Below are 55809 nucleotides of genomic sequence, written 5' to 3' on the forward strand. Positions count from 1 at the left end.
CCACGAGCAGCACCGCGAGGATGGTGAAGGCCAGCGCGGACACGCTGCCAGTCTCCCTCAGGTGGTGGGTCGACCGCCAATAGGCGGAGGCATCCGGTGTTTGGCTTCCAATTCGTCCAGCGCACGGCGCAGCGCCTCGGCCTCATCGGCCCCGACGCGTTCGACGAAATGCACCAGCGCCGCCTGGCGGCTCCCCGAATCGGCGGCCTGATCTAACGCGTCGACCATCAGCCCGGCGACCAGTTCATCGCGGCCATGCACCGGGGCGTAGCGGTGCGCCCGGTCGTCGCGCAGCTGGGAGACCAGATTTTTGCGGGCCAGCCGCTGCAGCACGGTCATCACCGTGGTGTAGGCCAGGTCACGCCGCGCCGACAGCGCCTCATGCACCTGGCGAACCGTTTGGGGCTGCGGGGCGGACCACAGATGGTCCATCACCGCGCGCTCCAAATCCCCGAGACGGGTCAGCTTCGCCATGTTTCGTTCATCTCCTGAGCAGTACCGCAAGCCTACCCCGCCTTACTACCGGCCGTCGTACCTACATTGCGGGGCCCCGGTGCGCCAGCCCGGCCCGCGCAGCGGCCTTTACCGGTGAACACGCAGCTGAGAAGGTCACCCGCGGCACGGTGTGAGAGCCGTCACAGCCCCGGCGACGGACGTCTGCCACTATGGTTAGGCTTACCTATCTTGAAGGAGGTGTCCGTGACCATCGTGGTCGACGATCCGCTCATCGCCGGAATGGTGATCCACCGCACGTTGCCGCTGCACGAATCCAGCCGGCGGCTCCGTGAGCTGTATCCCGAATGTCCGCGCGTCTACGGTGTGGCGGTGCTGGCCGACGTGTCCCGGCGGCGGTGGTGGCCGCTGGCGTCGGCGCTGACCACGGACCGGCTGCGGCGCATGTTCGACGCCGCCGCCGCGGAGATGGACAGTCGCAGCGCCGCCGCCCACCAACTGGCGGCCACCTTGGCCCACGCGGTGATCGGGCGAGTGGTCGCGCTGGTGGTGCTGGAGGGCCGGGCGTGGGACGCCGGCCTGGAAAACCTGTGGGTGCACGTGGACTCCGACGGTGTCATCGACTGGGTGGGGGTGGTGGACCCGACGCTGCGGGTGCTGCCCGACGACCCCTACCGGGCCGATCGGTCCGCCGACCGCGCCGAGGTGGTGCGGCTGCCCAGCGAGGAGGCCCTGGCCACCTGGACCGCGCACCGCTGCCACCGCACGCTGCAACCGTTGTTCGCCCAACTGCACGCCGTCAGCGGCGGCGCGGTGTCGGTGGCGTCGATGTGGCACACCGTCGGATCGGCGATCGTGGCGACCGCGACCCAGGTGCCGCAGCTGGCCGGCACCAGCGAGATCGCCGGCGCGCACCGGGGCCAGACCGTGCTCGACGCGCTGGTGGCCTTCGGGGTGCCGGTCCGCGGCCCGTCGGCGCGACGCGCCCGACGCCAACACCTTGCGAAATTAGGGCAGCCTTGCCTATGCTAATCCGGTCGAGCAAAGTACGGACCGCGCCGGAGTCCTGAGGGCTGCAGAGACCCCCGGTCCACTCGATGGTCGGGCCCCGTGATTCACGGGGCCCGACCGCATTCTCGGGGGCGTCGAGGGATCCCGGTGCTCGCCCGCTGCGACGGCGCCCGATGGTGTAGACACAACCGTGTGCAATCTTCGCAAAACTCGGTGTTCCCACCGGATGTCGACAACCCCTTCGACAACCTGCTAGGGCTGGAGTTCCTCGAACTCGGCCCGGACGGCGCCCGGGCGCGGCTGCGGGTGCAAGACAAGCTGCTGCAACCGATGGGCCTCGTGCACGGCGGCGTGTACTGCTCGATCGTGGAAAGCATCGCCAGCGTGCCGGCGCACCTGTGGCTGGAGCAGAACGGCGGCGGCAACGTGGTCGGCGTCAACAACAACACCGACTTCCTGCGGGCGGTGTCGGACGGCACGGTGACCGCGGCCTCCACCCCGCTGCACCGCGGGCGCCGGCAACAGCTGTGGCTGGTCACCATCACCGACGAGCAGGACCGCATCGTCGCCCGCGGCCAGGTGCGGCTGCAGAACCTCGAGCCGCGTCCGGCCGGCTGAGCCGCGCCGCGCCGGCGGCCGCGGGCGTGGCAGGATCGCAGGATATGCGCCTGACCCCGCACGAACAGGAGCGCCTGCTGCTCTCGTATGCCGCCGAACTGGCTCGCCGACGCCAGGCCCGGGGGTTGCGGTTAAACCACCCGGAGGCGGTCGCGATCATCACCGATCACATCCTGGAAGGCGCCCGCGACGGGCGCAGCGTCGCCGATCTGATGGTCAGCGGCCGCGACGTGCTGACCCGCGACGACGTGATGGAAGGGGTGCCGGAGATGCTGGACGCCGTGCAGGTGGAGGCCACGTTTCCCGACGGCACCAAGTTGGTCACCGTTCATCACCCGATCGGCTGACCGTGATCCCCGGTGAAATCCTGTACGGCAGCGGCGATATCGCGATCAACGAGGGAGCGCCGCGGCGAGAGCTGCAGATCGTCAACACCGGCGACCGGCCGGTGCAGGTCGGCAGCCATTTCCATCTGCCGCAGGCCAACGCGGCGCTGAGGTTCGACCGGGCGGCCGCGCACGGTTACCGGCTGGACATCCCGGCGGGCACCGCGGTCCGGTTCGAACCCGGCGTGCCCCAGCAGGTCTCGGTGGTGCCGCTGGGTGGACGCCGCGAGGTGCCCGGGCTCAGCCGCACCCCGCCCGGACGGTTGGACCGCTGATGGCGTCGCTGTCGCGGGCGCGCTACGAGCAGCTGTTCGGCCCCACCACCGGTGACCGGATCCGGCTGGCCGACACCGACCTGCTGATCCAGATCACCGAGGACCGCAGCGGGGGACCGGGACGCGCCGGGGATGAGGCGGTGTTCGGTGGCGGCAAGGTGCTGCGGGAGTCGATGGGTCAGGCCCGGACCACCCGCGCCGAGGGGGCGCCCGACACCGTGATCACCGGCGCGGTCATCGTCGACTACTGGGGAATTATCAAGGCCGACATCGGCATCCGTGACGGCCGCATCGTCGCGCTGGGCAAGGCGGGCAACCCCGACACCATGGCCGGGGTGCACCCGGAGCTGGTGGTCGGGCCGTCCACCGAGATCCTCAGCGGGGAGGGGCGGATCGTCACCGCCGGCGCCCTGGACTGCCATGTGCACCTGATCTGCCCGCAGATCCTGCCCGAGGCGCTGGGCGCCGGGATCACCACCATCATCGGCGGCGGCACCGGGCCCGCCGAGGGCTCCAAGGCCACCACGGTGACGCCCGGGGACTGGCATCTGGCGCGGATGCTGGAGGCGCTGGACGGCTGGCCGGTGAACGTCGCGCTGCTCGGCAAGGGCAACACCGTCAACGCCGACGCGCTGTGGGAGCAATTGCGGGCCGGCGCATCGGGTTTCAAGGTGCACGAGGACTGGGGCGCCACCCCGGCGGCCATCGACGCCTGCCTGAGCGTCGCCGACGCCGCCGGGGTGCAGGTGGCGCTGCATTCCGACACCCTCAACGAGGCCGGGTTCGTCGAGGACACCCTGGGCGCGATCGCCGGCCGATCGATTCACGCCTACCACACCGAGGGCGCCGGCGGCGGGCACGCCCCCGACATCATCACCGTCGCCGCGCACCCGAACGTGTTGCCCAGCTCCACCAACCCGACCCGCCCGCACACCGTCAACACCCTGGCCGAACACCTCGACATGTTGATGGTCTGCCACCACCTCAACCCGGCGGTGCCCGAGGATTTGGCGTTCGCCGAGAGCCGGATCCGGCCGTCCACCATCGCCGCCGAAGACCTGCTGCACGACCTGGGCGCGATCTCGATGATCGGCAGCGACTCGCAGGCGATGGGCCGGGTCGGTGAGGTGGTGCTGCGCACCTGGCAGACCGCGCACGTGATGAAGCGCCGTCGCGGCGCGCTGCCCGGCGACCCGTCCGGCGCGGCCGGCCACGACAACACCCGGGTGCGCCGCTACATCGCGAAATACACCATCTGCCCGGCCATTGCGCACGGCATGGACCACGAGATCGGGTCGGTGGAGGTCGGCAAGCTGGCCGACCTGGTGCTGTGGGAGCCGGCGTTCTTCGGGGTGCGCCCGCACGCCGTGCTCAAGGGCGGGACGATCGCCTGGGCACAGATGGGCGACGCGAACGCCTCCATCCCCACCCCGCAGCCGGTGCTGCCGCGGCCCATGTTCGGCGCGGCGGTCGCCGCGGGCACCGCGGTGCACTTCGTCGCGCCGCAGGCCGTCGAATCCGGGCTGGCCGAGCGGCTCGCGGTGCGCCGCCGGCTGGTGCCGGTGGCGAACGTGCGCGGCGTCGGCAAGGCGGCGCTGCCGCTCAACGACGCGATGCCGCGCATCGAGGTGGACCCGGACACCTTCACCGTGCGCATCGACGGGGAGGTGTGGCCGGAGCAGCCGGCCACCGAATTGCCGATGGCGCAACGCTACTTTCTGTTCTGATGGTTATCGTGACGGTTCGCCGAACGTGCACCCACGGCGGGTTTTCGGCCGATGTGCCGCCCTGGTTGCACGTTCGGCGAGGAGTGAGCCGATGACCAACCTGACCACCCTGCTGACATTGGCCGATTCCCGGTTGCCGACCGGCGGCCACGTGCACTCCGGCGGCCTGGAAGAGGCGGTCACCAGCGGCCTGGTCACCGACCTGGTGACCCTGGAGGCGTTCTTAGCGCGACGCATCCGCACCCACGGACTGGTCACCGCGTCGATCGCGGCCGCCGTGCACCGCGGCGACCTCGGTGTCGAGCGGGCCGACCAGGAAACCGATGCCCGCACCCCGGCGCCGGCCGCACGGGAGGCGTCCCGCAGCCAGGGCCGCGGGCTGGCCCGGCTGGGGCGGCGGGTGTGGCCCGAGGCGGCCTGGGCCGAGCTGGGCCGCCGCCCGCACCTGGCGGTCGCGGCCGGCCGGGTGGGCGCGGTCAGCGGGTTGCCGCCGCGGCACACCGCGCTGAGCGTGGTGTACACCACCATGACCGGCTCGGCCACCGCCGCCCAGCGGCTGCTGGCGCTGGACCCCGCCGACGTGGCGGCGCTGACGTTCACGCTGTCGGGGCTGTGCGAGCACACCGCCACCGCGGCCGCCGCCGGGCTCGCCGACCTGTCCGATCCGCTGCTGGACGTGCTGGCCCAACGACACACCGACCGTGACCAGCCGCTGTTCGTTTCGTAACGATTGAAAGGTCCGCCATGCCACCGCATTTCCTCGACGGCCAACCCCACACCCACACCGACCGGCCGCGCCGGGTGCGGCAACCCGGCGAGCCGCTGCGCATTGGCATCGGCGGCCCGGTCGGCTCCGGCAAAACCGCGCTGGTCGCGGCGTTGTGCCGGCAGCTGCGCGACGAGCTGGCGTTGGCGGTGTTGACCAACGACATCTACACCACCGAGGACGCCGACTTTTTGCGCCGCCACGCCGTGCTGCCCGACGACCGGATCACCGCCGTGCAGACCGGCGGCTGCCCGCACACCGCGATCCGCGACGACATCACCGCCAACCTCGACGCGATCGAGGACCTGATCGCCGCCCACGACCCGCTGGACCTGATCCTGGTGGAATCCGGCGGCGACAACCTGACCGCCACCTTCTCCTCGGGGCTGATCGACGTGCAGATCTTCGTCATCGACGTGGCCGGCGGCGACAAGGTGCCCCGCAAGGGCGGCCCGGGGGTGACCTTCTCCGACCTGCTGGTGATCAACAAGACCGACCTGGCGCCGCTGGTGGGTGCGGACCTGAGCGTGATGGCCCGCGACGCCGCCGCGGTGCGCGAGCACCGGCCCACCGCCTTCCTGTCGCTGACCGAGGACCCGGCCGCCACGCCGGTGCTGGCCTGGGTGCGCGCCCAGCTGGCCACTAGCCCTTGATGCACTCCCGGGTCACCCTGGTCGCCCGCCGGGATCGGTTGCCGCACATGGACTGTCGCGGCGGCATCGCGGCCCGGCTGACCGCACCCGACACCGTGCACCTGGTGTCGGCGGCGGCCACCCCGCTGGGCGGGGACAGCATCGGGGTGCAGGTGATCGTCGAAGAAGGCGCGGTGCTGCGGCTGCGCAGCGCGGCGGCCGCGGTCGCGCTGCCCGGGGCCGCCACCCGCACCTCGCACGCCCGGTGGCGGCTGGAGGTGGCCGGGGAACTGGACGTGGACCTGGAACCGACCGTGGTCGCCGCCGACGCGCGGCACCTGTGCAGCGTGGCGCTGCAGCTGCACCCCGACACCCGAATCCGGCTGCGGGAGCGGGTGCAGATCGGCCGCAGCGGTGAGCGGCACGGCTTCTGGTCGGGGTCGCTGTGCGCCGACGTCGGCGACAGCCCGCTGCTGCGGCACCGGGTGGAGTTGGGCGCGGGTTCGGTGGCCGACGACGCGCTGGCCGCCCCACGGGCCAGCGTCAGCGAATTACGGTATCCCGCCAACGGATTCACCGCCGATGCCTGGCCGGGGTCGACGGTGCTGGCGCTGGCCGGCGGGGGCGCGCTGCGCACCTGGCAGGGGCAGCGGCTGCGCGGTTAGCTGGCGGCTTTGTCGGCCTGACCGCCGCGGGCCTCGGCGGCCAGCACCTCCAGCTGTTCGAGCCGGGTGCGGGCGAACGCCTGCTGCTCGGTGATGGTCAGCTGGCCGCGGTGGTTGCGGATGAAGGTCACCGCCCACGACAGCAAGGTGGTGAACTTGGTCTTGAACCCGATCAGATACACCAGGTGCACCATCAGCCAGGCCAGCCAGGCGAAGTAGCCGCTGAACTCCAGCGGACCGATCTTGGCCACCGCGGAGTTGCGGGACACGGTGGCCATCGACCCCTTGTCCAGGTATTGGAACGGCTCCCGGGCGGCCGGGTCGGCGCCGGCCAACTCGGCCTTGATGGTGTTGGCCGCGTACTTGCCGCCCTGGATGGCGCCCTGGGCCATCCCGGGCACCCCCTCCACCGCGGCCATGTCGCCGACCACGAACACGTTGGGGTGCCCGGGCAGCGACAGGTCGGGCAGCACCTTGACCCGGCCGGCCCGGTCGAGCTCCACCGAGCATTGCTCGGCCAGGTTGCGGCCCAGCGGGCTGGCCGACACCCCCGCCGACCAGACCTTGCAGGCCGATTCGATGCGCCGCAGGGTGCCGTCGGCGTCCTTGACGGTCAGCCCGTTGCGGTCGACGTCGGTGACCATGGCGCCGAGCTGGATCTCGACCCCCATTTTCTCCAGCCGGGCCGCCGCCTTGCGGCCCAGCTTGTCACCCATCGGCGGCAGCACCGCGGGGGCGGCGTCGAGCAGGATCACCCGCGCCTTGGTGGAGTCGATGTGCCGGAACGCGCCCTTGAGGGTGTAGTCGGCCAGCTCGGCGATCTGCCCGGCCATCTCCACCCCGGTGGGCCCGGCCCCCACCACGGTGAACGTGAGCAGCTTTTTGCGCCGCTCCGGGTCGCTGGACCGCTCGGCCTGCTCGAATGCGCTCAGGATGCGGCCGCGCAGCTCCAGCGCGTCGTCGATGGATTTCATCCCGGGCGCCCACTCGGCGAAGTGGTCGTTGCCGAAGTAGGACTGGCCGGCCCCGGCCGCGACGATCAGGCTGTCGTACGGCGTCTGGTAGGTGTGGCCCAGCAGTTCCGAGTGGACGACCTTGCCGTGCAGGTCGATGTGGGTGACGTCGCCGAGCAGCACCTGGGTGTTGCGCTGTTTGCGCAGCACCAGCCGGGTCGGCGGGGCGATCTCGCCCTCGGAGATGATCCCGGTCGCGACCTGGTACAGCAGCGGCTGGAACAGGTGATGGGTGGTGCGGGCGATCAACTTGACGTCGACGTCGGCGCGCTTGAACTTCTTGGCCGCGTTCAGGCCGCCGAACCCGGACCCGATGATGACGACCCGGTGGCGCTGCGTGGGCGGTGTAGCAGTGGCTTCAGGCTGGGCACTCATGACTGGGTTGCTCCTCGAGGGCGACTGCGTTCACCAATACCGTAGTCGGCCTAATTGATCGCAGCCGCATCGGCTGCTGTGTGATCAACCACACTTGGCCTATCCGTCGACCAGCGGACGCAGCGCCGCACCGGCCTGGCTGATGGCCCCGGGGGTGGCGAACGGCATGTTGATGATCACGCCGCCGACGCCGGCGTCGAGCACCTTGGTCTTGATTTGCTCGGCGATCGCGTCGGCGCTGCCGACCACCATCCGCTGGGTCAACTCGGCGGGCACCTGCTCGGCGGTGGCGTTGTCGTCGAGCAGCGCGGTGATCAACGCACTGGTTTCCAGGGTGGCCGGATCCCGCCCGATCTCCTCGCAGCTGCGCTGCACCGCCTGGATCTTGCCGGGCAGCTCGTCGAACCCGGCGATGATGTTGAGGTGGTCGAAGTGCCGCGCGGCCAGCGGGATGGTCTTCTTCTCACCGCTGCCGCCGATGAGCAGCGGAATGCGGTCGCGGTAGCGCGGCTCGGCCATGGCCTGCTCGGTGCGGTACCACTGGCCCGAGAAGGTGGGCCGCTCACCGGTGATCATCGGCAAGATGATCTGCAGCGCCTCGCCGAGCCGGTTGAACCGGTCGGTGAAGGTGCCGAACTCGAAGCCCAACTGGTCGTGCTCCAGCTCGAACCACCCGGTGCCGATGCCCAGAATGGCCCGGCCGGCGCTGACCACGTCCAGGGTGGTGATCACCTTGGCCAGCAGGGTCGGGTTGCGGTAGGTGTTGCCGGTGACCAGGGTGCCCAGCTGCACCGTGCTGGTCGCGGTGGCCAGCGCGCCCAGGGCGGTGTACGCCTCGAGCATCGGCTGGTCGGGGGAGCCCAGCAGCGGCAGCTGGTAGAAGTGGTCCATCAGGAAGACCGAGTCGAAACCGGCGGCTTCGGCCTCTTGGGCCTGCGCGATCACGGTGGGGAACAGCTCGGAAACCCCGGTGCCGTAGGAGAAGTTGGGGATCTGGAAGCCAAGGCGGGTAGTCACCGGATTGACCCTAGTCGCCAAAGGCGTTCCGCCGACGCTGATTACGCTTGGCGCGAAGCGGGAATATCTCAGGCGAACTGGGTCAGCGCGCCGTGGCTGACGTGCAGGGTCTGCCCGGTGATGTGGCGCGCCGCCGGTGTGGTCAAAAACAGCGCCAGCCGGGCGGCCTCGGCGGCGACCGGTGGCGGGGTGCTGGTGAGCCCGGTGTAGCCCGGCTCGACATCGCGCCCGGCGGCGACCACGTTGACGGTGATCCCGCGGGTGCCGAACAGGGTGGCCTGCCCGGCCGTCCAGTTCGACAGGGCGGCCTTGACCGCGGCGTCGGCGCTGCCGTCGCGCGGGTTCTCCGGCACCACGGAAATGATCGACCCCCCGGATCTCAGGTGATCACCGACGGTCTGCACGGTCAGCACCGCCGACAGCATGCCGGCGTCCCAGGTGTTGCGCCACGCGGCGGCCAGCTCGGCGGGGGTGTAGGTGCGCGGATCGCCGGTGTCGAACCGCGGCGCCGGCACGTTGATGATCGCGTCGAGGTGATGGGGGAACAGCCCGCGGGCCTCGGCCATGCTGGCCGGGTCGGTGTTGTCGCAGGTGATCGCCTCGACGTCGAGTTCCTTGGCGGCGACTTCCAGCTCGTCGCGGCGGGCGCCGGCCAACGTCACCTGGTGGCCGGCATCGCGGAAGTTCTCGGCGATCGTGCGTCCCAAATCGGTGTCGCCGCCGGTGACCAGCACCTCCATCGCCATGACCTCCTCGTGTTCAACGCGGAAACCCGGTCCCCGGACGGGTGGCCCGGCGCTTCGATGGTGGCACACCGCGGGGCCGGTACCTGGGATTTCAGCGCGTGATGGCGTTGATCGCGTCGATGTTACTGGACGGTAGCTATACGGGGGAATTCGGGAACGAAACGATCTGGGAACATCCCGGCCTCGGCGCGTTCTCACCCGGCCGCGACTCGGCAGGCCCGCTAGTGTTCGCGTCATGACTCGGGTGTGGGCGGTGGCCATCGTATTGGCGACGGTGCTGGCCGGGTTGACCGGCTGTAGCTCCAAACCCCCGGCGCCGTCGATCACGGTGTTCGCGGCGGCCTCGCTGAAGCCGGCCTTCACCGAGATCGGGGAGCGGTTCCAAATCGATAATCCCGGCGCCGGCATCGCATTCAATTTCGCGGGCTCCGCGGAGCTGGCCACCCAGCTGACCCAGGGCGCCACCGCCGACGTGTTCGCCTCGGCCAACACCGCGCAAATGGATAAGGTCGCCCACGCCGGGCTGCTGACCGGGGCCGCGGTGCCGTTCGCCGCGAACACCCTGGTCATCGTCACCGCCCCGGGCAACCCGAAAAAGGTCGCGTCGTTCGCCGACCTGGCCCAGCCGGGCCTGAGCGTGGTGGTGTGCCAGCAGCCGGTCCCGTGCGGGTCGGCGACCCACAAGGTGGAGGACAGCACCGGGGTGCAGGTCGCCCCGGTCAGCGAGGAACCCGACGTCACCGACGTGCTCAACAAGGTGATCACCGGGCAGGCCGACGCCGGGCTGGTGTACATCACCGACGCGCTCAACGCCGGTGACAAGGTGACCGCGGTCAGGTTTCCCGAGGCGGCCGGCGCGGTGAACATCTACCCTATTGCGGTGCTGAAGAACGCGCCGCAATCCGGGCTTGCGCAGCGGTTCGTGGACCTGGTGACCGGCCCCGCGGGTCAAAAGATCCTCGACAAAGCCGGTTTCGCGAAGACCTGACGGTGAGTGCGAGCCGGCCCGCCGGTCTGCCGCGCTGGGTCTACCTTCCGGCCGCCGCCGCGGCGGCGTTCGTGGTGCTGCCGCTGGTGGCGATCGCGGTCAAGGTGGACTGGCGGCATTTCTGGTCGCTGATCACCAGTCCGTCGGCCACCACGGCGTTGCTGCTGAGTTTGAAGACCGCGGCCGCCAGCACCGCACTGTGCCTGCTGCTGGGGGTGCCGTTGGCGCTGGTGTTGGCGCGCAGCCAAGCCCGGGTGGTGCGGCTGCTGCGGCCGCTGATCCTGCTGCCGCTGGTGCTGCCGCCGGTGGTGGGCGGGATCGCGTTGCTGTACGCCTTCGGTCGGCTGGGCCTGATCGGGCGCTACCTCGACGCCGCCGGCATCGACATCGCGTTCACCACCACCGCCGTGGTGCTGGCGCAGACCTTCGTCTCGTTGCCGTTTCTGGTGATCGCATTGGAAGGCGCGGCCCGCACCGCCGGCGCCGACTACGAGGTGGTGGCCGCCACGCTGGGCGCGCGACCTAGCGCGGTGTGGTGGCGGGTGACGCTGCCGCTGCTGCTGCCCGGACTGGCCTCGGGTGCGGTGCTGGCGTTCGCCCGCTCGCTGGGCGAATTCGGCGCGACGTTGACGTTCGCCGGGTCGCGGGAGGGGGTCACCCGCACGTTGCCGTTGGCGATCTATCTGCAACGGGTCACCGACGCCGACGCGGCCGTCGCGCTGTCGCTGCTGCTGGTGGTGGTGGCTGCGCTGGTGGTGATCGGGCTGGGCACCCGCAGGCTGACCGGTGTGGGCTAGCCGACAGTGAGCGAACTGCAGCTGCGCGCCGTGGTGGCCGACCGCGGCCTCGACGTGCAGTTCGCGGTGCCCGCCGGCGAGGTGCTGGCCGTGCTGGGCCCCAACGGGGCGGGGAAATCCACCACGCTGCACGTCATCGCCGGGTTGCTGCGGCCCGACGCGGGCCACGTGCGGCTCGGGGAGCGGGTCCTCACCGACACTGCGACCGGGGTCAACGTCGCGACCCATGACCGCCGGGTGGGCCTGCTGCTGCAGGATCCGCTGCTGTTCCCGCATTTGAGCGTGGCCGCCAACGTCGCGTTCGGGCCGCACAGCCGGCGGGGCCGGTGGCGCTCCGGGCACGCCCGGGCGCGGGAGGCGGCGCTGCGCTGGCTGCGCGAGGTGGACGCCGAACCGCTGGCCGACCGCAAGCCGCGGCAGCTGTCCGGCGGGCAGGCCCAACGGGTGGCGATCGCCCGCGCGTTGGCCGCCGAACCCGAGGTGCTGCTGCTCGACGAGCCGCTGTCCGGGCTGGACGTGGCCGCCGCGGCGGCCATCCGCGCGGTGCTGCGCACCGTGGTCGCCCGCGACGGGCGGGCCATCATCTTGATCACCCACGACCTGTTGGATGTGCTCACGCTGGCCGATCGGGTGCTGGTGCTGGAGGACGGCAAGATCGCCGAGTTGGGACCGGTGGCGCAGGTGTTGGCCGCACCGCGCAGCCGGTTCGGCGCCCGCATCGCCGGCGTCAACCTGATCACCGGGGTGCTGGGCGACGACGGCGCCCTGCACACCGCGTGGGAATCGGCGTGGCACGGGACCGCCGACGACGGGCTTGGGGCCGGTCGCGACGCGGTCGCGGTGTTTTCGCCGGCGGCGGTGGCGGTGTACCGGCAGCCGCAGCCGGGCAGCCCGCGCAACACCGTCGCGGTGACGGTGGCCGAACTGGATTCCCGCGGCGCGGCAATCCGGGTGCGGGGGGAGGAGCAGCCCGACGGCGCACCGGGTTTGGCCGCCGACATCACCGCCGACGCCGCCGCCGAGCTGCGGCTGGGCCCCGGCGAGCGGGTGTGGTTCGCGGTCAAGGCCGCCGAGGTGGGGCTGCACGCCGCCGGGCCGCATCACCACGCGTCGTGAGGCCAGGCTCGGCGCCGTCAGCGCGGGGTCGGCGCCCTGAGCACAGCCTCGACGCCGTCACCGCAGCCTCGATCGGCTAACCGGGCCGGCCGTTCCTGGTCGCGGGTCACGAGACGGCAAATATCCCGCGCATCGTGCGCAAGTCGCACTTGCGTCACGGAGGTAACACGGTAGGTTTCTGGCCATGGAGCAGGTGGATCCGTACGTGACCCGACGTAAAGGCATCTGGTCGGCGCTGGCAGCGGCGGCCGTGGCCGGTGCCATGACCTTCGCGGTGCCCGCGACCTTGGCGAATGCCGAGCCGCCGCCCCCGGCGCCGGACACCAACACCCCGGCGCCGCCCCCGGCCGATCCCAATGCGCCACCTCCGCCGCCGGCGGACCCCAACGCGCCGCCCCCGCCGCCGGGCGAACCGGGTGCGCCCGAACCCGGTCGGGTCGACGACGCGCCCGACGGCTTCAGCTATGTCATCCCCCCCGGCTGGGTGGAATCCGATGCCAGCCACCTGGAATACGGGTCGGCGCTGCTGAGCAAGGAGACCGGGGAGCCGCCGGCACCCGGCCAACCGCCGGCGGTCGCCAACGACACCCGGATCGTGCTCGGCAAGCTGGATCAACGGCTGTACGCCAGCGCCGAAAGCGACAACACCAAGGCCGCCACCCGGCTGGGCTCGGATATGGGCGAGTTCTTTATGCCCTACCCCGGCACACGGACCAACCAGGAGACCACCCCGCTCAGCGGTGGCGGCCTCACCGGTAGCTCCTCGTATTACGAGGTCAAGTTCAGCGACACCGCCAAGCCGAACGGCCAGATCTGGACCGGTGTGGTCGGCACGCCCGCGACGGCGCAAGGCACCCCGAGCCAACGCTGGTTTGTGGTGTGGCTGGGGACCGCCAACAACCCGGTGGACAAGGTGGCCGCGAAAGTGTTGGCCGAGTCGATTCGCCCGTTGGCGCCGCCCCCGCCCGCCCCGGGCGCACCGCCGGCCCCGGGTGCACCGGCTGCACCGCCAGCCCCCGGCGCTCCCGCTGCACCGCCGGCTCCGGGTGCTCCGGCCGCACCGCCGGCTCCGGGTGCGCCCGCGGCACCGCCGGCTCCCGGCGCTCCGGCCGCTCCGCCGGCGCCCGGCGCCCCGGCAGAGCCCGCTCCCGGTGCACCCGCGGTGGCTCCGGCGCCGGCCGCACCGCCAGCACCGGCGGGGACACCGACCTAATTCCCGCCTAATTCCCGCCCTTTGGTGGATCGTGGCCCGTTGAGGGCCAATTCGTTACGTTGCTGCGGTATACCCGAGGGAAGACGCAGACAGCCGCGCTGAGCGCGGCCGGATAGCAAGGGGTTCGGTATGGATGTCCTGGCAGCAACCGAATATCTCGCTCGCTCGAGCACGCTGACCAGCGTCGGCTGGATCGGGTACATCATCATCGGCGCGATCGCGGGTTGGATCGCGGGCAAGATCGTCAAAGGCAGCGGTTCCGGGATCTTGATGAACATCGTCATCGGTGTCGTGGGCGCGTTGATCGGCGGCTTCCTGCTGAGCTTCGTCCTGAACACCGCCGGCGGTGGCTGGTGGTTCACGCTGTTCACCGCGGTCCTCGGCTCGGTGATCCTGTTGTGGGTGCTCGGGCTGGTACAGCGAAAGAGCTAGCCGCTCGACCGGCCTAGCGCCGGTACCCACTCGGGCGGGGCAGCATGGACGGTATGGCCTCGGGACTGACGGGCGCGACCATGAGCGCGTGGCGGGTGCGCCAACCCGGCCCGATGGCCACCGGCCCGTTGGAGCGGGTGACCACCGACATGCCGCGCCCGGCGCCGACGGAGCTGCTGGTCACCGTGCACGCCTGCGGGGTGTGCCGCACCGATCTGCACGTCACCGAGGGCGACCTGCCGGTGCACCGCGAGCACGTCATCCCCGGACATGAGGTGGTCGGGGAGGTCCTGGAGGTCGGCGCCGAGGCCGGCGCGGAGTTCAGCGTCGGCGACCGGGTCGGCATCGCGTGGCTGCGGCACACCTGCGGCACCTGCATCTACTGTCGCCGCGGGGCGGAGAACCTGTGCCCGACATCGCGCTACACCGGCTGGGACGCCGACGGCGGCTACGCCGAATTCGCCACCGTCCCCGTCGCCTTCGCGCATCACCTGCCGACCGGCTACAGCGACAGCGAGCTGGCGCCGCTGCTGTGCGCCGGCATCATCGGCTACCGCGCGCTGCTGCGCGCCGAGCTGCCGCCCGGCGGCCGGTTAGGGCTGTACGGCTTCGGCGGCAGCGCCCACATCACCGCGCAGGTCGCGCTGGCGCAGGGCGCCGAGGTCCACGTGATGACCCGCGGACAGCGGGCCCAGCAGCTGGCGCTGCAGCTGGGCGCGGCCTCCGCCCAAGGCGCCGCCGACCCGCCGCCGGTGCCGCTGGACGCCGCCATCCTGTTCGCCCCGGTCGGCGAGCTGGTGCTGCCGGCGTGCGAGGCGCTGGACCGCGGCGGCACGCTGGCCATCGCCGGCATCCACCTCAGCGACATCCCGACCCTGAACTACCAGCGCCACCTGTTCCAGGAACGCCAGATCCGGTCGGTGACCTCGAATACCCGCGCCGACGCCCGGGCCTTCCTGGACTTCGCTGGGCGCCACCACCTCAACGTGACCACCCCGGAGTATCCGCTGGCCGAAGCCGACCGGGCGTTGACCGACCTCAGCTCCGGCCGGATCGCCGGCGCCGCGGTGCTGCTGGTGTAGCTCAGGTCGACAGGTGCCACACCAGGGCGGCGGCCAGCGCCCCCAGCCCGTTCAGCGACCAGTGCAGGGCGATCGGCGCGATCAGGCTGCCGCTGCGGCGGCGCAGCCAGCTGAACACGAAACCGGCCGCCGCGGTGGCGCACACCGCCAGCGTTACCCCGGCGGCCATGCCCAGCAGGCCGCCGCCGAACAGCCGGGTGAACCCGACGTTGCCGGCGGTCAGCCCCAGCGACGTGGCGATATGCCACAGCCCGAACAGCAGCGACCCGGCGGCGGCGACCCCGCGAAACCCCCAGGCCCGGTTCAGCGCCCCGTGCAGCACCCCGCGAAACGCCAACTCCTCGGGGATCACGGTCTGCAGCGGGATGATGAGCATCGAGGCCAGCAGCGCCCCGGAAACCGTCGCGTAGCGGTTGTTCAAAAACATCGGCCGCGTCCACGGCAGCAGCGCACCCACCGCGATCACCGCGGCCACCACCGCCACCGCGGCCAGCGCGTAGCCTACCCCGGCTTTCCAATGGTCGCGGCCCAGCCCCAGCTCGGCCCAGCCCAGCCCGCGGGAGCGCACCAGCAGCACCAAGCCCACCGCGGCGGCCGGCACGGCGGCCACCCCGGCCCACGGCGTGGTGAAATGCGCGATCAGGTTGGTCAGCGCCAGCACCACCACGACGACGGCGACGTCGACGTAGATGCGGGCATGGTGCAGCGCGGAAAGCTGCGACTTCAGCGGATGCGGCCCCCCGGCCACCGCGCATTCCTGGGCTGACATTGCCGCGATTCTACCGGCGCGACGACGACGCCCAGGTCCAGCCGGAAATCTCCGGGTCGTCCTCGCCGTGCTCGCGGGTGTAGCGGCGGGCGGCCAGCCGGGCGTCGGCCATCCGTTGCCGCAGCCCGGCGCACCGCGTCGCCAGCCCGTCCACCCAGTCGATGACGTCCATCACCAGGTGGAAGCGGTCCAAGCTGTTGAGCATCACCATGTCGAACGGGGTGGTGGTGGTGCCGCGCTCGTTGTAGCCGCGGACATGCATGCCGTCGTGGTTGGCGCGCCGGTAGGTGAGCCGGTGGATCAGCCACGGATAGCCGTGATAGGCGAAGATCACCGGCTTGTCGCGGGTGAACAGGGCGTCAAACTCCTTGTCCGGCAGCCCATGCGGGTGCTCGGAGTCGGGCTGCAGCCGCATGATGTCGACGACGTTGATCACCCGCACGGGCAGCTCGGGCAGCTCGCGGCGCAAGATGTCGGCGGCGGCCAGCGTCTCCAGCGTCGGGATGTCGCCGGCGCAGGCCAACACCACGTCGGGTTCGCCGGTGGCGGTGGACGCCCAGTCCCAGATGCCCAGCCCGCGGGTGCAGTGCGCGACCGCGGCCTCCATGTCCAGGTAGGCCAGCGCGGGTTGTTTGCCGGCGACGATCACGTTGACGTAGTCGCGGCTGCGCAGGCAGTGGTCGGCCACCGACAGCAAGGTGTTGCCGTCCGGCGGCAGATACACCCGCACGATCTCGGCGCGCTTGTTGGCGACCAGGTCGATGAAGCCGGGATCCTGATGCGACGCGCCGTTGTGGTCTTGGCGCCACACGTGCGAGGTGAGCAGGTAGTTCAGCGACGCGATCGGGCGCCGCCAGGGCAGTTCCCGGCTGACCGACAACCATTTCGCGTGCTGGTTGAACATCGAGTCGACGATGTGCACGAACGCCTCGTAGCAGTTGAACAGGCCGTGCCGGCCGGTCAGCAGGTAGCCCTCCAGCCAGCCCTGGCACAGGTGTTCGGAGAGCACCTCCATCACCCGGCCGTCGGGGGACAGGTGCTCGTCGTCGGCGGTGGTTTCCGACAGCCACACCTTGGCGGTGGCGTCGAACACCGCCGACAGCCGGTTGGACGCGGTCTCGTCGGGCCCCATCAACCGGAACCGGTCGCGGTTGCGGGCGATCACATCCCGCACGAATGTGCCCAGCACGCGGGTGGCCTCATGGGTGGTGGTGGCCGGCGCGGTGACCTCGACGGCGTAGTCACGGAAATCCGGCAGGTCCAGGTCGTGCAGCAGCAGCCCGCCGTTGGCGTGCGGGTTGGCGCTCATCCGGCGGTCCCCGCGCGGCGCCAGCGCGCGCAGCTCGGGGCGCAGCGCACCGCCGTCGTCGAACAGCTCAGCGGGCCGGTAGCTGCGCAGCCACTCCTCGAGCTGGGCGCGGTGGGCGGGATTGTCGTGGGTTTCGGCCAGCGGCACCTGATGCGCACGCCAGGTGCCCTCGACCTGCTTGCCGTCGACCACGGCCGGTCCGGTCCAGCCCTTGGGGGTGCGCAGCACGATCATCGGCCACAGCGGGCGGTCGGTGACCCCGTCCACCCGCGCGGCCCGCTGGATGGCTGCGATCTGGTCGAAGGCCTCATCCAGCGCGGTCGCCAGCTGCTGGTGCACGGTCGCGGGATCGTCACCGGCCACGGTGATCGGCCGGTAGCCGTAGCCGTACAGCAGCGCATCGAGCTGCTCGGCCGGGATGCGGGCCAACACCGTCGGGTTGGCGATCTTGTAGCCGTTGAGGTGCAGCACCGGCAGCACCGCGCCGTCGCGGACCGGGTTGAGGAATTTGTTGGAATGCCAGCTGGCGGCCAGCGGCCCGGTTTCGGCCTCCCCGTCGCCGACCACGCAGGCCACCACCAGGTCCGGGTTGTCGAACGCCGCCCCGTAGGCGTGTACCAGCGCGTAGCCCAGCTCGCCGCCCTCGTGGATCGAGCCGGGGGTCTGGGCGGCGACGTGGCTGGGAATGCCGCCGGGAAACGAGAACTGGCGAAACAGGTTCCGCAGGCCGTCGGTGTCCTCCTCGATGCCGGTGTAGGTCTCGCTGTAGGTGCCTTCCAGGTAGGCGTTGGCGACCAAACCCGGCCCGCCGTGCCCGGGGCCGGTGATGAAGATGACGTTGGCGTCGCGGTTGCGGATGATCCGGTTGAGGTGCGCATAGAGCAGGTTCAGCCCCGGGGTGGTGCCCCAGTGGCCCAGCAGCCGCGGCTTGATGTGCTCGGGGGCCAGCGGTTCGGTCAACAGCGGGTTGTCCAGCAGGTAGATCTGCCCGACGGACAGGTAGTTGGCGGCCCGCCAATAGGCGTCGATCAGGTCGAGCTCTTCGCCGGGAAGTGTCGCGGTGCTCATCTGTCCGATTCTTGTCATCAGCGGTGAATAACCGGGAGCCAAACGCGGAAAACTTGCCGATTACGCTGACGGCATGGTCGACGACGCCGGGCTGCTGTCTTGTCTGCGGGTGCTCGACCTGTCCGACGCCGACGGCGACCCGGTGACCCGACTGTTCGCCGACCTGGGCGCCGACGTGCTCAAGGTGGAGCCGCCGGGCGGCAGCCCGGCGCGGGCGCAGCGGCCGACGCTGGCCGGCACCAGCATCCCGTTCGCGCTGCACAACGCCAACAAACGCAGCATCGTGCTGGATCCGGCCGACCGCGATGACCGGCGCCGGCTGGTCGAGCTGGCCGGCGCCGCCGACATCGTCGTCGACAGCGGGCTGCCGGGGCGAGCCGCGGCCTACGGCACCTCCTGCGCCGAGCTGGCCGATCGGCATCGGCAGCTGGTGGCGCTGGCGATCTCGGACTTCGGCGCGTCGGGTCCGCGGTCGGCGTGGCGGGCCACCGACCCGGTGTTCTACGCGCTGTCGGGGGCGCTGTCGCGCACCGGCCCCACCACCGGCACCCCGGTGCTGCCGCCCGACGGCATCGCCTCGGCCACCGCGGCGGTGCAGGCCGCCTGGGCCACACTCGTCGCGTACTACAACCGGTTGCGGTGCGGCACAGGGGATTACATCGACTTCTCCCGCTTCGACGCGGTGGTGAGCGTGCTCGACCCGGTGTTCGGCGCGCAGGGGCAGGTCGCGGCGGCCCGCCGCAAACCCGACCGGTGGCGCGGTCGGCCGAAAAACCAGGACGCCTACCCGATCTACCCCTGCGCCGACGGCTACGTCCGGATCTGCGTGATGGCGCCTCGGCAGTGGCGCGGGTTGCGGGCCTGGCTGGGGGAGCCCGAACAGTTCGCCGACCCCAAATACGACGTGATCGCCGAGCGTTTCGCGGCCTGGCCGGCGATTAGCGTGTTGATCGGGCAGCTGTTCGCCGGCAAGTCCATGGCCGAGCTGGTGGCCGCCGGTCAGGCGCACGGGGTGCCGATCGCGGCGGTGCTGACCCCCGCGCGGGTGCTGGCCTCCGAGCATTTCACGGCGGTCGGTGCGCTGGCGTCCACCGACCTGGCCGCCGGGGTCAGCGCCGACGTGCCGGTCGGCTATTTCGCCGTCGACGGCCGGCACGCCGGTTTCCGCACCCCGGCGCCGCGGGCCGGGTCCGGCGAGCCGCGGTGGCTCAGCGACCCGGTCGATGCCGGCGCCCCGGCGGGCACCGTCGGCGGCTACCCGTTCGACGGGATCCGCATCCTGGATCTGGGCATCATCGTCGCCGGCGGCGAAACCAGCCGGCTGTTCGCGGATCTGGGCGCCGAGGTCATCAAGGTGGAAAGCGCGGCCTACCCCGACGGGCTGCGGCAGGCCCGCGCCGGCGACGCCATCAGCGAGTCGTTCGCCTGGACGCACCGCAACAACCTGGGGTTGGGGCTGGATCTGCGCAGCGCGGAGGGCAAACGGCTGTTCGGCGACCTGGTCGCCGACGCCGACGCCGTCTTCGCCAACTTCAAGCCCGGCACCCTGGCCGCGCTGGGGTTTCCTTACGAGGCGTTGCGCGCGCGCAACCCCCGGATCGTGCTCGCCGAGAGCAGCGCGTTCGGGGACACCGGCCCGTGGAGCACCCGGATGGGGTATGGCCCGCTGGTCCGCGCCAGCACTGGGGCCACCCGGCTGTGGACATCGCCGGACGCCGTCGACGCGGCCGGTGCCCGGCACCCGTTCTACGACGCGACGACGGTGTTCCCCGACCATGTGGTGGGGCGGGTCACGGCGATCGGCGCGCTGGCCGCGCTGATCCACCGGCACCGCACCGGGGCGGGCGCCCGGGTGCATATCTCACAGGCCGAGGTCGTGCTCAACCAACTCGACACCCGCTACGTCACCCAGGCCGCCCAGGCCGGGCACGCCGACCAGATCGACGAGGACCCCGTCGTGCACGCGGTCTGCCCGTGCGCCGGCGACGACGAATGGTGCGTGATCTCGATCCGTTCGGATGCCGACTGGCGCTCGGTCGCCGCCGTGGCGGGTCGCCCGCAGCTGGTCGACGACGCCCGCTTTGCGGCCGGTACCGCCCGGGTGAGGAACCGGGCCGACCTGGTCGCCGAGCTGGCCGCCTGGACGCGCACCCGCCCTCCGGTGCAGGTCGCCGCGGCGCTGCAGGCGGCAGCGGTGCCGGCCGGCCCGATGAACCGGCATCCCGATATCCCCGAGGACCCGCAACTGGCGCACCGCAAGCTGTTCGCCGAGATGACCCACCCGCTGATCGATCATCCGCTGCCCGCCGAGACCGGGCCGGCGCCGTTTCGGCACATTCCGCCGGCCCCGCAGCGGCCCGCGCCGCTACCGGGTCAGGACACCCGGGAGATCTGCAAGAACGTGCTCGGGCTGGAGCCGGCGCGGATCGAGCAGCTGATCACCGACGGGGTGCTGTTCGCCAGCGACGATGAGAAGGAGCGGCGCCGGTGACTATCGACCCCCGCACACCGGTGCTGATCGGCTACGGGCAGCTCAATCAGCGCGAGGAACGGGCCGATCTGGAGCCGGTCGCGTTGATGGCGGCGGCCGCGCGCGAGGCCGCCGGAGCCCGGGTGCTTACCGCGGTGGACAGCATTCGGGTGGTCAACGTGCTCTCGGCGCGCTACCGCGATGCGGGGCGGCTGCTCGGCGAGCACATCGGCGCCGATAACCCCAGCACCCGCTACAGCGGGGTCGGCGGCAACGTCCCGCAATCCCTGGTCAACCAGGCGTGCCTGGACATTTGGCACGGACGCGCCGGGGTGGTGCTGGTCGCGGGCGCCGAAACCTGGCGCACCCGCACCCGGCTGCGGGCCCGCGGCGGCAGGCTCGTCTGGACCCAGCAGGACGAGTCCGTTCCGCTGGCCGAAACCAACGGCGACAACGTCCCGATGAGCGGCCCGGCCGAGGACAGGATCCGGCTGGACCGGCCGGCCTACGTGTACCCGCTGTTCGAGCAGGCGCTGCGGCTGGCCGCGGGCGCGTCGATCGAGGAGCACCGCACCCGCATCGGCGAGCTGTGGGCGCGGTTCAACGCGGTCGCGGTGCGCAACCCGCACGCCTGGATCCGGGAACCGGTTACCGCCGCCGAGATTTGTCAGCCGGGCCCGACGAACCGGATGATCAGCTGGCCCTACACCAAGTTGATGAACTCCAACAACATGGTCGACCAGGGGGCCGCGCTGATCCTGACCTCGGTGCAGCGGGCCAAAGAGCTGCAGATCCCGACCGAACGGTGGGTCTTCCCACAGGCCGGCACCGATGCCCACGACACCTACGCCGTCGCCGAGCGCGCCGAGCTGCACCGCTCCCCGGCCATCCGGATCGGTGGGGCGCGGGTGCTGGAACTGGCCGGGGTCGGCATCGACGACCTGGACTACGTCGACCTGTACTCGTGCTTTCCGTCCGCCGTCCAGGTCGCGGCGACCGAACTGGGGTTACCGACCGACGACCCGGGTCGGCCGTTGACGGTGACCGGCGGGCTGACCTTCGCCGGCGGTCCGTGGAGCAACTACGTCAGCCATTCCATCGCCACGCTGGCCGAACTGCTGGTCGCCAACCCGGGCCGGCGCGGCCTGATCAGCGCCAACGGCGGCTACCTGACCAAACACAGTTTCTGCGTGTACGGCACCGAACCACCGACGTCCGGATTCCGCTGGGAAGACGTGCAGGACGCGGTCGATCGCGAACCCACCCGCCCGGCCGCGGCGCAGTGGCAGGGCGTGGGCACCGTGGAATCGTGGACCACGCCGTACAACCGGGACGGGCAGCCGGAGAAGGCCTTCGTGGCGGTCCGCACCCCCGCCGGGTCCCGGGCGTTCGCGCTGATCACCGACCCGGCGGCGGCCGCGCTGACGGTGCGCGACGATATCGGCGGCGCCGCGGTCACGGTGCACGCCGACGGCACCGCAAGCCTGCACTAACCCGGGGTTCACCGGTCCCGCCGGCAGGTAACGACGGGCTAACGGCCACGACAAAAACCTACGCGAAGCGCGCCAATGTGCTTATTGTCGAGTTAGGCGTTGCGGAGGTGGGACGCGGTGCAGATTCTGATTACCGATGTCACCGGGGCGATCGGACGCTCCCTGGCCCGACAACTGCTGGCCGCCGGACACGCCGTGAGCGGCATCGCCGACACCCCGCACGAACGCCTGGATCCCGAGGTCGATTTTGTCTGCGCGCCGCTGGCCGGCGCGGTCCTGGACGACCTGACCGACGACGCCGACGTCGTCGTGCACCTGGCCCCGATCGAGGCCAGCGCCCCCGGCAGCGCCGGCATCGACGGCGTCGTGCAGGTCAGCCACGCCGCCGCCCGGGCCGGCGCGCGGCTGCTGTTCGTGTCCCACGCCGCCGGCCAACCGGAGCTGTATCGCCACGCCGAACAGTTGGTGGCGTCGGCGTGGGCCCCCAGCCTGATCATTCGGGTGGCGCCGCTGGTGGGGCGGCAGCTGGACTGGGCGGTGTGTCGCACCGTCGCCAGCCTGCTGCGCGCCAAGATGTCCCCGCAGACGATGCGGCTGCTGCACTTCGACGACCTGGTCCGGTTCCTGGTGCAGGCGGTGGGCACCGACCGGACCGGGCTCGTCGAGCTCGCGACACCGGACACCGTCGACATGACGACCGCGCACCGGCTGCTGCGCACCGCCACCCGGCAGCCGCACACCCACCGCATCGCCAGCTGGCCGCAACCCATGCCGGAGCTGGATATGGCGGCGCTGCAGGACGACTGGACGTTCGAATGCGGGTGGCCGGCCACCGACGCGGTCACCGACACCGTCCGCGGGCTGACCGGCCGCCGCCTGGCCATCGCCGGGGCCACCGAGGTGTCCGGACACCTGCCGCTGCCGGTGGAAACCGCGCCGGGCTGGGAGCCGTGCGACGGTGCCGCGCTGGACTGCGCGGCGCCGGACGGGCTGGAGGGGGAATTCGACGACCGCATCGATCCACGGTTCCCGGTGTTCAGCGCCACCACGCTGGCCGATGCGCTGGCCGGTCCGCTGACCCCGATGACCCTCGATGTGCAGTTGGCCGGGCTGCGGATCGCCAGCCGGGAAATGGCGCAGGTATTGGCGCTGCACGGGGTGGTCGCCACCGAATGGGAGAGCCGAGGTATCGCGGTGTTCGGTCACCGCCCCTACATCGGGGTGTCCACCAGTGCGGTGGTGGCCGGCCAGCTGCCCGGCTGGGATGAGCACGCCCTGACCGAGCGGGCCCTCGGCGGACATCCCCACGACCTGTTCCCGTTGGGCCGGCCCCGCTCGGCGGGCAGCCTGCCGGTGCCGGCGGCCCGGGCGATCGTGGTGACCCGGGCGTTGGCCATGCTGCGCCACCTGAAAACCGACACCGAGGCATACCGGGCCGCCGCGGCGGCCGCCCACCTGAAAGCCGCGCAGCTGGCGGCGCTGCCGGACGCCCGACTCGAGGTGCGGTTGCAGCTGCTGCGGGACCGAATCCATCAGGGCTGGAGTCTGATCGCGCTGTGGGTGGTGGACAACGGGGTCACGGCGGCCGCGGTGGAGCACACCGGCGCGGTCGGTCCCAGCACCGCCGTCGGTTTCGGTGCCGTGTTGGAAAGCCGACGGGTGGCCGACGAGACCGCGTCGCTGGTCGAGGTGTTGCAGCGCAATCCGCGGCTGCGCGAGCTGGCCGCCGAGGGCGACCTGGCCGGGATCCGCGCGGTGTCACCGCGGTTCGCCGCCGCCGTCGATGCCGTCGCCGGCCGGATCGGGCATCGCGGGCCGGGGGAGGCCGAGCTGGCCAATCCGGTGTTCGGTGACGACCGCGCCCTGCTGTTGACCACGGCGGCGGCCGCCGGAACCGCGGCCGCGGTGCCGGCCCCGACGCCCGGGTCCGCGACCCTGGCGCAGCGGATGGTGACCAATACGCTGGTCTCTCGGGAAACGGCCTACGACGCGACCATGCGGTTCACCCACGAGCTACGGATGACGTTGCGCGAGATCGGGTCTCGGCGGGTGCGTGCCGAACTGCTGGACGCCGTCGACGACGTGTATTACCTGACCTGCGAGGAACTGCTGACCATGTCCGCCGACGCTCGGCTACGGATCAAACGCCGCCGCGCCGAACGGGAACGCCTGCAGGCGCTGCATCTGCCGGACGTTTTCGACCACGCCTGGTCGCCGGTGGCCGCCCCCGAGGGAACCGCTTGAGGCAGTAGCTAATTCAGCAACGCGCTCAGTGGCGCCCGGCTGTCGGCCAGTGCGTCGGGGTGCACCGGCGCTCGCGACCGGATCAGTTCCTTGATGTCGTCGAGGCCCTCCCAGATGTTGACGTTCATCCCGGCCAGCACCCGGTTGTCGCCGTCGAGCCAGAACGCGACGAACTCGCGGCCGTCGACGTCGCCGCGGAACACCACCCGCTGGTAGCTGGCCGCGTACCCGACGTACTCCATACCCAGGTCGTACTGATCGGTGAAGAAATACGGCAGCTCGTCGTATTCGGCGTGCTCGCCCAGCATCCCGGCCGCCGCGGCGGCCGGCTGCTTGAGCGCATTGGCCCAGTGTTCGGTGCGGATTCGGGTGCCCAGCAGCGGATGCTGGGCCGCCGCGATGTCGCCGACGGCGTAGATGTCGGGGTCACTGCTGCGCAGCGACGCATCGACGAGCACACCGCCGTCGCCCAGTTGCAGGCCGGCGGCGTCGGCCAACTCGATGTTGGGCTGGGCGCCGACGGCGACCAGCACGGCGTCGGCGCTGATCTGCGTCCCATCCCCGAGTTGCAGCCCGGTGGCCGCCCCGCCCGCCGTGCTGATCTCGGCGACACTGGCGCCCAGCCGCAGGTCGACGTCGTGCTCGCGGTGCAACTTGGCGAACACCTCGCCCAGTTCGGTACCCAGCGCAGCCTGTAGCGGCACCGGGGCCATCTCGACCACACTCACCTGCACACCGCGTTGCCGGGCGCTGGCCGCCACCTCCAGCCCGATCCACCCCGCCCCGACCACCGCGAGCGAAGAACCTTGGGCCAGCACGGAATCCAGCGCCTCGGCGTCGTCGAAGGTGCGCAGATAGTGCACCCCGGTGGCGTCGGAGCCCGGGATCGGCGGGCGGCGCGACCGTGATCCGGTGGCCAGCAGCAGCTTGTCGTAGGACACCGTGCCGTCGTCGGACAAACCCACGGTGCGGGCGGCCGGATCCAGCGACACCGCGCGGACCCCGAGCCGCAGGTCGACGTCGTGGTCGCGGTACCACTGGGCGGACTCGACGGTGAAATCGCTGAGCGTCTTCTTGCCGGCCAGGTATTCCTTGGACAGCGGGGGCCGCTCGTAGGGCAGCCGCTGTTCCTCGGCGATCAGCACCACGCGTCCGTCGAAGTTGTTGCCGCGGAGGGCTTCTGCTGCTTTAGCGCCGGCCAGGCCGCCGCCGATGATGACGAACGTGTCGGATCGTGACATGAGGGCTGCTCCGTTCTGTGGTGCGACCGATGTCGGGCTTTAGCCTACTCGGCCGGACCGGTCAGCCGCTGGCGTAACGCCAACGCGTTGCGCACCGCGTGGCCGTGCGGATCATTGTTGAAATACACCCACACCTGCCGATTCTGGGCCTGCCAGGCGGTGATCCGCTCGGCCCACCGGCCTAGCTCGGTGCCCGAATAGCTGCCGCTGTACAGCGCGCTCGGGTCGGGTCCGTGCATCCGCAGGTACACCACATCGGTGGTGGCCCGCGGAATGCAGGCCAGCCCGGCGCCGCTCATCACCACATACGCGGCGCGATGCCGTTGCAGCAGCGCATACACCCCGTCGTCGTCCCAGGACGGGTGCCGCAGTTCGACGGCCACCCGCAGCCAGTCCGGCAGCCGGGCGAGGAACGCGTCGAGGCGCGCGTCGTCGCGGCGCTGCTCGGGGTGCAGCTGAACCAGCAGCACACCGGCGCGCTCACCCAGGATGCGCCAGCAGCGCTCGAAGCGGTCGATCCACGGCTCCGGGGAGGCCAGCCGGCGGTAATGCGTCAGGCCGCGGTGGGCCTTGACCGACATGGCGAAGCCGTCGGGCAGCTGGTCGCGCCACCGGGTGAAGGTGGCGTCGGTCGGCCAGCGGTAGAAGCTGGCGTTGAGTTCGACGGTGTCGAACACCTCGACGTAGCGGGCCAGCCGGCGGCCGCTGGTCAGCCCACACGGATACAACACCTCGGCCCAGTGGTCGTAGGACCAGCCCGAGGTGCCGATGCGCACCGTCATCGATCAGTCGGTGACCTGCCGGCGCACCTCGTCGTCCAACGACGAGCGCACCAGTGCGGCGGCCAGCTGCGCGTTGCGGCCGGTCGCCAGGTCACCCAGTTTCTTGGCATCGGTGGGCAACCCCAGCGCCTTGGCGGCCTGGGTGGCCCGGTCGTCGAAGTAGGGCCGCACCCAGGTCCACACGTCTTGCACCTCACGCAGGAACATGTCGGCGCCGGTGTCGCCGATACCCTTGAATTCCTTGAGCATTCGGGTCACCGCGGCCATATCGTGGTCGCTGCGCCGGGCCAATCTGCGTAGGTCGCCGGCGTAGTCGTCGCGGACCCGGGTGGCGATCTCGGTCAGCCGGGTGGCCGAACTTTCGTCGTAGCGGACGTAGTGGGCGCGGCCGAACGCGCGGATCATGGTGCGCCGATCGGCCTGCAGCACCGCGCGCGGGGTGCGCAGGCCGTCGCGGAACAGTTCCCGCGCGGCGCGCATGGCGATCGTGGCGTCGATCGGCTTGCTGGCCAGCATGCACAGCACCAGCAGCTGAAACAGCGGCATCGGGGTGTTCTTGAGCCGAATGCCGGCCTCGGCGGCGTAGCTGGTGCCGGCGACCTGCAAGAGCCGCCGCACCCGCTGATCGTGTTGGGCCATATCGCAGGCGTACCCGCCGCGCCCCGGCCTCTAACGTTCCGCTCGCGGGCGCCGCCCGCCGACTGCCCGCCGACGGTGCGGTTTCATACGCTTTTCGGCGGCGAAGCGTATGCGATCGCACAATCGGCGCAGTTTCCGGCTACTTCGGGGGCAGCCCGCGGACAAACTCGACCGACCGGTCCACCCAGCCGGCCAGCTGCCGGGTGGTGCGCACCCCGGCGCCGTCGACGCGCAGCCAGCCGCGCATCTCCCGGCCGCCCATCACCATCGGCTCGACATGCGCGCGGCGCAGGAACATCTCGGCGTCGTCGGGCGGCACCCGCACCAGCAGGCCGCCGCTGCGGTTGGCCGCCACCGCCAGGTGCCCGCCGATCAGGAAGCCGAGCCCGCCGAACATCGCCTTCTCCTCGACACCACGCTGGGGGCTGAGCAGTTCGCGGAGCCGGTTGGCCAGGTCCTGGTCGTAGGCCATCAGTCCAGGTCGACCCGGATGGTCAGCAGGTCGCTGCCCGCCGCGCGGACCACCGCGCTATTGAGCCCGCCCAGTTGGCGCAACCGCGCCGCTGGGTCGTCGTCGGGCAGCAGGTGGGCGGTGCCGGCGCGCCAGCGGCCGTGCATGCGCAGCCGCACCCGCGGATCGGCCTGAATGTTGCGCACATAGTCGGAGTGCGTGCCGTGCTCGGAGACCATCCAGAACTGGTTGTCGACCACCCGGCCGCCGACCGCGGTGCGCCGCGGCTGTCCGGATTTGCGGCCGGTGGTTTCCAGCATGGTCACCGGCATGCGCCGCCCAATCGGGTTGACCACCAGCCGCTGAACGTTGTGCACGACGCGTCGTTTGAGGCTCACCGCACCATTTAACGCCGAGCAGACGCAAAAGCCCCCAATTTCGCTGCGAAATGGGTGCTTTTGCGTCTGCTCGCGGGGTAAGGCTGGGACTTAGGCCGCCGCGGCCGACGTCGCCCCCGGCTCCAATGCCTGCGCGACGATGTCGGCGACATCGGTCATCGGCCGCACGTCCAGCACCTCGAGCACTTCGGCCGGCACGTCGTCGAGGTCGGGTTCGTTGCGCGCCGGGATGAACACGGTGGACAACCCGGCGCGCTGGGCGGCCAGCAGCTTCTGCTTGACCCCGCCGATCGGCAGCACCCGACCATTCAGCGTCACCTCACCGGTCATCCCGACATCGGCGCGCACCTGACGCCCGGTGGCCATCGACACCAGCGCGGTCACCATGGTGACCCCGGCCGACGGGCCGTCCTTGGGCACCGCGCCGGCCGGCACGTGCACGTGGATGCGCCCGTCCAGCGCCGCCGGGTCGACGCCCAGCTCCGCGGCGTGCGACCGCACGTAGGACAGCGCGATCTGCGCCGATTCCTTCATCACGTCGCCCAGCTGCCCGGTCAACTGCAGACCCGGGTCGCCGTCGGTGGCGCCGGCCTCGATGTAGAGCACGTCGCCGCCCAGGCCGGTGACGGCCAGACCGGTCGCCACACCGGGCACCGCGGTGCGTTCGGCCGACTCCGGGGTGAACCGTGGCCGGCCCAGGTAGCCAACCAGATCCGGTTCGTCCACGGTGACCGGTGTCGGGTCCGCGGCCAGGGCGGTGGTGACCTTGCGCAGCGCCTTGGCCAGCAGCCGCTCGAACTGGCGCACCCCGGGTTCGCGGGTGTAGTCGGCGGCGATCTTGCGCAGCGCGGCCTCGGTGACGGTGACCTCCTCGGCGGTCAGCGCGGCCCGGTCGCGTTGCCGGGGCAGCAGGTAGTCGCGGGCGATCGCCACCTTGTCGTCCTCGGTGTAGCCGTCGATCTCGACCAGCTCCATGCGGTCCAGCAGCGCCGAGGGGATGTTCTCCACCACGTTGGCCGTCGCCAAAAACACCACGTCGGACAGGTCCAGATCCAAATCCAAGTAGTGGTCCCGGAAGGTGTGGTTTTGCGCCGGGTCGAGCACCTCCAGCAGCGCCGCCGACGGGTCGCCGCGATAGTCGGAGCCCACCTTGTCGATCTCATCGAGCAGCACAACGGGATTCATCGAGCCGGCCTCGCCGATGGCGCGCACGATCCGGCCGGGCAGCGCGCCGACGTAGGTGCGCCGGTGCCCGCGGATCTCGGCCTCGTCGCGCACCCCGCCCAGCGCGACCCGGACGAACTTGCGGCCCAGCGCGCGGGCCACGCTCTCACCCAGCGACGTCTTGCCGACCCCGGGCGGGCCTGCCAGCACCATCACCGCGCCGGAGCCGCGCCCGCCGACGACCTGCAGACCGCGTTGGGCGCGCCGGGCCCGCACCGCCAGGTATTCGACGATGCGGTCCTTGACGTCGTCCAGGCCGTGGTGATCGGCGTCCAGGATCTCCCGGGCGGCCCCCAGGTCCGTGGCGTCTTCGGTGGTGGTGTTCCACGGCAGGTCCAGCACGGTGTCCAGCCAGGTGCGGATCCAGCCGCCCTCCGGGCTTTGCTCGCTGGCGCGTTCCAGCTTGCCGACCTCGCGCAGCGCGGCCTCGCGCACCTTGTCGGGCAGGTCGGCGGCCTCCACCCGAGCCCGGTAATCGTCGGAACCCTCCGGCTCGCCCTCGCCGAGCTCCTTGCGGATCGCGGCCAGCTGCTGGCGCAGCAGGAACTCCTTTTGTTGCTTGTCCACGCCGGCCCGCACATCGTCGGCGATCTTGTCGTTGACCTCAACCTCGGCCAAGTGGTCGCCGGTCCACTCGATCAGTGCCCGCAGCCGCTCGTCGACGTTTTCGGTCTCCAGCAGCTGCCGCTTTTGCGGGTGGGTCAGATACGACGCGTAGCCGGAGGTGTCGGCCAGCGCCGAGGGGTCGGTGAGCTTGTTGACGTAGTCGATGATTTCCCAGGCCTCGCGGCGCTGCAGCATCGCCAGCAGCAGCTTCTTGTATTCGCCGGCCAGCGCGCGGGTGTCGTCGCTGGGTTCGACGTCGGCGACCTCGGTCACCTCCACCCACAGCGCGGCGCCGGGTCCGGTGGTCCCGGTCCCGATGTGCGCCCGCCGTTCCCCGCGCACCACCGCGGCGGTCCCGCCGCCGGCGATGCGGCCGACCTGCAGAATCGACGCCAGCACACCGTGGGTCGGGTAGCGGTCGTCGAGCCGGGGTGCGATCAGCAGGGTGCCGGACTCGCTGGCCCGGGCGGCGTCCACGGCGGCGCGGGCGGCGTCGTCCAGCGTGATCGGGACCACCATGCCGGGCAACACGATCGGGTCGCTGACGAATAACACCGGCACTGATTTGGGTTCAGTCATCAATCCTCCAAAGTTAAGCCTGCTGCGCTCAACCTGCGGGACGCAAAGTTTGTTCCCGTGCGACCGGCGTCGCACAAGCTCAACGAGCGCGCGTCGGCCGATTGCCGGAGATCTGTCTGATGGTTGCGGTCGCAGTCGCGGTCGCGACGATCGTCTCGCCGTCGTCGACGAGTTCGCCCGCCAGGAACGCAATGTCACGTCGGCGCTTGACGATGCGGCCACGGCCAACAAGGCGGCCTGGCCGCGCTGGCGCGAGGAACTGCACATGCAGATCGAGCGTCGGTGCGAACTGGCCGTCATCCAGGGTCGCTACCAGTGCGGGGCCCAGCGTGTCGTCGAGCATCGCCGCGAGGAATCCGCCCTGCACGACACCGACCGGGTTGACGAACCGATCATCGGCTGCGAACTCGACCTCGATGGTCCCGGCATCCGGGTCCACCGCGATCAACCGCCAACCGAGTGTTTTCGCAGCTGCGGGCAGCTCGCGCTTGCCTGCCAGGACGTCCCAGAACGGGCCCTTCCGAGTCACGAACAGACCATAGCGAGCCCGTCCGACACAACGGGCAGGTTGGTATAACGCCGCTCGTCAGCGTCCGGATAGCGCGAGCAGCCGGTCGGCGGGTGCCGCAGAGCGCGCCGTCGTGGCTGGGCCGAACAGATTTTTCGACCGAAGTTCGTCGATGGTCGACCCCACCTTCTCCAGAAGGTAGGACGCGAGATCGTCGGACGGCTCCCAGCGCGTTCCGAGCCCGTCGCATAAATCCTTGGCGTGCAAGGTGAGTTCCATGACACGCATGTTCAGCAACACCGTCCCCGATCGCGGGCCGGCGCGGTGGTCGACCATCGCATCAAGATCAGCACCGGCGGCAACCGTCCGCAGCATCCGTTCATAACGCCAGAACCCTGCGAGCGCGTCGGTGCCGATGTAGTCATTGCTTCGAGTCGATGCGGTCGCGGCGGCGTCCTCGCCTTGAAGCAGCATCACGTAGCGATGCCCTCCGCCCGCAACGTGATTGACGAGATCGGCAATCCTCCACCCAGCGCATCCGCTGGGCCGGCCAAGATCGCCCGGTGCCACGGCAGAAAGGGCGTCTGCCCACAACCGCTCGGCGTGATCCAGCGCCGCGTCGATCTGCGTGATCGTCACACCGGGTCACGCTACCGACACGCCGGTAGGACGGGTGCGGGCGAGACGGACTGGGCGCTGCCGTAGCGCTAGACATCGGTCGTGGACGGGGTGACGTCGGCGTCGTTTGCGGCCATGGCGCTCGGCCAGCCGGGATTCGCGTCGTGCACGCCGGGCGGGATCATCCGGCTGCGCGACCACTACCGCGTCGAATTGGCGGCGCGGCACGTGGTGGTTGTCGGGCGGAGCCCGATCCTCGGTAAGCCGATGGCGGCGCTGCTGGTTGGCCGGGACGCGACGGTGACCGTCTGCCCTCGGCGGCGACCCGACCCCGACAGCGGACATGCCGATTAGGCAATATTGCTTAATCGGCAAGTTTCCGGTAGGATGGCCGCATGTGAGCGGGCCGCTGCCGGTCGCCCGCAACTACGGATCACGCTCGATACCGGACGCGATCGGACGACACCGCGGGAGAGACGATGGCGCGAACAGGCGGTGACACTTGGGATTTGGCCTCCAGTGTGGGGGCCACGGCGACGTGGGTGGCCGCCGGGCGGGCGCTGGCCTCCAAACAGCCCGGCCCGCTGATCGACGACCCGTACGCCGACGCTCTCGTAAAAGCGGTCGGCCTGGACTTCTGCAACCGGATTGCCGACGGGACGCTAGAGCCCGACGGCGATCCGCAGCTGGACCAGCGCCTGATCTGTGAGCGAATCGCCGTGCGTACCCGGTTTTTCGATGACGTATTCACCGCGGCCGGCAAAGCCGGTATCCGCCAGGCGGTCATCTTGGCCTCCGGTCTGGATACCCGGGCCTACCGGCTTGATTGGGCCGCCGACACCGTGGTCTTCGAAATCGATCAGCCGCAGGTCATCGAGTTCAAAACCGACATTCTGGCCAGCCTCGGGGCTACACCGACCGCGGAGCGGCGCACGGTGGGCATCGACTTGCGCGGCGACTGGGCACAGGAGCTGCGCGCCAGCGGGTTTGACGAGACCCGGCCGACGGCCTGGATCGCCGAAGGCCTGTTGATGTATTTGCCGCCGGAGGCCCAGGATCAGTTGTTGGACACCGTGACGGCCCTATCGGCGCCGGGCAGCCGAGTGGCGACCGATGACATCGATGCGGCGGCCATGACCGCCGACTGGGCGAAGCAACTCACCGAACGATCCCGCCGGGCCGGCAGCCACATCGATGCCACCGAGTTGTTCTACTCGGGCGAGCGCATCAGCGCCCGCGATCACCTGGCTGCACACGGCTGGCGCGTTTCGGTTCTGTCCATCGCCGAGGCCTACGCCACCAACGGGTTTGCGCCACCGACCGGTGAACTGGCCGCCGCTCCCGGGTATCTCACCGCGACGCTGGACGGCTGAGATGGCCGGGCTGCGAGAACGTAAGAAGACCGATACCCGTCGCGCGCTATCTGACGCCGCGATGCGGCTGTCCGCCGAGCGGGGCTTGGAGAACGTCACCCGGGAAGACATCGCCGCGTTGGCCGGGGTGTCGGCCCGCACGTTCAGCAATTACTTCGCCACCAAATACGACGCGTTGGTGTATCGGCAGACCGAGCGTGTGCACCGCGGCGTCGCGCTGCTGCGTCGGCGTCCCGCGGGGGAAGCGCTGTGGACGTCGATCACCGAGGCGCTAGTTGGGCCCATTGAAGAGGACTTCGCCCAGGAAACCGGCGACAAGCACACGCTGCCGACCCCTGCTGGGCTGGTCGAAATTCGAAAGCTGCTGGCAAACAGCGAGGTTCGCAGTGCTCTGACCCGGGACCTGGAAGGCGGTTTCGCGTCGGCGATCGCCGAGCGCACCGGAACCGATCCGCAACGCGATATGTATCCGCGCTTGGTGGCAGCCGTCATTCGCGCGGTGGTCGAGACCACCATGGACATCTACGCGACCGCGGACCCGCCGGTTGCCTACCCGACGCTGCTGCGCGCAGCGCTCACCGACGTCGGCGCCGGTCTTCCGGCGCCCAACGACAAATCATCGGTCCCCAACTTGGTTGAGGGGTAATCCCGATGCGCATTCTTGTCTCCGGCGGGGGCGTTGCCGGCCTGAGTACCGCGATCGACCTCGGCGCCGACGGTCACGACGTGACGATCGTCGAACGCGCACACCACCTGCGGGTCAACGGTTCTCCCATCGATATCCGTGGTGACGCGCTCGAGGTCGCCGACAAGATGGGTGTGCTAGGGCATATCCGCGACCGTCGGATCGACATGAGCGAACGCGTGCAGTTCGTCGACGAGAGCGGCGCCGTCGTGGCCGAACCAGCGTTCGACGAGATTAACGATTCCCCCGACGACACCGAAATCCCGCGCGAAGACCTCACGAATATCCTGCACAACCACCTCGGGCCGTCGGTGCAGTTGCGGTTCGGCGAATCCGTCGCCGAACTCGGCGACGACGGGGCCGGAGTCGACGTCCGGTTCGTCTCGGGCGCCCGCGACCGCTACGACCTCGTGGTGGGCGCCGACGGGATGCACTCGGCGGTCCGTCGCTTGACGTTCGGTCCCGAACAGCAGTTTCTCCACCATCTCGGCTTCTATGTGGCACTGGCCGGCCTGCCGAATCACCGGCCGGCCGGACGCATCAACCCGATGTACAACTTTCCCGGTCGGATGGCCGGCGTCGCCGCCTACAACGACAAAGCGTTGGCGGTGTTCATGTTCCGGTCGGGTTGGATTGACTACGACTATCACGATCTAGCGGCCCAGAAGCAGCTCCTCGCCGCGGCGTTCGCCGGCCACAAAAAGTGGCGAGTCCCCGAACTGATCGACGCGGCACTCCGGGACCCGGAGTTGTACTTCGACTCGGTCAGCCAGATCCAGATGCCCGTCTGGCACCGCGGTCGTGTCGTGCTGGTCGGGGACGCCGCGCACTGCACCTCCAACCTGACCGGTCGCGGCACCAGCCTGGCCCTGACCGGCGCGTGGCTTCTCGCCCAAGCGCTGCGCGACCACCCCGGCGACATCGCCCAAGCATGTGAGCAATACGACCGCGAGCAGAGGCCGCTCGCGACCAGAATCCAGGCGATGGCGGCACCAGGAGGCGACCGTCTGGTGCCGGCCACCCAAGACCAAATCGATGCCCGCAACCGCGCCTTAACCGAGGCATCCGCGCAGAAACACAACAAGAACTGAACGCTCCTCGTCTCGGCTAGGGTGCGTCGGCGCCCCTTGCTGCCGGCATTGCCCTACCTGGCGAGCCGCTTGGCGACCCGGGCGGCAACCGGGATCCGCTGGGCGAGCAGCACCCCGCCGACCGCAAAATCGCGCGGCCGGTAACGGTGGAACCGCACATTGACCGCGTCCAGGTCGTCCCCGAGATCGAGCAGCCGGGCCAACAGGTTGGTGATCTCGCGGGCGATGACCTGTTGGCGGCGCAGCGACAACCCCCAGTCGCTGAACTCCACGGTGACATCCCGGCCGCCGGTGTCGGCCAGCATCGTCCTGCCCACGGCCAACCCGTCCGGATCGTAGGGGGTGAAATGCACCGTTGTGCGGGCCCGCATGTCGTCGGCGGTCGGGCGGCCGCGGCCCGGCGGCGGGGTCAGCAGCCGCACCACCAGGTCGGTGAGTTCGACGGCTAGGCGGCGTCGGTGCTCGGCATCGATGGGCGGGCTAGTCAGACGCAGATAGGGCATGGCTTCGGTATACCAGCCGTTCCCTGAAATGTGAGTGGGTATGACGAGCCGCTGCACTTGCGGATTCCCCTACGTGACGCACCTGGCCGAAGGCCCGATTGTCACTCAGGCGCGTAGAAGGCGCTGGTGTTGGCCGCGGCGTCGCGGGCTGAGTCGGGACTGACCCCCGCCGCCCGGTGAGCCGCGCCCCAGGCCGCCGAGCTGTGGCGCATAAGAACCGGTGTGGCGGGGTCGTTCATAAACTCGCCGCTGGTTGGGATCTCGGCACCGGTCACGAGCACGGCGAGCACCGCCAGGGGCATGTCCCAGCCGACGCCGACCGCGCCGGGGCCGAACTGCGCCCACTGGTCGTCATCGGGAACGGTATGGCGCAGGACGAGTTCGGTGGCGTCGTCGCCGGCGGGTGTGAGCTCAAGTGTGACGAGGCCGGGTTGCAGGTCGCCGCATTCCCAAGTGACTTGCAACTGGCTCGGTGGCTCGCACGCAAGGATGGCGCCACCCGCGTTTCCCTCGAATTGGAAGCGACCACCGGGTCGCAGGTCGCCGCTCATCGGTAGGAACCAGCGGCACACCCGATCGGGGTCGGTGCAGGCGTCCCAGACCTCGGCGATCGGGGCTCGAAGCCGGCGACGCAGTTCGACGACGTACGCGGCTTGGCCCCGCAGTTCGCCGTCGCCGACCGCGCGGCGGGCCCGCTCGAGTTCTTTGATGAGCTCACGCATCTCAGCTCCTCCTAGGTGGTCGGTCGAGGTGGCGACGGCCGCGTGCCACATCGATGTGCGGGCTCCATTGCCGCTGCCGGCCCGCGGCGCAGCGCCATCCGTGACTGTGCGGTGTCATACGCTCCGTCGCCGAAAAGCGTATGAAACCGCACAGTCGGCGCAAGTTTCATTGGCCGCACAATCGGCGCAGGTTTCATGCCAACGCCCGCTGCACGCCCTCGCGTTGTTCCTCGATGGTGCGCCCGATGTCCTGCAGCAGCAACGGTTTCCGCCGCACCAGCTCCTCCAGGGCGCCGCGGTCGATGTGGGCCACCGTGGTTTCGGTCAGCGCGCGGGCCGTGGTCGTGACCGGCTCGCGGGTCAGCGTGGTTTGGCCCAGGCAATCACCCACGCTCAGGGTGTGCACCGGGATGACCGCGCCGTCGTCGCTGCTGACCGCCAACTGCACCTGCCCGTCCACCAGGCAGGTCAGCTGGTCGGGAACCTCGCCGGGGGACTGCAGGGTTTCGTCGACCCCGTACCGGGTGATCCGGACCTGGGGCCGCAGCTGCTCCTGGTCGTCGGCGGCCAGCCGCAACGCCGGCGCCATGACCCGCAGCGCCGCCTCGATCCGGTCCGCGGTGACGAAGTCGTCGTCGGCCTCGTCCAGGTGCACCCCGGCGCGGCGGGCCGCGTACCACAGCCAGCGCAAAAACGCGGCCCGGGCGGCGCCGTCGTCGGCGGGGGAGCGCAGCGGGATCGTGGTGGTGTAGCCGGTGCCGCCGACCGCCACACTGCGCGGCGCGGCATCGGTGCGGCGGTGCGGCAGCGCGGCGGCCACCCGGGTCAACAACGCACACACTTGGTCCGGCGGGTCACCCACCGCGAACATGGTGTCGACCGAAATCTCGTGGGCCCCTTTGGGACGGCTCAGATTCGTGAACGACGCCGCCGACAGCACCGAGTTCGGCATGATCTGCAGGCCGCTGCCGGTGCGGATGTGGGTGGCGCGCCAGTTGACCTCCACCACCCGGCCGCGCGCCGACGGGGTTTCGATCCAGTCACCGAGCTGGAACGGCTGCTCGAACAACACGAACAGGCCGGAGATGATCTGGCCGACCGAGTTCTGCAGCGTCAGCCCGAGCACGATCGAGGTGATGCCCAGCGCGGTGAACAGCCCGCCGACGTTGGCTCCCCACACCCGGGACAGGATCAACGCCAGCCCGACGGCGATCAGCACGAACCGGGCGACGTCGAGGAAGATCGACGGCATCCGCCGCCGCCAGCTGCCCTCCGGCGCGGCCTGGAACAGGGTGGCGTTAAACCCGGCCAGCACCAGGATCAGCACCGCGAAACCGAACACGGTGGCCACGATGCGCACCGGGGTGGCCTCGGCCGACACCTGGTTGGCCTTGACCAGCAGCGCCAGCAGCGCACCCAGCGGCAGCAGGTAGCTGCGGATCATCCCCACCGGCCGGGCCAGTGCGCTGCCGCGCCGCTCCAGCGCCTGCTGTAGCTCGGTGAACAGCACCACACCCACCGGCAGTCCCACCGCCACCGCCAGGGCCCAGTAAAACCAGGGCGCATCCAGGAAGCTGCTCACGGCTGGCCCTCCGCCAGCCGCCAGATCGTCTGCTCGACACCGTCGACGGTGATGCTGCCGGCCGCGGTGAATTCGTGGCTGTCGCCGACGGCCTCGTACACCCGGGAAGTGACGTAGATGCCGGGTTGCGGGGAGTCGTTTTTGAGGTGGTAGGCGAAGTTGACCGCCGACCCCCACATGTCGTAGGCGAGGTTGGACCGGCCGATTAGCCCGCTGGTCACCGGCCCGGTGTCGATGCCGACCCGCAGGGTCAGCGCGTTGCCGGTTTCGCTGTTGAACCGCTCGACGATGCGCTGCAATTCCGCGGCGAAGTCGACGGCGCGTCGGGCACTGTCCAGCCGCGGCACGCTGAGCCCGCAGCTGGCCAGGTACCAGTTGTGCATGGTTTGCACCGGCTCGACGCCGGTGGTCTCGGCCGCCGCATCGAATTGGCGCACCAGCTTGTTGACCACCGACAGCGACTCGTCGCAGGCCAGTTCGGCCGACAGTTCGTCGAGGTGGTCGGTTTCGGCGGCGATCACGGTGAGGTTCGGGTGCTCGATGGCGATGGATTCTTCACCCTCGCGGTAGCGCTGCACGGCCGGCTCGGGCATCACCGACAACAGCAGCCGATCGTTTTCCCGCCGCTGCTCGTTGATCAGCTCCTGTTTGAGGGTGAGGTTGCGGCCCATGTCGTTGAACGCGACGGTCAGATCGCCCAACTCGTCGCGGGACAGCACCGGCAGGTCAATGTCGTAGTCGCCGGCGCTGATGCGGTGCGCCCCGGCCATGAGCTGCCGGACCGGTCGCACGAAGATCCGGGCCAGCAGCATGGCGGCCACGCACACCAGGAAAATGATCACCGCGGTGGACACCACCAGGGTCTGGGTGAACGCGGCCACCGGCGCGAACGCCTCGCCGGCGTTGATCTTCGCCACGAGGCTCCACCGCAGCCCGGGCAGGTCCACCGGCGCGTAGGCCTGCAGGGTCCGGCGGCCGAGGTAGTCGCGGGTGATCAGGGTGCCGCGCTGGCCCTGGGCCGCCAGCCGCACCGATTCGGAGGCGACGGGTTGCACCAGGGTGGTGCCGTGCTGCCGGATGGCCTTGGCGGCGACGTCCGGCGGTGTCCCGGCGCGCACCACATCGCGTTGATACGCCTCGGGGTCCTGCAGAAACAGCCGGGAATCCGAGCGCATCAGGTTGTCCGGGCCGACCAGAAAGGTCTCCCCGGTGTCGCCCATGCCGGCCGTCTCCCAATCCCTATCGACCGTCATCAGCCGGTTGACCTTGACGATCGGAAACTCCAGCGCCAGCACCCCGACCCGGCGGTCCGGGCCGTCGATGGGCACCGACAGCCACGCGGTGGGTTGACCGGCCGGCTCGTACTCGGCGAAGTCGGTGACCCCGACGTAGTCGACGGCGCGGGCGTTCATCGTCGTCCGGTACGCCTCGGCGAGATTGCTGTCGCGGTAGGGGCCGGCAAAGATATTGGTGCCCAGGTCGACGTTTTTGTAGGCGGAGTAGACGACGTTGCCGCGGGTGTCCAGCAGCAGCGCATCCTCGAATTTGGAGCGGCTGACGATGGTCCGGAAAAAGTCATTGTAGCGGGCGTTGGCGGCGGTCCAGGCGCTGCCGTCGCCGGCGTCGTCGACCTTGAGCGCCGCCGCGCGGTCGGTGAACGGGACGGTGTAGTGCGCTTGCAGATATTTCTGCGCATTGGTGTTGGGCAGCAGCGAGTTGATCTGCACCTGGGTGCCGGTTTCTGCTTCCTCGCGTTTGCCGACCTGGTTTTGGTAGAAACTGCGCAGCGCCTGGTCCCGGGCCGGGTCGATCGGCGCGTCGCCCAGCTGATCGAGCCCCGCGGCAAACGCCCCGATCGCGTTCGCGCAGGTGGTGTCGTGGGTGTAGATGATCAAGGTGTCCTTGAGGTCCTTGAACTGCGCCTGCAGCTGACGCGCCTGAGCGCTGCGGATCTGGGTCAACCGATCCAGCGCGGCCGCCTCCAACGACTGGCGCCCGGATCGGAAACCGATGACGCCGACCACGGCGGCGGATAACACACTGGTCGCCAGCAGCATCAACAGCAGCTTGGACTGGATGCTGAGGCCGCGCCGGCGCTGACGTCGGCGTCGCAGCTTGCGGGCGAGGCTGGTCTCGGGTGCGTCGCGGCCTGCGGATGTCGCTGAAGCGGTCATCTCGATCGAGCCTAGTGCCAACTGGATGGGTTTCCCCGCTTTACCGGGGAATCGGGGTGGTGGTCGCGGCCGGGTGCGGGACGCCGGCTTAGGCCGGGCGCAGGATCCGCCAGCCGTGCGGTTCGACGGTCAGCTCGGTGACCACCTGCTGCGGCGGCGCGGCGGTGCCGGCCAGGACCTCCGCCTGCGCGGTGCCGAGGTCCGCCAGCGTCACCTGCAGCGGGGCGTCGTCGACGTTGAGCGCCACGATCAGCGCGTCGTCGCCGTGGCGGCTCTGGTAGATGTAGTGCCGGTTCTCCAGCCGCAGCGCCGTGGTGGACGCGTCGTACAACCACGGGTGCCGGCGCCGCAGCCCGATCAGGTACTGGTGCAAGGCCCGGATCTCGGCGTCACGGTCGTCCAACTGGGCTGGGGGAGTGCCGAACTCGGGGCGCACCGCGTCGTCGCCGCCGGCCCGCTCCTCTTTGACGCCGCGATAGCCGAACTCGTCGCCGGCGTACAGGCTGGGAATGCCGCCGATGGTCATCAGGATCACCAGGGCCTGCGCCAGGTGGTCGGGGTGCTCGAGCCGGCTGGCGATCCGGGTGACGTCGTGGTTGCCGATGAAGGTCAGCGGGGCGAAGCTGGCTAAAAAGGTGTTGTGCCGCTGCATCGCCCAGTCCAGCTCGAAGAAGTTGGCGTCGTTGAGGCTGCTCCAGATCGCCTTCCACAGCTCGTACTGGGTGGCCGAGTCGAAGCCGGCATCCCGCACCGCCGCGGCGTAGTCGCCGTGGATCAGTTCGCCGACGAACCACGCGTCCGGGTACCGGCCGCGGACCCTGGGTAGCACCGCGGCCCAGAACGGTTGCGGCACCGCGTAGGCCGCGTCCAGCCGCCAGCCGTCGGCGCCGCGGCCCAGCCAATGGGTCATCACGTCGACGGTGTAGTCCACGACTTCCGGGTTGTCGTGGTTGAGGGTGATCAGCTCGGCGTGGCCCTCGAAGGTGTGGAAGCCGCCGCGGTCTCGGCGAAACCAGCGGGCCGCCGTGTCGCTGTGCGGTGCCTGCTGATAGCGGGGGAAGTCGACGCCGACGTGGTTGAACACCCCGTCCAGCAGCACCCGCAGGCCGCGCCGATGGGCCTGCTCGATGAGGTGGTCGAAGTCGGCGTCGTCGCCCAGGCGCGCATCGATGCGGTAGTGGTCGGTGGTGTCGTAGCCGTGGGTGCGCGCGGCGAACACCGGTCCGAGTGCGACGCCCGAGGCGCCCAGTTCGACGGCGTGGTCGAACCAGTCGGCGACGCGGCGCAGCCGGTGTTCGTCCGGCCGCGGTGGCGTTGCCGCGGGGAACGCGCCGACGAAGCCCAGCGGGTAGACCTGCCACCAGATGGCGTGTCGGGTCCAGGCGGGCGGCGTCACGGCTGGTACGCGGCCTGGTACAGGGCTTTGATCTCGTCTTCGAACTGCGGTGCGGGACCGTCGACGACCGCTTTGGGGGCCACCGTGGTGATCGGCAGCGGCGCCACCGGGGGCCGCGGTGCCCGCCACTCGGCCAGCCACTGGTTGAGCTGCGCGGCCGACGTCGCGTACACGATGCGACCCAGACCGACCCAGGCGTGCGCGGCCGCGCACATCGGGCAGTGCTCGCAGGAGGTGTAGACGGTGGCGCGGATGCGGCGCACCGGCGCCAGGTTCGCCGCCGCCCAGCGGGCGATGGCGAATTCGGGATGTTGGGTGGGGTCCCCGTCACCGGAGCGGTTGTAGTCCTCGTAGAGGATGGCGCCGTCGGCGCCGACCAACGTCGAGCCGAACGGTGCGTGCCCGTCGTCGAGCGCGGTGCGGGCCAGCTCGACGCAGCGGCTCAGGCGTTCCAGGTCGGTGTCGCTCACTGCCACGAATCCGCAGTCTACGGCCCGGCAGCACCCCGCCATCGCGCGAAAGTGCGTGCAGGTAGCAAAACTGCGAGTGGACACCTGCGTAAGCGCACTTTCGCGGGCGATCGGCGGCCCCGAAAAGCAGGGAAGGGGTGTGTCAGTGACTGACACACCCCTTCCCGCCCGAAGCGAGGATTAGCCGACGACGTCGGCCAGGGTATCGGCGGTGGTGAGCGCCTGCGCCACGCCGGCGACGATGGAGGCAGCCTTCAGCGCCTCGAGGATCGTCTCCCGGTCGACGCTGGCCTCGCGCAGCGTGTGCTCATGAGCGGCCACGCAATGCCCACACCCGTTGATCGACGACACCGCGAACGACCACAGCTCGAAGTTCGCCTTGTCCACCCCGGGGTTGCCGATGATGTTCATCCGCAACCCGGGCCGCAGGTCGTCGTAGGCCCCGTCGAGAAACCCCCGACCACGGTAGAACACGTTGTTCATCCCCATGATCGAGGCGGCGCCCAGGGCCGCCTGATAGGCCTCGGCAGACAGCGTGTCGGCAGCCTCGGCGCCGATCTCGGCCAGCACCTTGGTGTTTCGCGTCGCCGCCGCACTGGCCAACAGGGTGCCCCAGAGCTGTTCCTCGTTCAACGCCGTGGTTCGGGTGATCGAACCCAGGTTGAGTTTGAGGTCCTTGGCGTATTCGGGCAGTGCCTCTTTGAGGTTGTCGACACTCATCTCGGCCTCCTTAGGCGGATGCTTTGAGCAGTTCCCCGGCGTCGAGTGTCGGGTCGCCCTTCTTCCAGTTGCACGCGCACAGCTCGTCGGACTGCAGTGCGTCGAGCACCCGCAGCACCTCGTCGACGTTGCGGCCCACCGAGCCGGCGGTCACCGACACGAACTGGATCTCGTTGTTGGGGTCGACGATGAAGGTCGCGCGGTCGGCGACGCCGTCGGCGTTGAGCACGCCGGCCGCCTCGGCCAGCTCCCGCTTGAGGTCCGACAGCATCGGGAACGGCAGCTTCTTGAGGTCCTCGTGCTGGGCCCGCCACTGGAAGTGCACGAACTCGTTGTCGATGGAGGCGCCCAGCACCTGCGCGTCGCGGTCGGCGAACTCGTCGTTCAGCTTGCCGAACGCGGCGATCTCGGTCGGGCACACAAACGTGAAGTCCTTGGGCCAGAAGAAGATCACCCGCCACTTGCCGGGGTGGTCGTCGCTGGAGATCGTGGTGAAGTAGTCCTCGGGCTGCTTCGCGTCAACCTTCGACAGGTCGCCCGCGATCAGCGCGGTGAGCCGGTAGGCGGGGAACTGATCACCGATGGTCAGCAGTGCCATGTCACTCCTTTGTCGTCGAAATCTCTGCGCGCTTCTCGCGCGCACCTCCCATATTGCCCGAACCTCACTCTAAATAAAACGTGATATTTTGCACTATACTAATCGGCATGACCGATAAGAGTTATCAGCCCACGATCGCCGGGCTGCGGGCATTTGTGGCGGTCGCCGAAAAACATCACTTCAGCAGTGCCGCAGCCGCTCTGGGTGTCAGCCAGTCGACGCTGTCGCAGGCGTTGTCGGCGCTGGAAACCGGTCTGGGTGTCCAGTTGGTGGAGCGGTCAACGCGGCGTGTCTTCTTGACAACGGAGGGTAGGCAGCTGCTGCCGCGGGCGCAAGCCGTGATCGAGGCGGTGGCCGCGTTCGCCGCGGCCGCCGCGGGCTCCGCCGACCCGTTGCAGGGCACCATGCGGTTGGGCCTGATCCCCACGGTGGCGCCCTACGTGCTGCCCACCGTGCTGGCGGGGTTGGCCGAACGGCTGCCCGGGCTGACGCTGCGGGTGGTGGAGGATCAGACCGAGCGGCTGCTGACCGCGCTGCGCGAGGCCGCGGTGGATGCGGCGCTGATCGCGCTGCCGGCCGACACCACCGGGATCACCGAGATCGGCATCTACGACGAGGATTTCGTGCTGGCACTGCCGCCGGGCCACCCGCTGACCGGGAAACAACGGGTGCCGCCGACCGCGCTGGCGCAGCTGCCGCTGCTGCTGCTCGACGAAGGGCACTGCCTGCGCGACCAGGCGCTCGACGTGTGCCGGATGGCCGGGGTGCGCGCCGAGCTGGCCAACACCCGGGCCGCCTCGCTGGCCACCGCCGTGCAATGCGTGACCGGCGGGCTCGGGGTCACCCTGATCCCGCAGACCGCGGTGCCGGTCGAAGCCGAGCGCAGCCGGCTGGGCCTGGCGCAGTTCGCCAGCCCCCGGCCGGGCCGCCGGATCGGGCTGGTGTTTCGGTCCTCCAGCGGCCGCGACGAGCCGTATGCACGGTTGGCGACGATCATCGGCGAATTGATCAGCGCCGAGCAGCAGGTGCGTCTGGTGCGGTAGCGCCCCACGTCACGTGCATCGGGGAGTAGCGCCGCCTCCGCGATCACCTGCTGGGTGCAGCTCCCAGCGACGGGAGTCATCCAGCTCCAGTGGAAGTGTCGGCTGCCGGATGCATCGCGACCTGGAATATGACGCGGAGGATATCGGCGCGGATCCAGCGTTGGCTCAGCGAGACCGGCCGGTGATCATCGGCATCGACGTTGAGGCTCTCGATGTACCAGCCAAGGCTGGCTTCCGGTGCGTTGAGTTGGGCAGCGACGTCACTGTCGAACTGTTCAGCGCTCGCATGCACCCAAGACCGGCGTGGCGTGACACCCGCGTTCAGCAGCACGTCGTGCAGTGAATCGTTGACGCGCATTGCCACGGCCAGGTCGGGCACCAGCGCGGTGGGCACCCACTCGACGCCCCAGGCGGAGGGGATTTCGTTGACGTAGGACAACCGGACCAGGCGATGGCACCGCTCCGCCGCGGCGAGCGCGAGCTTGTCCCGCAGCTCGACGGGCGGGTGCTCATGCGTGCAGGACAGCACGGCGCTGCGCGGTACCGCCCCGGACGCGCGGACCGTTGCGCTCCACGATGGTGCATGATCGGCGGCGATCGGATAGTCGATACGGTGGCTGACGAAACTCCCCACACCGCGGACGCGGCGAATGACGTTTAGTGCGGTGAGCCGCTGTAAGGCCGCCCGCGCCGTCGACCTGGCCACGCCGAACCGCTGGGCGACCTCGTGCTCGCTGGGCGCCCGGTGGCCGTCCGGTAATACCCGAATCTCGCCGTGCAGAACGCGGGCGATCTCCTGGTACTTCGACACGTACACGATCAGTGACACTAGACCTGTCCATGGATGGTGTGCGGACCCGCGTTGCAGCGCGGGGGTTGTCCGGACAACCCCGCCGAGAGCTGCTGTGACTGTTCACCTTCCGTTTCATCGCCGATTCACACCGCGACACCGTGTCGTCAGACCGTAGTCCAGCCGCCCGGACCGGGCGTGGCATCGGAACGCGGAAGACGGGCGGACATGACATGATCCGGTTGATTTGCCTTGATATGGCTGGGACGACGGTGCAGGACGCGGGTGCTGTGGAGCGGGCATTCGATACCGCTTTGGGGGCTGCGGGATTGACTCCGGAATCCGGGGCGTACCAGGTCGCGCGGGATTATGCCCGCACCACGATGGGGCGGTCGAAGATCGAGGTGTTCCGGGCGATCTTCGACGGCGACGAGGCGCGCGCCGACGCGGCGAACCTCGCCTTCGAAGCGGCGTTCATCGATGCGGCCGACACCGAAGGTCTGCGGGCAATCCCACATGCGGCCGACACCATCGAGAAGTTTCGCGGCGCGGGCTGCGAGGTTGTACTGACGACCGGCTTTTCGCCTCGAATCCGCGATCACATCATCGACACGCTGGGGTGGACCGATCTGGTTACCTTGGCGCTGTCGCCAGTCGACGCGGGACGAGGCCGCCCGTACCCCGACATGCTGCTGACCGCGTTGATCCGCACCCGCACAGAATCGGTGCATCAGATCGCGGTCGCCGGCGACACCACCAGCGACCTGTGGGCCGGGACCCGCGCTGGGGCAGCCATCGTTGCCGGGGTCCGGACCGGGGCCCACGGCGATGCCGACTTTGCGGACGTCCCGCACACCCATGTGATCGACGGTGTCGCCGACTTAATCGCAGTGGTCGACGAGCACGACCTTGCGGCCCACCGATGACCACCGCCCACCGCGCCGGCGTGCGCCGCAACCTTGACGAAGCCCCGCTGAGCCGGTTTCACCTCAAAGCGGCGGTCACGGCCGGAATGGGCTTTTTCACCGACTCCTATGACCTGAACGTCATCGGCACGGTCATCCTGCTCGTCAAACCGCAGTTCCTCCTATCCCCGGGGCAGGTCGCCGCATTGACCAGCTCCACCCTGCTCGCGGTGGCCGTGGGCGCTTTTGTGTTCGGTTGGCTGGGGGATCTGCTTGGGCGCCGTCGAGTCTATGGGCTGGAAGCGGTCCTGATGATCGTCGGCGCGGTCGCCTCGGCGCCGGCGCCGAACTTCATCGGGCTGATCATTGCGCGGACCGTCCTCGGCTTTGGCATCGGCGGCGACTACCCGGCATCCGGGGTGATCACGGCCGAGTACGCGAACCGAAAGGACCGCGGCCGCCTGGTCGGGCTGACGTTCCTGTTCTACGTGTTCGGGCAGGTCGCCGCCTACGTCGTCGCGCTGGCAATCTTGGCGGCGGGTGTCTCACCCACCCTGGCGTGGCGGTTGCTCCTGGGTCTGGGTGCGGTCCCTTCGTTACTGGTGTTGTGGCGGCGCCGCCACATGCCCGAATCACCACGCTGGACGCTGGAAGTCGTTGGCGACGCCGACCAAGCTGCCGATGACCTCAGCGCGTTTACCGGGCGGACGATTAACGCTGTCGTGGGCGACCGTCGATCCGGGCGACTTCGATTCTCGACGGCCCTGCGGTCCAAACGGTTGCACCTCACGCTGCTGGGCACGGCGGGCAGCTGGTTCTTCTTCAATGTGGCGGTATACGGGAACTCGGTGAGCCAACCACTGCTGCTGAACAGCATCGCCCCCCCACACCCGCGTTCTGGCCAACATCGCCATCAACGCCGGCCTGGTGGTGTGTTTCAGCCTGGTCGCGGCCCTGGTCGGCCTTGCGCTGCTGGACCGTGTCGGCCGGAAGCCGATGCAGTTAGCCGGATTTGGGTTGTCCGCGCTGTCCATGGTGCTGATCTCGGCGATACCTGGCCTGACGGCCGCGGTGGCCCCGTTCGCGCTGGTCTTCGGTCTCTCGCTGTTCGGGATCGCATTTGGTCCCAATTACACGACGATGCTGCTGGCGGCCGAGTCGTATCCGACGTCGATTCGCAGCACCGCGCACGGCATTTCTGCTGCTTTTGGCAAGATCGGCGCGTTCCTCGGCGCGTTGATCAGTCCGGTCGTCCTCGCGCATTTCGGTTTGCGGCCCACCACGCTGATCGCGGGCGGATGCTTCCTGTTGGGGATCGCGACCACCTTGGCGTTGGTCGAACCCAATGGCGTGGCGTTGGACTGCGTCGGCATCGACGAGGGTAACGGGGACGCGACGATGGCGCCCGCCGAGGCGACGTACGCATGACCAGCCTGGACGAGCACTTCAGCGTGCGCTACGCCCGTTGGGATGGTGTCGGCCGACCCTTCACGGTGGTGACAACTAGCGTGGCGGCCGACCCCGGTCCGGGCCGGGTCTTGGTGGAAATCGACCTCGCCACGATTTGCGGGAGCGATCTGCACACCGTTTCTGGGCGGCGCGCCGCTCCACAGCCCGGCATCCTCGGACATGAGCAGGTCGGGCGGGTGGTCGCGGTCGGATCGGCGTTGCCGCACACCCGCGGTAACGGGTCGGCGGTGTCGGTGGGGGATCGGGTGGTGTGGTCGGTCACCGCCTCGTGCGGCCAGTGCCGGAACTGTGCACGCGGCCTGGGACAGAAGTGCCTGCAGCTGCACAAGTATGGTCACGAGCGTCTCGCCGACAGTTGGCCGCTCAGTGGTGGTTTCGCCTCACATTGTCTGCTGCTTCCGGGGACAACGATCGTCGTAGTCCCGGCGTCTGTTCCCGATGCGGTGGCCGCGCCGGCCTCGTGTGCGACGGCGACGGTCGCTGCGGCGCTCGACGCGGCGTCGGCCCGCGGCCTTGACCGGTCTCGGGTGTTGATCACCGGCGCCGGTCTGCTGGGCGTCACCGCCGCCGCAATGGCCAAGCAGGCCGGCGCCAGCGTCGTGGTGAGCGACCCCGACCCTGCCCGCCGGGCCTGGGCAACGCGGTTCGGCGCCGACGACGTCATCGGCACCACTCGGCAGCCGACCGGATTCGACGTCGCGATCGAACTATCCGGCGCGGCCGACGCCGTGGAAACCTGCCTGGCCAGTCTTGATGTCGGCGGATATGCGGTGCTTGCCGGGTCGGTCGCGACGACCCGGCCGGCGGCCGTCGATCCCGAGCATGTGGTCCGCAATCTGATTACCGTGACGGGCGTGCACAACTACGGGCCGTCGCATCTGCAGGCCGCGGTTGACTTCCTGGCCGCCCACCACGACCGCTACCCGTTCCGGGAACTCGTCGGTCACGCCTACGGCCTGGACCGCATCGGCGAGGCGCTGCATGCCGCGGCGGGATCAAACCTGCTGCGACAAGCGATCACTCCGGCGACGTGATCAGCCTGCGCGCAGCTCGGATCCTCACCGGTGGTAACGACGACACCGGCTGGGCCGCGGGGCCGCGCTGGCTGACGTTCGACGGCGATCGGATCGTTGACGTGGCCCACACTCCACCGCGCGGGGCTGCGCGCAAGGATCTCGGGCACCTGCAGCTATGGCCGGGCATCACCGACCTGCACGCAGATTCCCTATCGCACTTCCAATCTCCGAGACCTGCAGTCCGCATTCCGATGGTGAGCGCGCTGTACGACTTCGCGGTCGACGCCGCGACACACGGGATCACCCATCCATGCCTGTGTGTGGCCGTCGGCGAGGGCCCCGATCCCCAGCAAAGCTTTGAACGCGCCCGCACCGTCATCGACACCGTCGAATCGATTGCCGGGGCCCTTCCCATTCCCGTCAGCATTCATCTTCGCGTGGATGTCAGTGCCCCCCAATCCGTTGACCTGACCGCGGAGCTGTTGCGCGGCCACGCCGAGCGGATCCGACTTGTGTCCGCGATGGATCACACGCCTGGCCAAGGTCAGTATCGGGATGAAGCCTCATGGCGTTCAGCGATGGGTGCTCGGCTGAACCTCACCGACGCCGCACTCGACCGATGGCTGAGCCAGCTCCATGCCAACGCATCGGGAAACGTTGACCGGCGCCGGCGCATCGGCCAGCTGGCGAACGGGTCCGGCGCCGTATTCGCCACCCATGACCCGGACAGCGATGACGCGGTGGTGACAGCCAAACAGGACGGTGCTCAGATCTGCGAGTTCCCGTTGACTGCCGAGGCCGCGTCGGCGGCGGGCCGGCTCGGCATGGCCGTGGCCGTGGGTGCGCCCAACGCCTGGCGCGGCGCCTCTCATCTCCAGAACCTCTCCGCGCGCACAGCGATCGCCGCGGGAAGGGTGGACGTGCTGACCTCCGACTACCACAGCGGGGCCATGGTCCGCGCCGCCGTTGCCCTCGATGACGCCGGCGTCTGCGCGCTGGACCAGGCAGTCGCCATGATGACCGCACACCCAGCGTGCCTCATCGGCACGAACGATGATCCGCACCTTGGCACCCTGCACGCTGGCGCCGTCGCCAACCTCATCGCCGTCGACACCGCGCCGATCATCGGGGTGGCCGCGGTCTGGTCACGTGGCCGGCAAATCACCGGCCATCGGCTCGGACACTGAGCGAGCGTCGGCGCCAGCCGGTCACGTCATTCGGTTCCGGGGCATGCGCCGTCAGCCGGTTAAGCTGCAACGATGAGCCTGGGGCGACGCGAGTTCCTCAAGTTCAGTGGTGCGGTGCTGGGCGGGGCCGCGCTCACCGCGACCGCGGCGTGCACCCGCACTCCGCCGGCCGGCAAGGCCGACTACACGTTGCGGATCGGTGCCGGGCTGGTGGAGCTCACCCCGGATCGGGTGGTGTCGACCACCCTGTACAACGGCCAATTCCCCGGCCCGCTGCTGCGGTTCACCGAGGGCAAGCCCGCGACGGTCGACGTCTACAACGACACGGACAGTCCCGAGCAGCTGCACTGGCACGGCCAGACGCTGCCCGTGGACGTGGACGGCTCGGCCGAGGAGGGCACCCCGTTCATTCCCCCGCATGGCATGCGGCGGCTGCGGTTCCATCCCGGCCCGCCCGGCTTGCGGTTCTACCACACCCACCTGGTCGCCGGCGCCGACCTGAGCCTGGGCGCCTACTCCGGGCAGGCCGGGCCGGTCTATGTCGAACCCACGCAGAACCCGGGCGGCTACGACCGCGAGGTCTTTGTGACCCTCAAGGAATTTGAACCCACCCTCAACCGCTCCGGCGACATGGGCACCGACTACCTGGCCGGTCCCCAGGATCCGCGGCTCCGTGACATCGGCGAGGCCGCGATGGCGCAGGTGACGGCGCGTGGACTGCCGCTGGGCTTCGACCTCGAATACGGCGTCTGCACCATCAACGGGCGCCCCCTCGGGCATGGCGATCCCATCCGCGTCAAATCCGGTGACCGGGTGCTGTTGCACGTGCTCAACGCCAGCGCCACCGAAACCCGCAGCCTGGCGCTGCCCGGACACGCCTTCACCGTCGTCGCCCTCGACGGCAACCCGGTGCCCACCCCCGCGCCGGTTCCGGTGCTGTGGCTGGGCGCCGCCGAACGCGTCTCGGCCCTGGTCGAGATGACCACCCCCGGGGTGTGGGTGCTCGGCGACCTGGACGACGACGATCGCGGCCGCGGCGCGGGCATCGTCGTCGCATACGCCGGGCAGACCGGGGCGCCGCAATGGACCCCGCCGCCGCCGTTCCGCTGGGATTACCGGTTGTTCGCCCGGCCCGGTGTCAACCCGCCGGCCGCCGATCAGGTGATCGACCTGCTCTTTGAGCGGCAGAACGCCGCCGACAACGGCTTCGACGTGTGGACGATCAACGGGCAGCGCTTCACCATGCCGGCCGGCCAGCCGCGATTCACCGTCGAACGTGGCGGGCGCTATCGGCTGCGCCTGCGCAACGCCAGCGACAGTAACCACCCGATCCACCTGCACCGGAACACCTTCGAGATCACTCACATCGCCGGCACGCCGACCGCCGGGGTGCGCAAGGACGTCGTCATGCTCGGCGCCTACCAAACCGCGGACATCGACTTCACCGCCGAGGAGCCCGGGCTGTCGCTGTTCCACTGCCACAAGCAGTCCCACATGGACTTCGGGTTCATGGCGCTGATCGACTGCGGCTAATCCCGATCAGATGAGGTCGGCGATCAGCGGACCGAGATGGTAGGTCACGGCGACGGCGATGGCGCCGAAAGCCAATTGCCGCAAGGCGGCCCACCACATCGGTTTGCCGGTGAACCGGGCGGCCAGCGCGCCGGCGACCAGCTGGCCGACGCCCGCGCACACCAGCCCCATCCAGAGCAGGTCGAAACCGAGCACCCAGGGCAGCAACGGGATCAGGGCGCCGACGGCGAACGTTGCGAACGACGAGATCGCGGCCAGCCACGCCGAGGCCTTCTCCCGGGGGTCGACCCCGATCTCGAGTGCCATGTGGAAGTTGACCGCGCGGTCCTCGTTGCGGTGGATCTCCTCGCTGGCACGCTGCGCGGTGTGCTCGGTCATGCCCAGCCCGACCAGCATGTCGACCAGTTCGGCCCGCTCGGCGTCGGGGTGCGCCCGGAAGGCGCGGTGCTCGACGGCCACCTCGGCGTCGATTTGCTCGTTGGCGGTGGTCACCGACGCGTACTCGCCGAGCGCCATCGAGAACGCCCCGGCCAGCAGGCCGGCGACACCGCTGACCTCGACGGCGTCGGCGCTGGCGGTGGCGGCCACCGCGGCGATCAGCGCGGTGTTGCTCACCAACCCGTCCATGGCGCCGAAGGTCGCCGCCCGCAGCCAGCCGCCGCTGACGTCGGCGTGCACGTGATCGAAGTCGTGCGGGAGTCGACCCGGTGGTGGCGGATTGGTACCTGGCTCGGACATGGCGATATTTAAGCGCATCCGTGTGGTCTAGGCTGCAGCCCGTGACGCTGCAGATCGACGACGACAACCGGGTCCGCACCCTGACCCTGAACCGGCCCGAGGCGCTCAACGCCTTCAACGAGGCGCTGTATGACGCCACCGCCGAGGCGCTGCTGGCCGCCGCCGACGATCCCGAGGTCGCCGTCGTGCTGCTCACCGGGGCCGGGCGGGCGTTCAGCGCCGGCACCGACCTGGCCGAAATGCAGGCCATGGTCACCGATCCGAATTTCACCCCGGGAAAGCACGGATTTCGGGGCCTGATGGAGGTGCTGAGCGGGTTCCCCAAGCCGCTGATCTGTGCGATCAACGGCGTCGGTGTCGGGATCGGCGCCACCATCCTCGGCTATGCCGACCTGGCGTTCATGTCGTCGACCGCGCGGCTCAAATGCCCGTTCACCAGCCTGGGGGTAGCCCCCGAAGCCGCCTCGTCCTACCTGCTTCCGCAACTGGTGGGACGGCAGAACGCGGCCTGGCTGTTGATGTCCTCGGAATGGGTGGACGCCGCCGAAGCGCTGCGGATGGGGCTGGTCTGGAAGGTCTGCGAACCCGAGGAGCTGCTGGCCGACGCGCGCCGGCACGCCGAGATCCTGGCCTCCCGGCCCATTTCCAGCCTGATGGCGGTCAAGCACACCATGGTGGAGCCGACCCGCCCGGAGATCGCCGCCGCCAGCGCGCGGGAAAACGCCCACTTCGCCGAGCTATTGGGCACCCAGGCCAACGCCGCGGCGCTGGCCGATTTCACCGGCCGGGATAGCTGAACTGCGCGACGCTGCGTTCGTCGTCCACCGAAACGCAGTCGTTATCCAGGCAATTCGGTGCCGTTTTCGACTCGGCGGCGATGATCGCGCGCAGGGTGCGTCGGCACCGCCCGCAGTCGGCGCCGGCGCCGCATTCGGCGGCGATCTGCTTGGACGTGCATGCCCCGCGGGCCACGGCGTCGCAGATGGTTTGGCTGGTGGCTCCCACGCACAGACACACGTACATCAGCGGGCCACTTCCGTGCTCATGACATGGGCCAGCTTGCCGACGAATAGGCTCGGGTAGGCGCCGATCCCCGCTCCGGACATCCACTCCGCGGCCGCGTCGGGATGATCAATCCAGCGCTGAGCGCTGGCCAGGCTGTCAATCTCCAACAGCGTCATCACTTCCTGCCCGTCGTCGAAGGCCCGATACAGCCAGACTTTGCGTACCCCGGCGTCGCGGAACCGATCCAGTCCGCCGTGCACTTTGACCATGAGCTCGGCAACGTCGTCGACGGCCGAGACCGCGCCGACGATCACCCCGGCCGGGATGGTGTCGGGCGCCGATGTGGTCAGGTCGATTTTTTCCAGCACCTCACCGGCGAATATCGCGGGCAGGTCGGTGACCCCAACAAGGTCAAACCATTCAAATACCGCGGGGGAGCGCAGCAATTCTTGCACCGATTCGCGATGGCGAATGCCCATTGTGACCAGGACTCGACCCGGTTCCCAGATCGAGTTGTACATCACCACATGGTGAGCGCCCAGTGCGACCAGGGGCGAACGGCCCTCTTTGATCAATGACCACATGCGGTTGACGTCATTAATGCGGTAATCCGCCGCCAGCACCAGCGAATGCAATTCGTGGCCGTTTTCCGCGCCCCCGCAAGCGGGTGCGCCAGCACCGTTCGGGGATCGCACAAGCCTCATGTTAGCCGAGTCTAACCTAACTCGTGTTAGTGGAGTCTAACCTAACACTGACACGCCTGTGAGCAGCGGAGATGCCCACGCGCGCCCCGCGGCGGGCCGGCGCGGCACCCGGTGGCGGCGGCCCGCGGCGCGTCGTCGCCAAACGGCCTGCCGACCGTCGCCACCTGCACTAGATTGAAAACGCCACGACCGGCGGCGCACAGCCCAGCCCGCTTGTCACGGTGCCACGTGCGACAGCCTCAATAAGGAGAGATCATGCAAGGTGATCCTGATGTTCTGCGCCTGCTCAATGAACAATTAACCAGCGAACTTACCGCCATCAACCAATACTTTTTGCATTCCAAGATGCAAGACAATTGGGGTTTCACCGAACTGGCGAGTCATACCCGCGACGAGTCATTTGAGGAAATGCGGCACGCCGAAGACGTCACCGACCGGATTCTGCTGCTCGATGGGTTGCCCAACTATCAGCGCATCGGATCGCTCCGCATCGGCCAGACCCTGCGGGAGCAGTTCGAGAGCGACCTGGCCCTGGAACTCGAGGTGGTCGATCGCCTCAAACCCGGCATCGTCATGTGCCGGGAAAAACAAGACGCCACCAGCGCGAACCTGTTGGAGAAGATCCTCGCCGACGAGGAAGACCACATCGACTACCTGCAGACCCAGTTGGAGCTGATGGACAAGTTGGGCGAGGCGCTCTACGCCGCGCAATGCGTCGCCCGGCCCCCGACGTGAGGTTAGGCGCGCGCCGCAGCGGATTCCTCGTCGACGCCCGTTAGCATCGAGGGCCGACGAGGAAGGACGGTATGACCGGGTCGACGGCGCGCACCGCTGCCGCGGGAGCTCCCGAACCCGGCCACGCGCCGCTGAGCCCGCAGCGACGCAACCTCATCTTCACCGCGATCGTGCTCGGCATGCTGCTGGCGGCGCTGGACCAAACCATCGTCGCGACCGCGTTGCCGACCATCGTCGCCGACCTGGGTGACGCGGGACATCAGTCGTGGGTGGTGACCAGCTACCTGTTGGCGTCCACGATCGTGACCGTGCTGGTCGGCAAGCTCGGGGACCTGTTCGGCCGCAAAACGGTGTTCCAGACCGCGGTGGTCTGCTTTGTGATCGGTTCGGTGCTGTGCGGGCTGTCGCAGTCGATGCTGATGCTGGTCGCGGCGCGGGCGCTGCAAGGCATCGGCGGCGGCGGGATCACCGTGACGGCCACCGCGTTGATCGGTGAGGTCATTCCGCTGCGGGAACGCGGCCGCTACCAGGGCATGCTCGGCGCGGTATTCGGCGTGAGCTCGGTGGTCGGGCCGCTGCTGGGCGGCTACTTCACCGACTACCTGACCTGGCGGTGGGCGTTTTGGGTCAACGTGCCGATCTCGGCGGTCGTCATCGTGGTGTCCGGGGCGGCCATCCCGGCGCTGGCCCAGCGCGCGAAACCGGTGATCGACTCTCTGGGCATCGCGCTGGTGGGGGTGGGCGCCGCCGGCCTGACCCTGGCCACCAGTTGGGGCGGCACCCGCTATCCGTGGGGGTCGGCGACGATCGTCGGGCTGTTCGTCGGTTCCGCGGTGGCGCTGGGCGCGTTCGTCTGGGTGGAAAGCCGCGCGGCCGCACCGATTTTGCCCACCCGACTGTTCGCCAGCCCGGTGTTCACCGTGTGCTGCGTGTTGGCGTTTGTGGTCGGGTTCGCGATGCTGGGGGCGTTGACGTTCCTGCCCACCTACATGCAATACGTCAACGGTGTGTCGGCCACCACCTCGGGTCTGCGCACGCTGCCGATGGTGGTCGGCATGCTGATCACCTCGACGGGCAGCGGAACCGTGGTCGGCCGCACCGGCCGGTACAAGATCTTCCCGGTGGCCGGGACGGCCCTGATGGCGCTGGCCTTTGTGCTGATGTCGCGGATGGACGCCGCCACCTCGGCGCTGGTGCAATCGGTGTATCTGCTGGTGCTGGGCGCCGGCATCGGCTTGTCCATGCAGGTGCTGGTGCTGATCGTGCAAAACACGTCGAGTTTCGAGGATTTGGGGGTGGCGACCTCCGGCGTGACCTTCTTTCGCACCATCGGCAGCTCGTTCGGCGCCGCGATCTTCGGGTCACTGTTTTTGAACTTCCTCGATTCCCGGATGGGCGCGGCGCTGCGGGCCAGCGGCGCCCCCGCCGAGGCGGCCAGTTCCCCGGCGGCCCTGCACCGGCTGCCCGGCGAGCAGGCCGCGCCGATCGTGGCGGCCTACGCCGGCGCGCTGGGGCAGGTGTTCTTGTGGGCCGCACCGGTCGCGGTGGTCGGGTTCGTGCTGGCGTTGTGTCTGCGCGAGGTTCCGCTGCGCGATATCCGCAGCAACGCCGCCGATCTCGGCGACGGGTTCGGGATGCCGACCGACGAAACCTCGGAT

57 protein-coding genes and 1 pseudogene (2 of these 58 running past the window's edge) are annotated in these 55809 nt (G+C 69.7%); 31 read left to right on the forward strand and 27 right to left on the reverse strand.

Annotated elements, in window-relative coordinates; translation table 11 throughout:
- Both ACAG26_RS12085 and ACAG26_RS12090 read right to left on the reverse strand, forming a co-directional pair.
- On the reverse strand, window positions 1-43 hold the beginning of the coding sequence (locus ACAG26_RS12085; RefSeq protein ID WP_370482468.1) for a M56 family metallopeptidase. 896 nt of this gene lie to the left of the window's left edge; the window shows 43 of its 939 coding nt (coding positions 1-43); its start codon is at window positions 41-43; the stop codon falls past the left edge of the window.
- A 14-nt stretch (window positions 44-57) separates the two neighbouring features.
- Window positions 58-474 (reverse strand): BlaI/MecI/CopY family transcriptional regulator, encoded by a 417-nt coding sequence (locus ACAG26_RS12090; RefSeq protein ID WP_370482470.1) that lies wholly within the window; start codon window positions 472-474, stop codon window positions 58-60.
- 225 nt (window positions 475-699) lie between these two features.
- On the opposite strand from ACAG26_RS12090, the gene ACAG26_RS12095 reads away from it, so the two are divergent.
- From ACAG26_RS12095 to ACAG26_RS12130, 8 genes are all read left to right on the forward strand, one after another.
- Window positions 700-1485, forward strand: a complete 786-nt coding sequence (locus tag ACAG26_RS12095) for an iron reductase (RefSeq protein WP_370482472.1) — start codon at window positions 700-702, stop codon at window positions 1483-1485.
- A 171-nt stretch (window positions 1486-1656) separates the two neighbouring features.
- Window positions 1657-2082 (forward strand): PaaI family thioesterase, encoded by a 426-nt coding sequence (locus ACAG26_RS12100; RefSeq protein WP_370482474.1) that lies wholly within the window; start codon window positions 1657-1659, stop codon window positions 2080-2082.
- Between the two features lie 44 nt (window positions 2083-2126).
- Window positions 2127-2429 (forward strand): urease subunit gamma, encoded by a 303-nt coding sequence (locus ACAG26_RS12105; RefSeq protein WP_370482476.1) that lies wholly within the window; start codon window positions 2127-2129, stop codon window positions 2427-2429.
- A gap of 2 nt (window positions 2430-2431) precedes the next feature.
- The gene (locus ACAG26_RS12110; RefSeq protein ID WP_370482479.1) at window positions 2432-2743 is read left to right on the forward strand and encodes an urease subunit beta; all 312 of its coding nucleotides are present in this window, start codon (window positions 2432-2434) and stop codon (window positions 2741-2743) included.
- Window positions 2743-4470, forward strand: a complete 1728-nt coding sequence (locus ACAG26_RS12115; protein ID WP_370482481.1) for an urease subunit alpha — start codon at window positions 2743-2745, stop codon at window positions 4468-4470. Before ACAG26_RS12110 ends, ACAG26_RS12115 begins: the two co-directional genes overlap by 1 nt.
- A gap of 91 nt (window positions 4471-4561) precedes the next feature.
- Entirely contained in the window at window positions 4562-5197 is a 636-nt protein-coding gene (locus ACAG26_RS12120; protein WP_370482483.1) for an urease accessory protein UreF, read from the forward strand.
- Between the two features lie 17 nt (window positions 5198-5214).
- Window positions 5215-5889 (forward strand): urease accessory protein UreG, encoded by a 675-nt coding sequence (gene ureG, locus ACAG26_RS12125; protein ID WP_370482485.1) that lies wholly within the window; start codon window positions 5215-5217, stop codon window positions 5887-5889.
- On the forward strand, window positions 5889-6533 hold the full coding sequence (locus tag ACAG26_RS12130; RefSeq protein ID WP_370482487.1) for an urease accessory protein UreD: 645 nt from the start codon (window positions 5889-5891) through the stop codon (window positions 6531-6533). The genes ureG and ACAG26_RS12130 overlap by 1 nt, the downstream gene beginning before the upstream one ends.
- Here ACAG26_RS12130 and ACAG26_RS12135 read toward each other — a convergent pair.
- From ACAG26_RS12135 to ACAG26_RS12145, 3 genes are all read right to left on the reverse strand, one after another.
- Entirely contained in the window at window positions 6530-7921 is a 1392-nt protein-coding gene (locus ACAG26_RS12135) for an NAD(P)/FAD-dependent oxidoreductase (RefSeq protein WP_370482489.1), read from the reverse strand. The two genes, ACAG26_RS12130 and ACAG26_RS12135, sit on opposite strands and share 4 nt — an antisense overlap.
- A gap of 99 nt (window positions 7922-8020) precedes the next feature.
- Window positions 8021-8938, reverse strand: a complete 918-nt coding sequence (locus ACAG26_RS12140; RefSeq protein ID WP_370482491.1) for an LLM class F420-dependent oxidoreductase — start codon at window positions 8936-8938, stop codon at window positions 8021-8023.
- A 68-nt stretch (window positions 8939-9006) separates the two neighbouring features.
- On the reverse strand, window positions 9007-9684 hold the full coding sequence (locus tag ACAG26_RS12145) for an SDR family oxidoreductase (protein ID WP_370482493.1): 678 nt from the start codon (window positions 9682-9684) through the stop codon (window positions 9007-9009).
- Window positions 9685-9919: 235 nt separating this feature from the next.
- On the opposite strand from ACAG26_RS12145, the gene modA reads away from it, so the two are divergent.
- From modA to ACAG26_RS12175, 6 genes are all read left to right on the forward strand, one after another.
- Window positions 9920-10672: a molybdate ABC transporter substrate-binding protein gene (modA, locus tag ACAG26_RS12150; RefSeq protein ID WP_370482494.1), complete on the forward strand. Its 753-nt coding sequence runs from the start codon at window positions 9920-9922 to the stop codon at window positions 10670-10672.
- A 2-nt stretch (window positions 10673-10674) separates the two neighbouring features.
- Window positions 10675-11469, forward strand: coding sequence for an ABC transporter permease (locus ACAG26_RS12155; protein WP_370482496.1), 795 nt, complete (start codon window positions 10675-10677; stop codon window positions 11467-11469).
- 6 nt (window positions 11470-11475) lie between these two features.
- Window positions 11476-12585: a sulfate/molybdate ABC transporter ATP-binding protein gene (locus tag ACAG26_RS12160; RefSeq protein WP_370482498.1), complete on the forward strand. Its 1110-nt coding sequence runs from the start codon at window positions 11476-11478 to the stop codon at window positions 12583-12585.
- A gap of 184 nt (window positions 12586-12769) precedes the next feature.
- Entirely contained in the window at window positions 12770-13798 is a 1029-nt protein-coding gene (locus ACAG26_RS12165) for an APA family fibronectin-binding glycoprotein (protein WP_370482500.1), read from the forward strand.
- A 129-nt stretch (window positions 13799-13927) separates the two neighbouring features.
- Window positions 13928-14230: a GlsB/YeaQ/YmgE family stress response membrane protein gene (locus ACAG26_RS12170; protein ID WP_370482502.1), complete on the forward strand. Its 303-nt coding sequence runs from the start codon at window positions 13928-13930 to the stop codon at window positions 14228-14230.
- A gap of 53 nt (window positions 14231-14283) precedes the next feature.
- Entirely contained in the window at window positions 14284-15312 is a 1029-nt protein-coding gene (locus ACAG26_RS12175) for a zinc-binding alcohol dehydrogenase family protein (protein ID WP_370482503.1), read from the forward strand.
- Between the two features lies 1 nt (window position 15313).
- Here the strand turns inward: ACAG26_RS12175 and ACAG26_RS12180 are convergent, their stop codons facing one another.
- Together ACAG26_RS12180 and ACAG26_RS12185 are read right to left on the reverse strand one after the other, a co-directional pair.
- Entirely contained in the window at window positions 15314-16081 is a 768-nt protein-coding gene (locus ACAG26_RS12180; protein ID WP_370482505.1) for a lysostaphin resistance A-like protein, read from the reverse strand.
- 10 nt (window positions 16082-16091) lie between these two features.
- The gene (locus tag ACAG26_RS12185; protein ID WP_370482506.1) at window positions 16092-18458 is read right to left on the reverse strand and encodes a phosphoketolase; all 2367 of its coding nucleotides are present in this window, start codon (window positions 18456-18458) and stop codon (window positions 16092-16094) included.
- Window positions 18459-18531: 73 nt separating this feature from the next.
- Here ACAG26_RS12185 and ACAG26_RS12190 point away from each other — a divergent pair, with 73 nt between their 5' ends.
- The 3 genes from ACAG26_RS12190 (at window position 18532) to ACAG26_RS12200 (ending at window position 24665) form a co-directional block, all read left to right on the forward strand.
- Entirely contained in the window at window positions 18532-20949 is a 2418-nt protein-coding gene (locus tag ACAG26_RS12190) for a CoA transferase (RefSeq protein ID WP_370482508.1), read from the forward strand.
- Entirely contained in the window at window positions 20946-22421 is a 1476-nt protein-coding gene (locus ACAG26_RS12195) for an acetyl-CoA acetyltransferase (RefSeq protein WP_370482510.1), read from the forward strand. Before ACAG26_RS12190 ends, ACAG26_RS12195 begins: the two co-directional genes overlap by 4 nt.
- 117 nt (window positions 22422-22538) lie before the next feature.
- On the forward strand, window positions 22539-24665 hold the full coding sequence (locus ACAG26_RS12200) for an NAD-dependent epimerase/dehydratase family protein (protein WP_370482511.1): 2127 nt from the start codon (window positions 22539-22541) through the stop codon (window positions 24663-24665).
- Window positions 24666-24673: 8 nt separating this feature from the next.
- On the opposite strand, the gene ACAG26_RS12205 is transcribed toward ACAG26_RS12200, so the two are convergent.
- The 8 genes from ACAG26_RS12205 to ACAG26_RS12240 all read right to left on the reverse strand — a co-directional run bounded on the left by ACAG26_RS12205 (window position 24674) and on the right by ACAG26_RS12240 (window position 31732).
- On the reverse strand, window positions 24674-25906 hold the full coding sequence (locus tag ACAG26_RS12205) for an NAD(P)/FAD-dependent oxidoreductase (RefSeq protein ID WP_370482513.1): 1233 nt from the start codon (window positions 25904-25906) through the stop codon (window positions 24674-24676).
- 44 nt (window positions 25907-25950) lie between these two features.
- A complete protein-coding gene (locus ACAG26_RS12210) occupies window positions 25951-26688 on the reverse strand; it encodes a DUF72 domain-containing protein (protein WP_370482514.1) in 738 nt (245 codons plus the stop codon).
- Window positions 26689-26691: 3 nt separating this feature from the next.
- Entirely contained in the window at window positions 26692-27327 is a 636-nt protein-coding gene (locus ACAG26_RS12215; RefSeq protein WP_370482516.1) for an endonuclease, read from the reverse strand.
- A gap of 139 nt (window positions 27328-27466) precedes the next feature.
- Complete coding sequence (locus ACAG26_RS12220) at window positions 27467-27799, reverse strand: TfoX/Sxy family protein (protein ID WP_370482517.1); 333 nt, start codon at window positions 27797-27799, stop codon at window positions 27467-27469.
- Entirely contained in the window at window positions 27799-28215 is a 417-nt protein-coding gene (locus ACAG26_RS12225; RefSeq protein WP_370482728.1) for a nitroreductase family deazaflavin-dependent oxidoreductase, read from the reverse strand. Before ACAG26_RS12225 ends, ACAG26_RS12220 begins: the two co-directional genes overlap by 1 nt.
- A 51-nt stretch (window positions 28216-28266) precedes the next feature.
- On the reverse strand, window positions 28267-30585 hold the full coding sequence (lon, locus tag ACAG26_RS12230; RefSeq protein ID WP_370482519.1) for an endopeptidase La: 2319 nt from the start codon (window positions 30583-30585) through the stop codon (window positions 28267-28269).
- A 79-nt stretch (window positions 30586-30664) separates the two neighbouring features.
- Window positions 30665-31114, reverse strand: coding sequence for a PaaI family thioesterase (locus tag ACAG26_RS12235; protein ID WP_370482521.1), 450 nt, complete (start codon window positions 31112-31114; stop codon window positions 30665-30667).
- Between the two features lie 57 nt (window positions 31115-31171).
- Entirely contained in the window at window positions 31172-31732 is a 561-nt protein-coding gene (locus tag ACAG26_RS12240) for a TIGR03086 family metal-binding protein (RefSeq protein WP_370482523.1), read from the reverse strand.
- 81 nt (window positions 31733-31813) lie between these two features.
- Here ACAG26_RS12240 and ACAG26_RS12245 point away from each other — a divergent pair, with 81 nt between their 5' ends.
- The 4 genes from ACAG26_RS12245 to ACAG26_RS12260 all read left to right on the forward strand — a co-directional run bounded on the left by ACAG26_RS12245 (window position 31814) and on the right by ACAG26_RS12260 (window position 34860).
- Window positions 31814-32065 (forward strand): hypothetical protein, encoded by a 252-nt coding sequence (locus tag ACAG26_RS12245; protein ID WP_370482525.1) that lies wholly within the window; start codon window positions 31814-31816, stop codon window positions 32063-32065.
- 125 nt (window positions 32066-32190) lie between these two features.
- Window positions 32191-33084, forward strand: coding sequence for an SAM-dependent methyltransferase (locus ACAG26_RS12250; RefSeq protein ID WP_370482527.1), 894 nt, complete (start codon window positions 32191-32193; stop codon window positions 33082-33084).
- Between the two features lies 1 nt (window position 33085).
- Window positions 33086-33730 carry a TetR/AcrR family transcriptional regulator gene (locus ACAG26_RS12255; RefSeq protein WP_370482528.1) on the forward strand — a complete coding sequence of 215 codons (645 nt, stop codon included), beginning with the start codon at window positions 33086-33088 and terminating at the stop codon, window positions 33728-33730.
- Between the two features lie 5 nt (window positions 33731-33735).
- Complete coding sequence (locus ACAG26_RS12260) at window positions 33736-34860, forward strand: FAD-dependent monooxygenase (protein WP_370482530.1); 1125 nt, start codon at window positions 33736-33738, stop codon at window positions 34858-34860.
- 53 nt (window positions 34861-34913) lie between these two features.
- On the opposite strand, the gene ACAG26_RS12265 is transcribed toward ACAG26_RS12260, so the two are convergent.
- The 8 genes from ACAG26_RS12265 to ACAG26_RS12300 all read right to left on the reverse strand — a co-directional run bounded on the left by ACAG26_RS12265 (window position 34914) and on the right by ACAG26_RS12300 (window position 43025).
- Entirely contained in the window at window positions 34914-35363 is a 450-nt protein-coding gene (locus ACAG26_RS12265) for a 4-oxalocrotonate tautomerase family protein (protein WP_370482531.1), read from the reverse strand.
- Between the two features lie 101 nt (window positions 35364-35464).
- Entirely contained in the window at window positions 35465-36085 is a 621-nt protein-coding gene (locus tag ACAG26_RS12270; protein ID WP_370482532.1) for an SRPBCC family protein, read from the reverse strand.
- Between the two features lie 193 nt (window positions 36086-36278).
- Window positions 36279-37667, reverse strand: coding sequence for a mechanosensitive ion channel domain-containing protein (locus tag ACAG26_RS12275; protein WP_370482534.1), 1389 nt, complete (start codon window positions 37665-37667; stop codon window positions 36279-36281).
- A complete protein-coding gene (locus ACAG26_RS12280) occupies window positions 37664-39841 on the reverse strand; it encodes an adenylate/guanylate cyclase domain-containing protein (protein WP_370482536.1) in 2178 nt (725 codons plus the stop codon). The genes ACAG26_RS12275 and ACAG26_RS12280 overlap by 4 nt, the downstream gene beginning before the upstream one ends.
- Window positions 39842-39929: 88 nt before the next feature.
- Window positions 39930-41237 carry an alpha-amylase family protein gene (locus tag ACAG26_RS12285; protein WP_370482537.1) on the reverse strand — a complete coding sequence of 436 codons (1308 nt, stop codon included), beginning with the start codon at window positions 41235-41237 and terminating at the stop codon, window positions 39930-39932.
- The gene (locus ACAG26_RS12290; protein WP_370482538.1) at window positions 41234-41713 is read right to left on the reverse strand and encodes a nucleoside deaminase; all 480 of its coding nucleotides are present in this window, start codon (window positions 41711-41713) and stop codon (window positions 41234-41236) included. The genes ACAG26_RS12285 and ACAG26_RS12290 overlap by 4 nt, the downstream gene beginning before the upstream one ends.
- A gap of 174 nt (window positions 41714-41887) precedes the next feature.
- Window positions 41888-42427 carry an alkyl hydroperoxide reductase gene (locus tag ACAG26_RS12295; protein ID WP_370482539.1) on the reverse strand — a complete coding sequence of 180 codons (540 nt, stop codon included), beginning with the start codon at window positions 42425-42427 and terminating at the stop codon, window positions 41888-41890.
- 10 nt (window positions 42428-42437) lie between these two features.
- Window positions 42438-43025, reverse strand: a complete 588-nt coding sequence (locus ACAG26_RS12300) for a peroxiredoxin (protein ID WP_071022856.1) — start codon at window positions 43023-43025, stop codon at window positions 42438-42440.
- Window positions 43026-43132: 107 nt separating this feature from the next.
- Here ACAG26_RS12300 and ACAG26_RS12305 point away from each other — a divergent pair, with 107 nt between their 5' ends.
- On the forward strand, window positions 43133-44068 hold the full coding sequence (locus tag ACAG26_RS12305; RefSeq protein ID WP_370482541.1) for a hydrogen peroxide-inducible genes activator: 936 nt from the start codon (window positions 43133-43135) through the stop codon (window positions 44066-44068).
- 76 nt (window positions 44069-44144) lie between these two features.
- On the opposite strand, the gene ACAG26_RS12310 is transcribed toward ACAG26_RS12305, so the two are convergent.
- Window positions 44145-44897 (reverse strand): GntR family transcriptional regulator, encoded by a 753-nt coding sequence (locus ACAG26_RS12310; RefSeq protein ID WP_370482542.1) that lies wholly within the window; start codon window positions 44895-44897, stop codon window positions 44145-44147.
- A 194-nt stretch (window positions 44898-45091) separates the two neighbouring features.
- Here ACAG26_RS12310 and ACAG26_RS12315 point away from each other — a divergent pair, with 194 nt between their 5' ends.
- From ACAG26_RS12315 to ACAG26_RS12340, 6 genes and pseudogenes are all read left to right on the forward strand, one after another.
- Complete coding sequence (locus tag ACAG26_RS12315; RefSeq protein WP_370482543.1) at window positions 45092-45784, forward strand: HAD family hydrolase; 693 nt, start codon at window positions 45092-45094, stop codon at window positions 45782-45784.
- Window positions 45785-45870: 86 nt separating this feature from the next.
- A pseudogene (locus ACAG26_RS12320) lies at window positions 45871-46572 on the forward strand (MFS transporter); the annotation flags it as partial.
- Window positions 46573-46690: 118 nt separating this feature from the next.
- Window positions 46691-47191: an MFS transporter gene (locus tag ACAG26_RS12325; RefSeq protein ID WP_370482544.1), complete on the forward strand. Its 501-nt coding sequence runs from the start codon at window positions 46691-46693 to the stop codon at window positions 47189-47191.
- Window positions 47188-48267 (forward strand): zinc-binding dehydrogenase, encoded by a 1080-nt coding sequence (locus ACAG26_RS12330; protein WP_370482545.1) that lies wholly within the window; start codon window positions 47188-47190, stop codon window positions 48265-48267. Before ACAG26_RS12325 ends, ACAG26_RS12330 begins: the two co-directional genes overlap by 4 nt.
- Window positions 48264-49436: an alpha-D-ribose 1-methylphosphonate 5-triphosphate diphosphatase gene (locus tag ACAG26_RS12335; protein WP_370482547.1), complete on the forward strand. Its 1173-nt coding sequence runs from the start codon at window positions 48264-48266 to the stop codon at window positions 49434-49436. The genes ACAG26_RS12330 and ACAG26_RS12335 overlap by 4 nt, the downstream gene beginning before the upstream one ends.
- 72 nt (window positions 49437-49508) lie before the next feature.
- Window positions 49509-50969, forward strand: coding sequence for a multicopper oxidase family protein (locus ACAG26_RS12340; RefSeq protein ID WP_370482548.1), 1461 nt, complete (start codon window positions 49509-49511; stop codon window positions 50967-50969).
- 6 nt (window positions 50970-50975) lie between these two features.
- Here ACAG26_RS12340 and ACAG26_RS12345 read toward each other — a convergent pair whose 3' ends face one another.
- On the reverse strand, window positions 50976-51707 hold the full coding sequence (locus tag ACAG26_RS12345) for a VIT1/CCC1 transporter family protein (protein WP_370482549.1): 732 nt from the start codon (window positions 51705-51707) through the stop codon (window positions 50976-50978).
- Window positions 51708-51748: 41 nt separating this feature from the next.
- Here ACAG26_RS12345 and ACAG26_RS12350 point away from each other — a divergent pair, with 41 nt between their 5' ends.
- Window positions 51749-52504, forward strand: coding sequence for an enoyl-CoA hydratase/isomerase family protein (locus ACAG26_RS12350; RefSeq protein WP_370482550.1), 756 nt, complete (start codon window positions 51749-51751; stop codon window positions 52502-52504).
- On the opposite strand, the gene ACAG26_RS12355 is transcribed toward ACAG26_RS12350, so the two are convergent.
- Window positions 52485-52730: a bacterioferritin-associated ferredoxin gene (locus tag ACAG26_RS12355; protein WP_370482551.1), complete on the reverse strand. Its 246-nt coding sequence runs from the start codon at window positions 52728-52730 to the stop codon at window positions 52485-52487. The genes ACAG26_RS12350 and ACAG26_RS12355 overlap by 20 nt on opposite strands.
- Complete coding sequence (locus ACAG26_RS12360) at window positions 52730-53296, reverse strand: fatty-acid--CoA ligase (RefSeq protein WP_370482730.1); 567 nt, start codon at window positions 53294-53296, stop codon at window positions 52730-52732. The genes ACAG26_RS12355 and ACAG26_RS12360 overlap by 1 nt, the downstream gene beginning before the upstream one ends.
- Before the next feature lie 375 nt (window positions 53297-53671).
- On the opposite strand from ACAG26_RS12360, the gene bfr reads away from it, so the two are divergent.
- A complete protein-coding gene (gene bfr / locus ACAG26_RS12365; protein WP_370482553.1) occupies window positions 53672-54151 on the forward strand; it encodes a bacterioferritin in 480 nt (159 codons plus the stop codon).
- Between the two features lie 71 nt (window positions 54152-54222).
- A protein-coding gene (locus ACAG26_RS12370) for an MDR family MFS transporter (RefSeq protein ID WP_370482554.1) crosses the window boundary here: on the forward strand, window positions 54223-55809 show its 5' portion. It continues 456 nt past the right edge of the window; the window shows 1587 of its 2043 coding nt (coding positions 1-1587); the start codon lies at window positions 54223-54225; its stop codon lies off the right edge, out of view.

This window comes from Mycobacterium sp. pUA109 (assembly GCF_041287095.1).
GTDB lineage: Bacteria > Actinomycetota > Actinomycetes > Mycobacteriales > Mycobacteriaceae > Mycobacterium.

What these genes read in the sequence shown, in the direction of transcription:
- ACAG26_RS12175 (WP_370482503.1), top strand. Translation starts at nt 14,284, where the DNA reads ATGGCCTCGGGACTGACGGGCGCGACCATGAGCGCGTGGCGGGTGCGC.
- ACAG26_RS12265 (WP_370482531.1), bottom strand. Translation starts at nt 35,363, where the DNA reads ATGCCCTATCTGCGTCTGACTAGCCCGCCCATCGATGCCGAGCACCGA.
- ACAG26_RS12270 (WP_370482532.1), bottom strand. Translation starts at nt 36,085, where the DNA reads ATGCGTGAGCTCATCAAAGAACTCGAGCGGGCCCGCCGCGCGGTCGGC.
- ACAG26_RS12170 (WP_370482502.1), top strand. Translation starts at nt 13,928, where the DNA reads ATGGATGTCCTGGCAGCAACCGAATATCTCGCTCGCTCGAGCACGCTG.
- ACAG26_RS12295 (WP_370482539.1), bottom strand. Translation starts at nt 42,427, where the DNA reads ATGAGTGTCGACAACCTCAAAGAGGCACTGCCCGAATACGCCAAGGAC.
- ACAG26_RS12090 (WP_370482470.1), bottom strand. Translation starts at nt 474, where the DNA reads ATGGCGAAGCTGACCCGTCTCGGGGATTTGGAGCGCGCGGTGATGGAC.
- lon (WP_370482519.1), bottom strand. Translation starts at nt 30,585, where the DNA reads ATGACTGAACCCAAATCAGTGCCGGTGTTATTCGTCAGCGACCCGATC.
- ACAG26_RS12280 (WP_370482536.1), bottom strand. Translation starts at nt 39,841, where the DNA reads ATGACCGCTTCAGCGACATCCGCAGGCCGCGACGCACCCGAGACCAGC.
- ACAG26_RS12180 (WP_370482505.1), bottom strand. Translation starts at nt 16,081, where the DNA reads ATGTCAGCCCAGGAATGCGCGGTGGCCGGGGGGCCGCATCCGCTGAAG.
- ACAG26_RS12300 (WP_071022856.1), bottom strand. Translation starts at nt 43,025, where the DNA reads ATGGCACTGCTGACCATCGGTGATCAGTTCCCCGCCTACCGGCTCACC.
- ACAG26_RS12115 (WP_370482481.1), top strand. Translation starts at nt 2,743, where the DNA reads ATGGCGTCGCTGTCGCGGGCGCGCTACGAGCAGCTGTTCGGCCCCACC.
- ACAG26_RS12255 (WP_370482528.1), top strand. Translation starts at nt 33,086, where the DNA reads ATGGCCGGGCTGCGAGAACGTAAGAAGACCGATACCCGTCGCGCGCTA.
- ACAG26_RS12205 (WP_370482513.1), bottom strand. Translation starts at nt 25,906, where the DNA reads ATGTCACGATCCGACACGTTCGTCATCATCGGCGGCGGCCTGGCCGGC.
- ACAG26_RS12165 (WP_370482500.1), top strand. Translation starts at nt 12,770, where the DNA reads ATGGAGCAGGTGGATCCGTACGTGACCCGACGTAAAGGCATCTGGTCG.
- ACAG26_RS12220 (WP_370482517.1), bottom strand. Translation starts at nt 27,799, where the DNA reads ATGGCCTACGACCAGGACCTGGCCAACCGGCTCCGCGAACTGCTCAGC.
- ACAG26_RS12360 (WP_370482730.1), bottom strand. Translation starts at nt 53,296, where the DNA reads ATGTGGTCATTGATCAAAGAGGGCCGTTCGCCCCTGGTCGCACTGGGC.
- ACAG26_RS12330 (WP_370482545.1), top strand. Translation starts at nt 47,188, where the DNA reads ATGACCAGCCTGGACGAGCACTTCAGCGTGCGCTACGCCCGTTGGGAT.
- ACAG26_RS12120 (WP_370482483.1), top strand. Translation starts at nt 4,562, where the DNA reads ATGACCAACCTGACCACCCTGCTGACATTGGCCGATTCCCGGTTGCCG.
- ACAG26_RS12340 (WP_370482548.1), top strand. Translation starts at nt 49,509, where the DNA reads ATGAGCCTGGGGCGACGCGAGTTCCTCAAGTTCAGTGGTGCGGTGCTG.
- ureG (WP_370482485.1), top strand. Translation starts at nt 5,215, where the DNA reads ATGCCACCGCATTTCCTCGACGGCCAACCCCACACCCACACCGACCGG.
- ACAG26_RS12135 (WP_370482489.1), bottom strand. Translation starts at nt 7,921, where the DNA reads ATGAGTGCCCAGCCTGAAGCCACTGCTACACCGCCCACGCAGCGCCAC.
- ACAG26_RS12185 (WP_370482506.1), bottom strand. Translation starts at nt 18,458, where the DNA reads ATGAGCACCGCGACACTTCCCGGCGAAGAGCTCGACCTGATCGACGCC.
- ACAG26_RS12210 (WP_370482514.1), bottom strand. Translation starts at nt 26,688, where the DNA reads ATGACGGTGCGCATCGGCACCTCGGGCTGGTCCTACGACCACTGGGCC.
- bfr (WP_370482553.1), top strand. Translation starts at nt 53,672, where the DNA reads ATGCAAGGTGATCCTGATGTTCTGCGCCTGCTCAATGAACAATTAACC.
- ACAG26_RS12145 (WP_370482493.1), bottom strand. Translation starts at nt 9,684, where the DNA reads ATGGCGATGGAGGTGCTGGTCACCGGCGGCGACACCGATTTGGGACGC.
- ACAG26_RS12305 (WP_370482541.1), top strand. Translation starts at nt 43,133, where the DNA reads ATGACCGATAAGAGTTATCAGCCCACGATCGCCGGGCTGCGGGCATTT.
- ACAG26_RS12250 (WP_370482527.1), top strand. Translation starts at nt 32,191, where the DNA reads ATGGCGCGAACAGGCGGTGACACTTGGGATTTGGCCTCCAGTGTGGGG.
- ACAG26_RS12345 (WP_370482549.1), bottom strand. Translation starts at nt 51,707, where the DNA reads ATGTCCGAGCCAGGTACCAATCCGCCACCACCGGGTCGACTCCCGCAC.
- ACAG26_RS12190 (WP_370482508.1), top strand. Translation starts at nt 18,532, where the DNA reads ATGGTCGACGACGCCGGGCTGCTGTCTTGTCTGCGGGTGCTCGACCTG.
- modA (WP_370482494.1), top strand. Translation starts at nt 9,920, where the DNA reads ATGACTCGGGTGTGGGCGGTGGCCATCGTATTGGCGACGGTGCTGGCC.
- ACAG26_RS12315 (WP_370482543.1), top strand. Translation starts at nt 45,092, where the DNA reads ATGATCCGGTTGATTTGCCTTGATATGGCTGGGACGACGGTGCAGGAC.
- ACAG26_RS12130 (WP_370482487.1), top strand. Translation starts at nt 5,889, where the DNA reads ATGCACTCCCGGGTCACCCTGGTCGCCCGCCGGGATCGGTTGCCGCAC.
- ACAG26_RS12355 (WP_370482551.1), bottom strand. Translation starts at nt 52,730, where the DNA reads ATGTACGTGTGTCTGTGCGTGGGAGCCACCAGCCAAACCATCTGCGAC.
- ACAG26_RS12215 (WP_370482516.1), bottom strand. Translation starts at nt 27,327, where the DNA reads ATGGCCCAACACGATCAGCGGGTGCGGCGGCTCTTGCAGGTCGCCGGC.
- ACAG26_RS12105 (WP_370482476.1), top strand. Translation starts at nt 2,127, where the DNA reads ATGCGCCTGACCCCGCACGAACAGGAGCGCCTGCTGCTCTCGTATGCC.
- ACAG26_RS12260 (WP_370482530.1), top strand. Translation starts at nt 33,736, where the DNA reads ATGCGCATTCTTGTCTCCGGCGGGGGCGTTGCCGGCCTGAGTACCGCG.